The 57,671-nt window shown below is 36.9% G+C and carries 52 protein-coding genes (1 of these 52 cut by a window edge); 18 read left to right on the forward strand and 34 right to left on the reverse strand.

Annotated features, from left to right (window positions below):
• The 4 genes from FHT21_RS01720 to FHT21_RS01735 form a co-directional block, all read left to right on the forward strand.
• Positions 1 to 159, forward strand: partial view of a glycoside hydrolase family 43 protein gene (locus FHT21_RS01720; protein ID WP_167293076.1) — the end only. It extends 882 nt beyond the left edge of the window; 159 of the gene's 1,041 nt are visible here — the last part of the coding sequence; its start codon lies beyond the left edge, outside the window; the stop codon is at positions 157 to 159.
• A 16-nt stretch (positions 160 to 175) separates the two neighbouring features.
• Entirely contained in the window at positions 176 to 1,255 is a 1,080-nt protein-coding gene (locus tag FHT21_RS01725; RefSeq protein WP_167293077.1) for a cellulase family glycosylhydrolase, read from the forward strand.
• 197 nt (positions 1,256 to 1,452) lie between these two features.
• A complete protein-coding gene (locus FHT21_RS01730) occupies positions 1,453 to 3,306 on the forward strand; it encodes a sugar-binding domain-containing protein (protein ID WP_167293078.1) in 1,854 nt (617 codons plus the stop codon).
• A gap of 437 nt (positions 3,307 to 3,743) precedes the next feature.
• Positions 3,744 to 4,292, forward strand: a complete 549-nt coding sequence (locus FHT21_RS01735) for a GNAT family N-acetyltransferase (RefSeq protein WP_167293079.1) — start codon at positions 3,744 to 3,746, stop codon at positions 4,290 to 4,292.
• A gap of 84 nt (positions 4,293 to 4,376) precedes the next feature.
• On the opposite strand, the gene FHT21_RS01740 is transcribed toward FHT21_RS01735, so the two are convergent.
• From FHT21_RS01740 to FHT21_RS01750, 3 genes are all read right to left on the reverse strand, one after another.
• Positions 4,377 to 5,204, reverse strand: a complete 828-nt coding sequence (locus FHT21_RS01740) for an MOSC N-terminal beta barrel domain-containing protein (RefSeq protein WP_167293080.1) — start codon at positions 5,202 to 5,204, stop codon at positions 4,377 to 4,379.
• 11 nt (positions 5,205 to 5,215) lie between these two features.
• The gene (locus FHT21_RS01745; protein WP_167293081.1) at positions 5,216 to 7,576 is read right to left on the reverse strand and encodes a mechanosensitive ion channel domain-containing protein; all 2,361 of its coding nucleotides are present in this window, start codon (positions 7,574 to 7,576) and stop codon (positions 5,216 to 5,218) included.
• A gap of 393 nt (positions 7,577 to 7,969) precedes the next feature.
• A complete protein-coding gene (locus FHT21_RS01750; RefSeq protein ID WP_167293082.1) occupies positions 7,970 to 8,569 on the reverse strand; it encodes a DUF2807 domain-containing protein in 600 nt (199 codons plus the stop codon).
• A 491-nt stretch (positions 8,570 to 9,060) separates the two neighbouring features.
• Here FHT21_RS01750 and kaiC point away from each other — a divergent pair, with 491 nt between their 5' ends.
• From kaiC to FHT21_RS01770, 4 genes are read left to right on the forward strand one after another with little or no spacing between them, the layout of a single operon-like run.
• Positions 9,061 to 10,812: a circadian clock protein KaiC gene (gene kaiC, locus FHT21_RS01755; RefSeq protein WP_167293083.1), complete on the forward strand. Its 1,752-nt coding sequence runs from the start codon at positions 9,061 to 9,063 to the stop codon at positions 10,810 to 10,812.
• Positions 10,812 to 11,099: a circadian clock protein KaiB gene (gene kaiB / locus FHT21_RS01760; RefSeq protein ID WP_208398852.1), complete on the forward strand. Its 288-nt coding sequence runs from the start codon at positions 10,812 to 10,814 to the stop codon at positions 11,097 to 11,099. The genes kaiC and kaiB overlap by 1 nt, the downstream gene beginning before the upstream one ends.
• Before the next feature lie 2 nt (positions 11,100 to 11,101).
• Complete coding sequence (locus FHT21_RS01765; protein WP_167293084.1) at positions 11,102 to 11,416, forward strand: circadian clock KaiB family protein; 315 nt, start codon at positions 11,102 to 11,104, stop codon at positions 11,414 to 11,416.
• 3 nt (positions 11,417 to 11,419) lie between these two features.
• Positions 11,420 to 13,180, forward strand: coding sequence for an ATP-binding protein (locus tag FHT21_RS01770; RefSeq protein ID WP_167293085.1), 1,761 nt, complete (start codon positions 11,420 to 11,422; stop codon positions 13,178 to 13,180).
• Positions 13,181 to 13,511: 331 nt separating this feature from the next.
• On the opposite strand, the gene FHT21_RS01775 is transcribed toward FHT21_RS01770, so the two are convergent.
• The gene (locus tag FHT21_RS01775; protein ID WP_167293086.1) at positions 13,512 to 14,261 is read right to left on the reverse strand and encodes a hypothetical protein; all 750 of its coding nucleotides are present in this window, start codon (positions 14,259 to 14,261) and stop codon (positions 13,512 to 13,514) included.
• 441 nt (positions 14,262 to 14,702) lie between these two features.
• On the opposite strand from FHT21_RS01775, the gene FHT21_RS01780 reads away from it, so the two are divergent.
• On the forward strand, positions 14,703 to 15,971 hold the full coding sequence (locus tag FHT21_RS01780; RefSeq protein ID WP_167293087.1) for an MFS transporter: 1,269 nt from the start codon (positions 14,703 to 14,705) through the stop codon (positions 15,969 to 15,971).
• Positions 15,972 to 16,094: 123 nt separating this feature from the next.
• Here FHT21_RS01780 and pepE read toward each other — a convergent pair whose 3' ends face one another.
• On the reverse strand, positions 16,095 to 16,790 hold the full coding sequence (pepE, locus tag FHT21_RS01785) for a dipeptidase PepE (RefSeq protein WP_167293088.1): 696 nt from the start codon (positions 16,788 to 16,790) through the stop codon (positions 16,095 to 16,097).
• 269 nt (positions 16,791 to 17,059) lie between these two features.
• On the opposite strand from pepE, the gene FHT21_RS01790 reads away from it, so the two are divergent.
• Positions 17,060 to 17,683, forward strand: a complete 624-nt coding sequence (locus FHT21_RS01790) for a class I SAM-dependent methyltransferase (protein WP_167293089.1) — start codon at positions 17,060 to 17,062, stop codon at positions 17,681 to 17,683.
• Here FHT21_RS01790 and FHT21_RS01795 read toward each other — a convergent pair.
• The 29 genes from FHT21_RS01795 to FHT21_RS01940 all read right to left on the reverse strand — a co-directional run bounded on the left by FHT21_RS01795 (position 17,597) and on the right by FHT21_RS01940 (position 48,711).
• On the reverse strand, positions 17,597 to 18,415 hold the full coding sequence (locus tag FHT21_RS01795) for a polysaccharide deacetylase family protein (protein ID WP_167293090.1): 819 nt from the start codon (positions 18,413 to 18,415) through the stop codon (positions 17,597 to 17,599). The genes FHT21_RS01790 and FHT21_RS01795 overlap by 87 nt on opposite strands.
• A 2-nt stretch (positions 18,416 to 18,417) precedes the next feature.
• On the reverse strand, positions 18,418 to 18,969 hold the full coding sequence (locus tag FHT21_RS01800; protein WP_167293091.1) for a WcaF family extracellular polysaccharide biosynthesis acetyltransferase: 552 nt from the start codon (positions 18,967 to 18,969) through the stop codon (positions 18,418 to 18,420).
• A gap of 7 nt (positions 18,970 to 18,976) precedes the next feature.
• Positions 18,977 to 19,597 carry an archaeosortase/exosortase family protein gene (locus tag FHT21_RS01805; protein WP_167293092.1) on the reverse strand — a complete coding sequence of 207 codons (621 nt, stop codon included), beginning with the start codon at positions 19,595 to 19,597 and terminating at the stop codon, positions 18,977 to 18,979.
• Between the two features lie 101 nt (positions 19,598 to 19,698).
• Positions 19,699 to 20,556, reverse strand: a complete 858-nt coding sequence (locus FHT21_RS01815; RefSeq protein WP_167293094.1) for a glycosyltransferase family 2 protein — start codon at positions 20,554 to 20,556, stop codon at positions 19,699 to 19,701.
• Positions 20,556 to 21,734, reverse strand: coding sequence for a glycosyltransferase (locus tag FHT21_RS25105; protein ID WP_167293095.1), 1,179 nt, complete (start codon positions 21,732 to 21,734; stop codon positions 20,556 to 20,558). The genes FHT21_RS01815 and FHT21_RS25105 overlap by 1 nt, the downstream gene beginning before the upstream one ends.
• The gene (locus FHT21_RS01825) at positions 21,735 to 22,889 is read right to left on the reverse strand and encodes a hypothetical protein (RefSeq protein WP_167293096.1); all 1,155 of its coding nucleotides are present in this window, start codon (positions 22,887 to 22,889) and stop codon (positions 21,735 to 21,737) included.
• A 319-nt stretch (positions 22,890 to 23,208) separates the two neighbouring features.
• A complete protein-coding gene (locus FHT21_RS01830) occupies positions 23,209 to 24,318 on the reverse strand; it encodes a glycosyltransferase family 4 protein (RefSeq protein WP_167293097.1) in 1,110 nt (369 codons plus the stop codon).
• A complete protein-coding gene (locus FHT21_RS01835; RefSeq protein WP_167293098.1) occupies positions 24,308 to 25,456 on the reverse strand; it encodes a glycosyltransferase family 4 protein in 1,149 nt (382 codons plus the stop codon). The genes FHT21_RS01830 and FHT21_RS01835 overlap by 11 nt, the downstream gene beginning before the upstream one ends.
• 2 nt (positions 25,457 to 25,458) lie before the next feature.
• Positions 25,459 to 26,274, reverse strand: coding sequence for an FkbM family methyltransferase (locus tag FHT21_RS01840; RefSeq protein ID WP_167293099.1), 816 nt, complete (start codon positions 26,272 to 26,274; stop codon positions 25,459 to 25,461).
• Positions 26,264 to 27,808 carry a GMC oxidoreductase gene (locus tag FHT21_RS01845; RefSeq protein ID WP_167293100.1) on the reverse strand — a complete coding sequence of 515 codons (1,545 nt, stop codon included), beginning with the start codon at positions 27,806 to 27,808 and terminating at the stop codon, positions 26,264 to 26,266. The genes FHT21_RS01840 and FHT21_RS01845 overlap by 11 nt, the downstream gene beginning before the upstream one ends.
• A complete protein-coding gene (locus FHT21_RS01850) occupies positions 27,798 to 28,667 on the reverse strand; it encodes an aldo/keto reductase (RefSeq protein ID WP_167293101.1) in 870 nt (289 codons plus the stop codon). Before FHT21_RS01850 ends, FHT21_RS01845 begins: the two co-directional genes overlap by 11 nt.
• Before the next feature lies 1 nt (position 28,668).
• Positions 28,669 to 29,958 carry a glycosyltransferase gene (locus FHT21_RS01855; RefSeq protein ID WP_243853829.1) on the reverse strand — a complete coding sequence of 430 codons (1,290 nt, stop codon included), beginning with the start codon at positions 29,956 to 29,958 and terminating at the stop codon, positions 28,669 to 28,671.
• Entirely contained in the window at positions 29,955 to 31,184 is a 1,230-nt protein-coding gene (locus FHT21_RS01860) for a glycosyltransferase family 4 protein (RefSeq protein ID WP_167293102.1), read from the reverse strand. Before FHT21_RS01860 ends, FHT21_RS01855 begins: the two co-directional genes overlap by 4 nt.
• Positions 31,185 to 32,204 carry a glycosyltransferase family 4 protein gene (locus tag FHT21_RS01865; protein WP_167293103.1) on the reverse strand — a complete coding sequence of 340 codons (1,020 nt, stop codon included), beginning with the start codon at positions 32,202 to 32,204 and terminating at the stop codon, positions 31,185 to 31,187.
• Positions 32,201 to 33,148: a glycosyltransferase family 2 protein gene (locus FHT21_RS01870; RefSeq protein WP_167293104.1), complete on the reverse strand. Its 948-nt coding sequence runs from the start codon at positions 33,146 to 33,148 to the stop codon at positions 32,201 to 32,203. Before FHT21_RS01870 ends, FHT21_RS01865 begins: the two co-directional genes overlap by 4 nt.
• A complete protein-coding gene (locus FHT21_RS01875) occupies positions 33,145 to 34,071 on the reverse strand; it encodes a glycosyltransferase family A protein (protein ID WP_167293105.1) in 927 nt (308 codons plus the stop codon). Before FHT21_RS01875 ends, FHT21_RS01870 begins: the two co-directional genes overlap by 4 nt.
• Positions 34,068 to 35,429, reverse strand: coding sequence for a glycosyltransferase (locus tag FHT21_RS01880; protein WP_167293106.1), 1,362 nt, complete (start codon positions 35,427 to 35,429; stop codon positions 34,068 to 34,070). The genes FHT21_RS01875 and FHT21_RS01880 overlap by 4 nt, the downstream gene beginning before the upstream one ends.
• Before the next feature lie 101 nt (positions 35,430 to 35,530).
• Complete coding sequence (locus FHT21_RS01885; RefSeq protein ID WP_167293107.1) at positions 35,531 to 36,211, reverse strand: hypothetical protein; 681 nt, start codon at positions 36,209 to 36,211, stop codon at positions 35,531 to 35,533.
• A gap of 57 nt (positions 36,212 to 36,268) precedes the next feature.
• Complete coding sequence (locus FHT21_RS01890; protein ID WP_167293108.1) at positions 36,269 to 37,063, reverse strand: glycosyltransferase family 2 protein; 795 nt, start codon at positions 37,061 to 37,063, stop codon at positions 36,269 to 36,271.
• A complete protein-coding gene (locus tag FHT21_RS01895; protein ID WP_167293109.1) occupies positions 37,050 to 37,853 on the reverse strand; it encodes a glycosyltransferase in 804 nt (267 codons plus the stop codon). Before FHT21_RS01895 ends, FHT21_RS01890 begins: the two co-directional genes overlap by 14 nt.
• Positions 37,853 to 38,542 carry an FkbM family methyltransferase gene (locus FHT21_RS01900; RefSeq protein WP_167293110.1) on the reverse strand — a complete coding sequence of 230 codons (690 nt, stop codon included), beginning with the start codon at positions 38,540 to 38,542 and terminating at the stop codon, positions 37,853 to 37,855. The genes FHT21_RS01895 and FHT21_RS01900 overlap by 1 nt, the downstream gene beginning before the upstream one ends.
• Positions 38,535 to 39,797, reverse strand: coding sequence for an ABC transporter ATP-binding protein (locus FHT21_RS24905; RefSeq protein WP_243853831.1), 1,263 nt, complete (start codon positions 39,795 to 39,797; stop codon positions 38,535 to 38,537). The genes FHT21_RS01900 and FHT21_RS24905 overlap by 8 nt, the downstream gene beginning before the upstream one ends.
• On the reverse strand, positions 39,790 to 40,926 hold the full coding sequence (locus FHT21_RS01910; protein ID WP_167293111.1) for an acyltransferase: 1,137 nt from the start codon (positions 40,924 to 40,926) through the stop codon (positions 39,790 to 39,792). Before FHT21_RS01910 ends, FHT21_RS24905 begins: the two co-directional genes overlap by 8 nt.
• On the reverse strand, positions 40,923 to 41,777 hold the full coding sequence (locus FHT21_RS01915) for an ABC transporter permease (RefSeq protein WP_167293112.1): 855 nt from the start codon (positions 41,775 to 41,777) through the stop codon (positions 40,923 to 40,925). The genes FHT21_RS01910 and FHT21_RS01915 overlap by 4 nt, the downstream gene beginning before the upstream one ends.
• Positions 41,778 to 41,803: 26 nt before the next feature.
• Positions 41,804 to 42,913 carry a glycosyltransferase family 4 protein gene (locus FHT21_RS01920; RefSeq protein WP_167293113.1) on the reverse strand — a complete coding sequence of 370 codons (1,110 nt, stop codon included), beginning with the start codon at positions 42,911 to 42,913 and terminating at the stop codon, positions 41,804 to 41,806.
• A 10-nt stretch (positions 42,914 to 42,923) separates the two neighbouring features.
• Positions 42,924 to 44,723, reverse strand: a complete 1,800-nt coding sequence (asnB, locus tag FHT21_RS01925; RefSeq protein ID WP_167293114.1) for an asparagine synthase (glutamine-hydrolyzing) — start codon at positions 44,721 to 44,723, stop codon at positions 42,924 to 42,926.
• 150 nt (positions 44,724 to 44,873) lie between these two features.
• Positions 44,874 to 45,377, reverse strand: coding sequence for a UpxY family transcription antiterminator (locus FHT21_RS01930; RefSeq protein WP_167293115.1), 504 nt, complete (start codon positions 45,375 to 45,377; stop codon positions 44,874 to 44,876).
• A gap of 120 nt (positions 45,378 to 45,497) precedes the next feature.
• The gene (locus tag FHT21_RS01935) at positions 45,498 to 47,897 is read right to left on the reverse strand and encodes a tyrosine-protein kinase (RefSeq protein ID WP_167293116.1); all 2,400 of its coding nucleotides are present in this window, start codon (positions 47,895 to 47,897) and stop codon (positions 45,498 to 45,500) included.
• A 1-nt stretch (position 47,898) separates the two neighbouring features.
• Positions 47,899 to 48,711, reverse strand: a complete 813-nt coding sequence (locus FHT21_RS01940) for a polysaccharide biosynthesis/export family protein (RefSeq protein ID WP_167293117.1) — start codon at positions 48,709 to 48,711, stop codon at positions 47,899 to 47,901.
• A gap of 1,322 nt (positions 48,712 to 50,033) precedes the next feature.
• Between FHT21_RS01940 and FHT21_RS01945 the strand changes: the two genes are divergently transcribed.
• The 8 genes from FHT21_RS01945 to FHT21_RS01980 all read left to right on the forward strand — a co-directional run bounded on the left by FHT21_RS01945 (position 50,034) and on the right by FHT21_RS01980 (position 57,602).
• Positions 50,034 to 50,450, forward strand: a complete 417-nt coding sequence (locus FHT21_RS01945; protein ID WP_167293118.1) for a hypothetical protein — start codon at positions 50,034 to 50,036, stop codon at positions 50,448 to 50,450.
• A gap of 308 nt (positions 50,451 to 50,758) precedes the next feature.
• Complete coding sequence (locus FHT21_RS01950) at positions 50,759 to 51,229, forward strand: hypothetical protein (protein ID WP_167293119.1); 471 nt, start codon at positions 50,759 to 50,761, stop codon at positions 51,227 to 51,229.
• Between the two features lie 564 nt (positions 51,230 to 51,793).
• On the forward strand, positions 51,794 to 52,105 hold the full coding sequence (locus FHT21_RS01955; RefSeq protein WP_167293120.1) for a hypothetical protein: 312 nt from the start codon (positions 51,794 to 51,796) through the stop codon (positions 52,103 to 52,105).
• A 110-nt stretch (positions 52,106 to 52,215) separates the two neighbouring features.
• A complete protein-coding gene (locus FHT21_RS01960) occupies positions 52,216 to 52,956 on the forward strand; it encodes a glycosyltransferase family 2 protein (protein WP_167293121.1) in 741 nt (246 codons plus the stop codon).
• A 178-nt stretch (positions 52,957 to 53,134) separates the two neighbouring features.
• Positions 53,135 to 54,214, forward strand: coding sequence for an MraY family glycosyltransferase (locus FHT21_RS01965; RefSeq protein ID WP_243853833.1), 1,080 nt, complete (start codon positions 53,135 to 53,137; stop codon positions 54,212 to 54,214).
• A 110-nt stretch (positions 54,215 to 54,324) separates the two neighbouring features.
• Complete coding sequence (gap, locus tag FHT21_RS01970) at positions 54,325 to 55,320, forward strand: type I glyceraldehyde-3-phosphate dehydrogenase (RefSeq protein WP_167293122.1); 996 nt, start codon at positions 54,325 to 54,327, stop codon at positions 55,318 to 55,320.
• 644 nt (positions 55,321 to 55,964) lie between these two features.
• The gene (locus FHT21_RS01975; RefSeq protein ID WP_086544984.1) at positions 55,965 to 56,402 is read left to right on the forward strand and encodes a GNAT family N-acetyltransferase; all 438 of its coding nucleotides are present in this window, start codon (positions 55,965 to 55,967) and stop codon (positions 56,400 to 56,402) included.
• A 6-nt stretch (positions 56,403 to 56,408) separates the two neighbouring features.
• Positions 56,409 to 57,602 carry a phosphoglycerate kinase gene (locus FHT21_RS01980; RefSeq protein ID WP_167293123.1) on the forward strand — a complete coding sequence of 398 codons (1,194 nt, stop codon included), beginning with the start codon at positions 56,409 to 56,411 and terminating at the stop codon, positions 57,600 to 57,602.
• Positions 57,603 to 57,671 lie beyond the last annotated feature (69 nt).

Raw genomic sequence — 57,671 nt, forward strand, 5'->3', positions numbered from 1 at the left:
CTATATCACGCCAATGATAAACCGGGCCAGGGCTGCGGAGGTTTCCGCTCGCCCCGGGCACAAAAGTTTAGCTGGAATGCCGATGGTACACCAAATTTTGGAACGCCCGTAAAAGCAGGGCTGAGCTTAACATCACCATCAAACCACAATAAAAAATAATCAGATATATACCGATATGAATTTAAAAAACTATGCGCTACTTGCTGTATTGATCTTTAACATCAGCATGGGCTTTGCACAAAAAACAAAAAAAAGCACCGAACCTGCAAAGGTTTGGTCAATAGAAAAAGCCAATGCCTGGTATAAAGAGCATAAATGGTTAACAGGTGCCAACTATATTCCTTCCAATGCAATTAACCAGTTGGAAATGTGGCAGGCCGATACTTTTTCACCCGATCTGATCGATAAAGAACTGGGTTGGGCAGAAGGAATTGGCTTTAATACGCTGCGCGTATTCTTGTTCAGTAAAGCCTGGAGCCAGGATCCTGAAGGTTTTAAGAAGAGAATGGATCAATTTTTAACCATTACCCAAAAACATGGTATTAAACCAATGTTTGTCTTTTTCGACGATTGCTGGAATAAAACTTCGGCAATTGGTAAACAGCCCGAGCCTAAAACGGGTGTTCACAATTCGGGCTGGTTGCAAGATCCCGGCGATCCGGCTTTTAGAGAAGAAGCCAATTTTCCTGAGTTGGAAAAATATGTGAAAGATGTACTTACTCATTTTGCACACGATAAAAGAATTTTACTTTGGGATTTATACAACGAACCTGGAAACAGCGGAAAGTTAGAAGCCACCATCCCTTTGTTAACCAAAACCATAAGTTGGGCAAGGTCGGTTAATCCCGATCAGCCTATTTCTATCGGATTGTGGAGCTGGGGTTTCGAAAAGCTTAATGAAATACAGCTGGCTAACTCAGATATTGTAACCTACCATAACTATGAGGCACCAGATTGGCACCAAAGAACCATCGATCTGTTAAAAGCCAGTGGCCGGCCATTAATCTGTACCGAATATATGGCCAGATCGCGTAACAGCCGTTTCTCCAACATTTTGCCGATGTTAAAGAACGAAAACGTTGGTGCCATTAACTGGGGTTTTGCTGCGGGTAAAACCAATACCAAATATGCCTGGGATACCCCGCTTGCCGATGGATCTGATCCGATTGAGTGGTTCCACGAAATCTTTCAGCCCGATGGCACCCCATACCGCCTGGATGAGGTTAACCTGATTAAAAAACTCAACAACAAATAAATCATATTCTGGTCAGGGAAAATCTTAGTGCTATTATTTGATGAAAAAAATGTCATCCTGAGCCTGTCGAAGGACAATCCTTTTTTGTTTTTCTATAGCGCAGGTCTTCGACAAGTTCTCCGAAGGAGTCTTTTGGACAAACTGACTCTAATTGATAGTGCTAGCAAACTCCAACTTTAACACACAAATTTAAACCAATGAACAAAAAAGTATCCATCCTTTTCTCGCTGCTGGGACTCTCGCTTTCCCTTTCTGCACAGCAGCAAGACAAATCGTGGTTGATGGTAAAAGGGAAAATCTCTTCACCATGGGCCCAGGACCTTAATCCTAAAAATGTATTACCAGAATATCCACGCCCACAGTTCGAGCGTGTTGGTAACTGGAAAAACCTGAACGGGCTTTGGGATTATGCCATCTCCGGAAAATCACAACAGCCTGAAATCAACCAGGGTAAAATCCTTGTGCCTTTTGCGGTAGAGTCTTCACTTTCGGGTGTTGGCAAAACGGTTGGTAAAGATAGCCTGCTCTGGTACCAAACCAGCTTTACTGTACCTGCAAATATGAAAAGCAAAGAAATTTTGCTTCATTTTGGTGCGGTTGACTGGAGAAGTACGGTGAGCATTAACGGTAAAACGGTAGGTAAACATGAAGGTGGTTTCGATCCTTTCAGTTTTAATATCACGCCGTTTTTAAACAAGAGTGGAAACCAGACTTTAACCGTACAAGTTTGGGACCCGACAGATGAGGGGCCTCAACCAAGGGGAAAACAGGTTAAAAAACCAGAAGGTATCTGGTATACCCCGGTAACCGGCATCTGGCAGACCGTATGGATCGAGGCGGTAAATAAAGCACATATCGATCACATTAAAGTAACGCCTGATATCGATGAGCAAACCGTAACGGTTACCCCATTTTTAACGGGTGCCGGTACAGGAGATCAGGTTAAGGTTTCGGCATGGGATGGTAAAACCAAAGTGGCTGAACAGACGGGAGATGGAACTGGTGCAATCAGTTTAAAAATTGCAAACCCGAAACTTTGGAATCCTAAAAATCCATTTTTATACGACCTGAAAGTTGAGCTGATTGCTAAAAATAAAAAGGTTGATGAGGTGAAAAGTTATTTTGCCATGCGCAAAACCTCCATAGGCAAAGATCAGAACGGTATTCAGCGCATGTTGTTAAACAATGAATTTGTTTTTCAGTATGGTCCCTTAGATCAGGGCTGGTGGCCAGATGGGCTTTATACTGCGCCAACAGATGCAGCTTTGAAGTTCGATATAGATAAAACCAAAGAAATGGGTTTTAACATGATCAGAAAACACATTAAAGTAGAACCCGCACGTTGGTATTATTACTGCGATAAAGCCGGTATGCTGGTTTGGCAGGATATGCCAAGCGGCGACCTGGGTAACGGCTGGGAAAACCGTCCTGGTATTTTAGACCATGGATCAGATAAAAACAGAAGTGCCGAATCTGAAGGATATTACAAAAAAGAGTGGAATGCCATTATCGATGCACTTTATAATGCGCCTTCAATTGTGGTGTGGACACCTTTTAACGAGGCTTGGGGCCAGTTTAAAACCGTAGAAATTGCCAAATGGACAAAAGAAAAAGATCCTTCAAGGTTAGTGAATACGGCCAGTGGGGGTAATTTTTATCCGGTAGGTGATATTATCGACCTGCACAATTACCCGCATCCGGCTATGCCGAGTCCTGATTATTTTGGAAAAGATTATGCCCTTGTGCTTGGCGAGTTTGGTGGGCTTGGTCTGCCCATTGACGGCCACGTTTGGCAGCAGAAAAATAACTGGGGTTACCAGAGTTTTAAAAACAAAACCGATCTGTTTAATAAATATGCCGAGTTTACGAAACGTTTGGCAGAATTAATCCCGTTAGGCCTTTCTGCCGGTGTTTATACCCAAACTACCGATGTTGAAGTAGAAACCAATGGTTTGATGACCTATGATAGAAAAGATATCAAATTTTCGGAAGCGCAGATGAAAGCTTTGCACGATAAGCTTTACCAGATAAATGTGCAGGTAAAGCAATAAGCAGTATCAATCTGTAAATCGCTAAATCATTAGCCTATGTATCAATCCGGGCTAATGATTTTTTTAGCAAATGGCTGGCAGCGGAGTTTTGTTTACCTTTCTCTACCCCCTTGTTTACCCTTCTCTACCTATTCTTTACCCTTTCTGTACCTTTTGTTTACCTTTTCTGTACACCAAGTTAACCCCAGGTTAACCCTTAGCTTACCAATTCTTTACCCTGGCCTTACCTCATTCATTACCTAAAAGGTAAAGCCAGGGTTCATTTTGAGTTTAATTTAGGTTAACTTCGGCCGATGTTGCCTGCCAGCAAGTACCTCCAAGTGGTATTAGTTGTATTGGCCTTACACTGATCGAGAAACTTTAATTCACATAAAAAAATCGTTATCTTCAGCTAGCCAATAATCTTGACTGCATCAATTCTTCCTTAAGTTAACCAGATGAAACCACTCGATTTTTCTACTTTCCCTGTACTCGAAACCGATAGATTGGTTCTTCGCAAACTTTCGTTGGAAGATGCTCCTGTAATTTATCAATTGCGTTCGGATGTTGAAGTAGCCGCTTTAACAGGTAAAGCTCCCTTTCTTCATGTTAACGAAGCCATTGCATACATCAATAAAATTGATAAGCTAATCAATAATGATGAATCTATATACTGGGTTGCTTCTTACAAAGGTGATCATGCCATGATAGGTGCAGCATGCCTTTGGAATTTTGATATCCAGAACGAGACCGCGGAAATGGGATATGAGTTGCTTCCCGAGTTTCAAGGTAAAGGTATAATGGTAGAAACTATTACCCGTATCCTCAAGTATGCATTTGAGGTAATTGGTATTAAAACCATTGTGGCTTTTCCATCCATCGACAACCCACCTTCTATAAAATTACTGGAAAAAATGGGATTTGAAATTGCATCAGAAGATTATCAAAATACACATATCGATGTTCCAGGTATGCTTTGCTATATACTTACTTCAGGAACTAAATAATATAGAAGACATCTGAATACGTTTACTGGAAAAGCTAAAACAGTTTGCAGCACATAAAAATAGACAAAAAGTAAATAAGGCTTTTTAAAAAGGGTTAATGCTTTTCCAGTTTTTAACTTTCAACTCATCACCAACTTGTATGCTACCTAAGTGATGGTGAAGCAGGTTCTGGCCGAACATGATTTTTTTGCCAACTGTACGATAGCTGGCCAATGTTCTTAATGGTTCCTGTCCTTTCTCGCCGGTTTGTTGGTCAATTGTAATGAGTACACACCTCGCACATGGTTTTACGGCTGAAAATAAAACTTCGCCGATGTAGAAATCTTTAAAGCTGTCCTCAATATGTGGCTCTCCTCCCGTAAAAACAAAATTTGGGCGGAAACGGTCCATAAGAATGGGTTCCGCAAGCTTTTCATTCAGTCCGTTAAGCGAAGACTGGCCTATGATCAGGCAAGGATATCCATCAGCAAAGCTCACGATTTCATCATTCGAAGCATAATCCCGGTCTACCAATCTCTTTTCAGTTAAAGGCATTTTTACCAATCTAACTTTAAACTTCAGGAAATCAGAAAACCAATGGCTTACCGTTTTATTTACTTCAAGCGCCGTAGCAGTGTCATTCCAGATTACAACTGAAATCTGTTCTCCGGTATCTTCATCTAAAGAAAAGGATATGTTTTGCTCAGGCAATGTTTTATGAGAAACGCTTAGTTTACCATCGGCAATATTTACCAGTAACAGGGCCAGTTCAAAATGTTTCCGTTGGGTAATAAATGTGCCTTCCTCGTCAACAAGCATCCATCTTCTGTCGTATTGGAGGCCCCTTTCTTCAAGCTGTGCTTTTTCAAGCCGTATTCCACCCAGTGATTTAATGGGATAGATGTTTATTTCAGAAAGGACAAACTTATTCATGTTATCTCCAATTATAAAATTTCTATGTTCTTCTGTTCAAATACCTCAAATATCTGCGCATTAATCATACTCCGTGTCAAATCGGCTTTCGATATATCCTTGCACCAGAAATAAATATTGATGGTACTGTTGAGTTTACTCACCGGACTGATCATAATAATAGGTTCTTTGCTGATAAAAACGTTACTGTTCTCTACAATAATTTCTCTGATCAGACCAACCACTTCGGTAGAATTAAAAGGTTTTGCAATCAATAAAGAAATATCTACCCGCATCTGGTTGTTGCTCAATGTCCAGTTGATGATATTGTTAGATAAAATGGAACCGTTGGGGATAATAATTTCAGCGCCTTCGTCGCTAAGTAAGGTACTGGAGCGTACGCCGATTTCCTTTACCCTTCCTTTTTTATTGCTCAGTTCTACAATATCGCCTATGCGGATGGTTTTATCAAAAATAAGGATAATCCCTGATACAAAATTGCTTACGATGTTCTGTAAGCCCAATCCAATTCCAACACCCAATGCACCGAGGATAACCGTAATTTTATCGATTGGCAACCCGGAGGCAGCAACAGCGATTAAAAAGCCGCCAATTAATAACACCAAACGGGTTACGAGTAATTTAGACCGTTCTCCTTTGTTATCGTCAAAACTATCATCTCCTGTATCGCCAAAGAAATAAGCAATATATTTCTGCAAAAAGTTGGCAATCCAAATGATGCCCAAGAATAATACAATGCCGCCAAAGGTAAAGGAGAAACTGCCTATAGTTCTTTTTTCAGTCAGAATTTCCATTACCGATTCGTAGAGCCCATTAAAAATATTCAGGTTGGTGGTAAATATCACAAACCAGATGATGGTAGCACCAATGCCCGTAAGCCTTTTAAGTCCGGTAATTACAGGTTGCCAATCAAAATACTCCGGAAATCCCTTACGGATCCGGCTGCTTTTCATCTGTAGTAAAAAAGCTTCTACCAATACTTTGGCCAGGATGGTTAGCGATATGGCATTTAAAAGGGAGCTTACCCCGGTTGAATAAAAAATCTGCGTAAGGGTAAAGCGGCCAAATAGATTACAAAACGTGGCGATAATAGCAAAGCCAACATAAATAAAACCCGTGGTAAGGATCATTTTGTATCTTTTGGTTTTTTCATCGAGTATTTTCCATACCATAATGCCATAGGCAACTGAACTGGTGGTTAGGAACAAAAGCAGCCAGCGCTGGTATCTAGGTGGCATACCCAAAAGACGTAAGAAAACCGGGGCAAGAAGGAGTATTACAAAGATGCACCAATAGTAAAACAGCTTTGATTTTAGCTTTTTACGGAAAAATACAGTAAGCAAAATGGCGAGTATAACCTCTACCGCTTCTATGTAAAGTGCAGGTGCCCTCAAATCGAAAATAGGCGCCAGTGCAAAGAGCATGATAAAGGTAATTAAATAAGGCTGCGGACTGATGAGTGAAAAGCCATCAAGTGTTTCTAAACGGCCCCGCTGTTTTACACTTCTAAAATTGAAGAACACCCAAAAGAAAAATATGGTGCAGGTAAAAAGCAATAACAACCGGCTGCTCCTGGTGTACACAAAATAATAACCAGATATTTCTTGCTCTCCTTTAATAAACCTACGGAAACCCATGCTTCTATTGGCCCGTTTGTTTACCGATTCCCATAAATAACGGCGCTCTTTACCAAAAGCTTTAATGCTTACCGCCTCGAGTTGGCTATCGGTAAGGTACATGAGCTCTTTAATATTGATCAGGTTAGAAGAAGTTCTGGCCTGCAGGTTATTGATAGATAAGGTAGTCGTTTTCAGCAGGCTATCCATCATTATACGTTTCTTCTTTAGCTCTGCAAATTCACTTTTAAACATAACCTGTACCGCAGGAACGGTAAACAATTTAATCAATACGGTATCTTTACGAAGATTAAGGATTTCGGTTTTTAAAGCACGTAGCTCCTTTTCATACTCATCAAGGTCTGATAAACAATCTTTGTTATTGTGCTGTAATTCTTCCAGCAGGGTTTGGTCCATCTGCAGGTTTTGCAGATTTGGAGACCTATCGCCCTGTGTTAACCGACTTTTAAGCAGTGCCAATGCTGCTTCATCCTGAGTTAAATGCGCTGCTATAGGCTTAAGTTTCTTAAACGAACCAACAGTTACCGGAACTTTATTAACGGTTTCAAATACTTTTTCCAGGTGTGCGAGATAATCACCCTTGGTTAACGTAGCAGAATCGGCGAGAATAGATACATCCTGACCTTTATATGCAGGTTTATCTTTTTGCGCAAACACATGGCCAGAAAAAAATAGGATAAAGAGTAAAGATATAACGTTCCGGATAGCTGGGTAAAAAGAATTTCGTGTTATCATTGAGCTTAAGCCGTATTGAATATTATCCTTTATGGGAATACGGGTTTTCAAAAATAGGCATTAGGATTCATTTTTTAATCAGAACGCAGGTACTACATGACTGTGGATGGAACTGGTTAAATTCCCCTAAAGCGCTTCGACAAGCTCTCCATAGGAGTCCTTTGAACAACATGACAAGTTTGAATGGGATCACAACCTATTAATACGGCCTTTTGTGTAAGTAAAAAAGATATCATTTTAAACAGGCGCTTAATATTTGTTGTTTGTTAAAAGAAATAAACATTTTGATGGGGAATATATTTAGGCTCTCAAATATTAACCGCTTGGTTGTCAATGCAACAAAAAAGGGGGCTGCAAATTATTTGCAGCCCCCTTTTCGATATTGTGATTAACTTATTTTGCTAATGAAGCAGTTTGTTCTGTACCAGTTACTGGCGAACTCACTTGTGTTTTCATTGCCGCAAATCTGTCTAAATTCAATTTTGGTGTGCTTCCCATTACCAAGATATGCTCTCCGGTAGCGCCGCTTAATTTTAAATCTGCACGGTCTTCAATTACAGTATATAAACTTTCTGTATCTGAATCGATTTCGGCAACCGCATTTCCTTTTAAGAATAACTGAAGATATTTAGCATCCAATTTGCCTGCTGTTTTTACTACGGCATTTTCAGATGCCTGTACCCTATAGATGTTGTTTACATAAACAGTAATCTTAGCTGTATTTTTATCTGTAGAGCTGATTTTTAATGCATGTCCATCCTGGATCACTTTTACTACACCAGTGTTATCATCGTTGTAGCTTACGCTTTCTTTTTTTCCTTGTATTAATGTAATTTCTACATTTCCACTTACAATAACCTGGCTGATGTTTTTAGGTGCCGACATTTTGATTGGCTGTTTCTCACCTGCCATTACACTTGTTGAGAAAATAGCAGAACTTAAAACGATAGCTGCCAATACTGATTTTGTTAGGGTTTTGATTGAGGTTTTCATAATGCTGTTGTTTATATTTTTGATTAATATTTTGTGATTGTTTTGTAGATAAGACGCCACTACAGGCAAAACGTTGCAGCAGAAAACCCGTAATTATACCAACACAGTGTAATTCTCGACGAACGGGTTTAAAAATCGGGCGAAAAGGAACTCATTTTTATTGGAATGAGCTTAACCCAAATGCTTTGAACTTAACTTTGTCAGTAATATTGCTGCGGTTGCGGTGACGATTTATCTTAATCGTCACTGTAACTCCACTGTTTTTCAGTTAAAAGCTAATCGCTCAGGATGACAATGCCTTTTTGTTTTCTCCTTAATTTAATGCTCTGTTGTTATATCCAGGCCTGATGGTTGTACGATGAGCACAATACTTTTAGCAAGGATACATGTGTCTGGTTGCAAACATTTTTTAATGTTCCCTGTTTGTTTGGAAAGAACTTAATCGGAGGTTATAATTAATTAACGGATTTAATCTTTAAAAATTTAAGTGAATGGCTAAATCAAAAAAGAAGCTGGAAGCGCACTCATCTGGTACAATTCCTAAAACACTTACTGGTATTTCCGGACTTGATGAAGTCACGCTGGGTGGGTTGCCTTCAGGAAGGCCTACACTTATTTGTGGCGATGCAGGTTGTGGCAAAACACTTTTTTCCATAGAATTTATTGTAAAAGGCGCATTGTATTATAATGAGCCAGGAGTATTTATGGCTTTTGAAGAAAAAGCCGAAGAACTTAAAGCGAATGTAGCTCCGCTTGGATTTGATCTGGAACAGTTGGAAAAGGATAAAAAGATAAAGTTAGATTATGTACACATCGACCGCTCGGAAATAGAAGAAACAGGGGAGTACGATTTGGAAGGACTTTTTATTCGTTTGGGTTATGCAATAGATAGTATAGGGGCAAAAAGAGTGGTGCTTGATACGATCGAGAACCTGTTTTCGGGGTTGCGCAATGCTGCTGTGCTACGGGCCGAAATCCGAAGACTTTTTCAGTTCCTAAAATCGAAGGGTGTTACCGCAATCATAACAGGAGAGCGTGGTGGAAATAGGCTCACCCGCCAGGGGCTTGAAGAATATGTTTCAGACTGTGTGATTTTACTTGATCATAGAATTACCAACCAGATTTCGACCAGGAGGCTGCGGATTGTAAAATACCGTGGATCTTTCCACGGAACGAATGAATATCCCTTTCTGATAGACGATGAGGGTATCTCTGTGCTTCCGGTTACCTCTTTGATGCTGAATCATGAGGTTTCTTCGAAAAATCTGTCTTCAGGTATTCCTGCGCTTGATAAAATGCTGGGAAATTCCGGCTTTTTTAAAGGGAGCAGTATATTGGTTTCGGGTACGGCCGGAACGGGAAAGACCAGTATAACGGCCACATTCGCTAATTCTGCCTGTTTACATGGAGAAAAATGTCTTTTTTTCGCATTCGAAGAGTCTCCAAAGCAGATCATTAGGAATATGCGTTCTATCGGTATCGATCTTCAAAAACATGTAACAGAGGGCTGCCTGGAATTTTATGCCTCGCGGCCTACTTTATATGGCCTTGAGATGCACCTGGTGGCGATACACAAAGCGATCAAAAAATTTAAGCCCTCAGTAGTGGTGCTCGATCCGATTACCAACCTGATAACGATAGGATCAGTAAGTGAGGTGAAAACCATGCTTGTACGCCTTATCGACTTTCTACAGGCAGAGCAGATTACGGTAATGTTTACAGCACTTACCTTTAATAATATGGTGAACGAACAGACCGATGAGGGTATATCTTCACTTGTTGATGCATGGTTATTGATCAAAGATATTGAGAGTAACGGCGAAAGGAACAGGGGATTATATATCATGAAATCCAGGGGCATGAAACATTCCAACCAGATCAGGGAATTTGTGATTACCGATCAGGGGCTAAACCTGGTGGATGTATATCTTACCGAGGATGGTGTGCTTACTGGTTCGGCAAGAGAAGCACGTATGCTTTTGGAGCAAACTGGTGAAGTTATTCATGCCCAGGCAGTTAGCCGCAAAGACCGGGAACTTGAACGTAAACGGAAAATCTTAGAATCAAAGATTGAAAGTTTAAAATCAGAATATGAGTCTGCAGAAGAAGAACTCAATAAAGTTTATGTAGAAGAAGCGTTGAAAAAACAGATTATGGGCGAAACGCTGAGCAAGATTGCCGATATGCGAAGGGGAAATACAGATAGTAAAGAAAAAAATATAAATAAAAAAAGAAATAAATAGTGGGAAAAGCATACGAACTCCGGCTATACGTAGCTGGTAAAACGAGTAAATCGGTAGCTGCGCTTGAAAACCTGAAGAAGCTCTGTGAAGAACATCTGAAGGGGAAATATAGCATTGAGGTAATCGACCTTTTGGAAAAACCACAACTGGCTGAGGGTGATCAGATATTTGCGATTCCGACATTGGTGAAAAAAGTTCCTGAACCGGTTCGCAAAATCATTGGTGACCTCTCAAATGAAGAAAAGGTATTGGTGGGATTGGATATACGCACAAAGGTTAATCATTAAATATGTCAATAGGAAATCCAGCTCATCAAGATAGTAACCCAAGCGTCGAATTTTTTTCGCTTAGGCTTTTCATTGCTGGTGCATCACCGGTTTCCGCAAGGGCAATTGTTAACATCCGCGCAATCTGCGAAGAATTTATTGCCGGCAGATACGAGTTAGATATCATTGATGCGCATCAGCAGCCATTATTGGTTCAGCAGGAGGATGTTACCGCCATTCCGATGCTGATCAAAAAATCACCCATGCCTACCAAAAAGCTGATTGGGGATTGTTCGGATCGCGAGAAAGTATTAAAAGGGTTGGGTATTAACCATTAAGTTATGCAGAAGACAAATGAACATATCAGTCTCGAGCGTGCCTATGAGGAACTGCGCATCCAGCTAGAGGAAGCTAACGATATTATTCATGCTATCCGCTCGGGAGAAGTTGATGCCCTGATTGTAGATGGTGAAAATGGTCGGCAGCTTTTTACGCTGAAGAGTGCAGACCATACTTACCGCATCTTTATTGAACAGATGAGCCAAAGTGCACTAACCCTTGATGCATCTGCCCGGATATTGTATTGCAATTCGCAGTTGGCCAAACTTTTATCGCTACCCTTAGAAAAAGTTATCGGGTCAAACTTTTTAACGTTTTTTTCAAAAGAAGACCAGGCCATTATCAGAGAAATAATTGCCGTTGCTTGGGAAAAGGATTCCAGAACAGAAATCAACATTATAAGCAGCGCAGGCATTCCTTTGCCCGTTCAGCTTTCTTTAAAAGTGCTTAATCTTGATGAGGGGACCGCACTAAGTATTATTATTACTGATCTGAGCGAGTTGAAGAAAAACCAGTTGCTTTTAGAGACCAGAAACAAAGAACTTGAAGCAACGAGGAAAACAGCGGATGAACTCAATGAAAATCTTGAAAATATCGTCAGGCAAAGAACCCGAGAACTGGAAGCGACCAACGAGGAGCTCGCAGCTGTCAATGATCTCCAAACAGAAATCAATAATCAGCTCAATAATGCGCTTCACGCGTTAAAGGAAAGTGAAGATAACCTACAATCTGCTTTCGATGCAGCTGAGCTGGGCAGCTGTAACCTGGATATTAAAACAGGACGTGTAGAAGCATCAAAAAGATTCAGGGAACTCTGCGGTCTGCCTTTGGAGGAAGAGGTTAACTGGAAAATGGTGATGGAATGTGTTGATGCCGAGCATCTTTCAGATTTCGAGCAGGTTTTTAAGGATTGTATCAATCTCAGAAAACCATTAGATTATACTTATCTCATCAGGAATCTTGTTTCAAGTGAGCACCGCTGGGTGAGGATAGTTGGAAAGGCTAAAAGGAGTAGTGGTGCCGATTTTGATAGTATTTACGCGGTTTTGATGGATGTAACAGATCAAAAACGTGACGAACAGCGAAAGAATGACTTTATTGCAATGGTTAGCCACGAACTTAAAACACCGCTTACTTCCATGAAAGGTTATATTCAGGTGATGCAATTGAAAGCCAAGAGCAATCAGAACGATTTTGCAGATAAAGCGCTTCAGCGAGCTGAGCGTCAGGTGAATAAAATGACCAGTATGATCAATGGTTTCCTAAACCTTTCGCGCCTGGAGTCAGGGAAAATGCTGATGGATTTTCAGCCTATAGAAATGTCTTTGCTGCTTGAAGAAGTGGTTGAGGAGTATATCGCAACAGTAAACAGCCACGATATAAAGTTTGCATTTCAGCCAGGTCTTTTTGTGAACGTAGATAAAGACAAAGTTGGGCATGTGATTAATAATCTAGTCAGCAATGCGATGAAATATTCGCCTGTAGATAGTGAAATAACTGTTGAGTGTTATCCTGAAGGTGAGACAGCAGTATTCCGGATAGCGGACCATGGGATGGGAATAGATGAGAATGACATTCCAAAACTGTTCGAACGGTTTTACCGGGTAGAAAGCAATCGAATGACAACCGTTGCGGGTTTTGGAATAGGACTTTATCTATCTGCAGAGATAATTCAGCGGCATGGCGGGAAGATATGGGCAGAAAGCGAGATAGGGAAGGGATCTGTTTTTTATTTTAGTTTGCCTTTACTTAATCCTTCCTGAGTTCGATTAATATTTATGCATTTTGATTCGTTGTAGCTCCCTTTTTCTAACGCTATCGTCAAGCTGAATTTATTTTACAAGTAGAAATAGCGTTTTCAATTGCCTTGTTGCTAAACATGATCAGCATCTTGGTAAATAGACCCTGATCGCGAAGTTTCGGGACAGGGCGACTACTTTGAGTTAAAAATATCAGCCGGAGAATTTTTAAACAAATATTAATAATCGAACTAAAGTTTCCATGAACCTTTAGTTCGAAATTGATGCATTCAGTTGCCTCGCGATCGCAAATCTTCCCATATACTTGCCGAGCTGTCTTAAGGATTATGGCAGGCTAAAATTTAATCGATAGTTTTTCAGAAACAAGCGCATTGTTTTTATAATACTCGAAGAACCAGGCTCCGTTCTTTTTTAAAACTATGCCGTTTACATTCCCATTGTTCGAAATATAACAATCTTCTACAGAGGTTTTTAGTAAGGTCATTACAATTTTAGGTGTTGCATCTATCAGTTGGTAGCCATTGCTTATGGGCTGTGCATATAATAGCGCTCCTGATTGTTCTGTTTTGGTTGCAACTGGCTGATTAACAGGTGTAGGCGCTGTTTTCGTTTCTGTATTTGCATTGGCTGGTACCGTGTTGGTAACCACGGTGGGGCTGCCTGCTACATATTTAAAATCGTTAAAGGATGTAAAAGCGTCTTTTAATGCCAGGTTGTAAGAGGTTTCATATTCCTTCTCCCTGCTTTTGCCTGCCTTGCTTTTTATCACCACAGCGCCCTTACAATCTTTAAGTAAAAGGGTAAGATTGGTCACAAACATGCTATTGTTTTCCTGCAGTTCTACCACCAGTGCCTTACATCTATCTGTTGCAATTTCTTCAGGTATTTCAGCATTATCAAAATACACCGTAAAACCCTTCTCCTCAAAAAAAGCCTTGGTGAGGGTATTTAAGCCATATTGATTAACCTGTTTGAGAAAGCTAAATTTCTCGGGCACAATGATGTATTTATAATTGCCAGTATTAGACTGTGCCTGTACAGAAAAAGAGATGGCTAAAAGGATAATAAAAAGATATCTTTTCATAATGGTTATTGGAGTTTGCATCAGATTCCGCCTCAATTTATAGAATGAAACGGAGAAAATCAAATTTATCGTTCACTAACACCATCTGTATTCATCCACCTGTAAATTGGGTTAGATCTTATCAGCAAAAAGAACAATGTTTACACAATCGGTTGCATTAATCGATTCAATTGTTTATTATTATGGCGATTAATGATTAAAATCTAATCATAATACTGCGTTTGTAGCGTGTAATAACCAAATATTCCAGAAAAATGGAGGAGTGCCAACTCATTAAATTAGAAGCCTGGTTTAAAGCCCGGCGTATTTCCTGTCTGAAGATTGTAGCCAAAAGTCTAAAGAAACTACCGGCCTGGATTGCTATTAAAGAACAACCCGCCTGGTTGTTAAAATCTTTTTCTTATTGCGAATTAAAACAAATTATAACCTAAATCTGAACAGATGCTTAACATTCAAATCACAAAACTATTCTGGGCTAGTTGTCTTGCATTACTAGTTACCTCCCTTTCTTTCGGCATCCGCGCCGGTATAATGAACCAGCTCGGTATCGATTTTCAATTAAGTACTTCCCAATTGGGTACCATTACGGCTGCGGCCTTCTGGGGATTTCCACTGGCTATCATTGTTGGAGGTTTTGTAGTCGATATAATTGGAATGAAACGCTTGTTGGTAATGGCTTTTATTTTTCACCTGGCCGGAATTGTGCTTACCATTTTTGCCCAGGGCTATTGGAGCCTGTTTTTATCTACCTTGCTCATCGGCATTGCCAATGGTACTGTAGAGGCCGCCTGTAACCCATTGGTAGCCGCTTTATATCCAGAAAATAAGACGACCAGGTTAAATCATTTTCACTTATGGTTTCCCGGTGGCATTGTAATCGGTACCTTGCTGGTTACCCTATTTGTTCAGCTTGGACTGGGCTGGAAGGTGCAGGTGGCCATGATGATTATTCCTACTTTGATTTACGGATACCTGTTCTCGAGGTTGGATTTCCCGGTTACCGAAAGGGTATCATCTGGTTATTCGAGCTCAGATATGTATAAAGCAGTACTTTCTCCTTTGTTTATCTTTATGTTTATCTGCATGTTCGGTACTGCCATTACCGAATTATTTACCGGGCAATGGATAGGCTTACTGCTTAAAAACGTAACGGATAATGCTATTTTATTGCTTACCCTTACCACAGGGATCATGGTCATTGGCCGGGGTTTTGCCGAACCTGTAGTTCACCGTCTTGCTCCTCAGGGTGTACTGCTCTTATCCGCAATATTTGCCGCAGCAGGGCTTTACATGCTGAGCACCTTTACCGGAAATTCTGTTTTCTTTGCTGCGATCATTTTTGGTATAGGCGTTTGTTATTTCTGGCCAACGATGATCGGTTTTGTGGCAGAAAATGTTCCCAAATCGGGAGCCCTTGGCCTAAACCTAATGGGGGGGGCAGGGATGTTTGCTGTTTCTATTTATACGATGTTTATGGGTAGCTTTTACGATAACCTGATCGTTAAACACTTACCTTCTGGTGCCTCGCTTAGCGCTTATTTAAAAGCTCCTGAAGGTTCTGCACAAGGGCAGGCGCTTGCCAACGCTAAAAATCTGGCTGGCCCTGAAATTTTGCAGGCTACCTTGATTATCCCCATAATATTAATTGTGGCTTTTGGCGGATTGGTGATATACCTGCGTTCTCGGAAAAAGAGCGCTGCTATAGCTTAATAATAAAGCTTCCGTTTATTAATAAAGAATAATATCTACAGGTTTATGATGCTAAACTTATCATAACTTGTAGATATTTGCGCTTTTATTTTTAAACCGTTGTATCGTTCCTCAAGAAATTAATTATACTAACATACTACCTGGAGGGCACTCATATGGGGTTTTGCCTGCTTCAAAAATTCTGGTGTATTCACTTCCTTCCGTAGTGATTTTGTGATCTAATATCCTGATCCAATTGCCTTCACGTAAGCCTATTACCTTAATGTTGTTTTGTGTTAGAAACTCCATAATTCTCGTTTCCCTTGTTTCTCCGTTATGTTTTAATTCAGGATTTGGGTCGAGATAATGAGGATTAAGGTTAAATGGAACCAGGCCCATGCATTCAAAAGAGGAAGGATACACAATAGGCATGTCATTGGTGGTTTTCATATTTATTCCACCTATATTGCTCCCGGCGCTGCAGCCTAAATAAGGTTTTCCCTTTTTAATATTTTCACTTAAGCGCTCCATCAGTCCCAGCTCATGAAGTGTTTTTACCAGAAGAAAGGTATTGCCTCCGCCAGTAAAAAATCCTTTGGCTGCATCGATAGCGCTAATGGGGTCATTAAATTCGTGCAGGCCTTTTACCCTGATGTTTAGCTTCGAGAAAAAATCCCGCGCTTTGCCTGTATATTCTTCGTGCGAAATACCTCCTGGTCTTGCAAAAGGGATAAATATAATTTCATCTAATCCGGCAAAGAGCGTAATCAGCTCATCTTTTAGGTATTCCAGGTAATTACCGCCGAACAGCGTAGAGGTAGAAGCGAGGATGACATTCATTGTAATAAGTTTCAGTTCTAGCAATAATAGCTTGTTTTTGTAAATCTAAAAAATATGCAGACTTTTTTATTTAATTGTTTCGGCATTTTTGAATTGTGATCTACTCCCGGTTTCTCCAATACAAAATTGGTAATTTAAAAAGCAGGATTGGGCCGCAAGATAATTTATTGGGAATTTTAAAATAAATGCATTTAATGATAAGATTGTGTAAAAGAATTACTTTTACACAAAGGAATTATCTGTCAATCATCTATCCTTAGCGTATACATATGCAATTGCTTTTTGATAAGGTCAAAAATAAAATCAGCCATCAGATTTACATCTTTGTTTTATCTCGGTTTGGCTTTGGTAACAGGGTGCCCAAAAGTATATGGGAAAGACAGTTTTATGGAAACGACTGGGATTATCTTTACACTGAAGCCGAAAAAGGCCATTACCTGGCAATCGTAAATCTATTTAAAAAAGTACCATTTGGCAGGGTTCTGGATGTTGGCTGCGGCCAGGGGGTACTTTATCATTATCTTAAAGCGGCAGCAGAGCCATTAAATTATATGGGAATTGATATATCTGGTAATGCAATTGGAAAAGCAAAAGCTTCATTTCCGGAGGCTAACTTTAAACAGTTAGATTTCGACCACCAGAAGTTGGAAGGAAAGTTTGATGTAATCATTTTTAATGAGACCCTGTATTATTTCAACAGACCTTTATCAATCATTCAAAAGTGTATCGATGAAAACCTGAATAATGGTGGCTATTTCATCATATCCATGTGCGATTATATTGGCCACGAGGTAATTTGGCAGAAACTAAAACAGCGATATCATTTTCTTTCCATTGAAGAGATCATAAACCTGAATGAACAGAAATGGAAAATAGGCTGCTTTAAGCCTTAAAAAAAATTGAAGTGAAAGGAGGGGGTCAAACAGCGCGCGCATGAGCTGATAGCTTTGGCTGAGTTTAAAAGAAATGGATTTGGCGGTATCCGATTGGTGTATACCTATCCTGCGCAGGGCAAAATTACTTTCTTTAGCCTGATAAATAGAAAGACCATATCCGTAACCGGAAAGCCTTAAAAGCTGTCTGTAATTTTTGGGCACATCCCCATAAGGGAAGGTAAAGGTGTGTACTTTTTTGTCGATTAGTGTTTCAATAATTGTTTTGGAAGCCGAAATCTCTTTTATAAAATTTTCAGTACTAATTTGGCTAGCCCTTAAATGATGTTGGCCATGGCTTGCAATTTCCATGCCCTTGCTGCTTAGATACTGTAATTGTGCTGCCGTTATTAAAGCAATCTTTGAAAATCCCTGCTCGGCCACATCCCAACTATTATATCCACCAATCTGTGCAGTTGGGATTGAAAAAACGGCCTTCATATTCCTTTTGAGTAATTCTGGAACTGCAAATTCAAAAAGCGTTGCCGGGCAGTCGTCAAAACTCAGTATGACCGATTTTTGATGTATAGCGCCATTTCTTTCTCCAATTTCTTCAAAGGTAGTGGTTTTAAGCCCTTTCCGCTCAATAATATCAAGCAGCAGTTTAAACTTTTCAGTATTAATGCTCCAATCAGCTATCCCCGGGTCGGGAAAATCATTAACATGATGAAGCATGATAATTGGAACTGGCATTTTTAACGAATTTCGCGCTCCTTAATTTTAACAGCAGGGTTGCCTTGATAAATTGAATAAGCAGCCAATGCCTTTGTGGCTACACTGCCCATGGTAAGTACGGCGTGGTTATGCACCTTTATGCCCGGGCATACCTTGGCTGCTGCCCCAATCCATGCACCATCTTCAAGCGTAATGGGAGCAGTAAACAAATCGAAACTTGTTTTACGGTAATTATGATTTCCGGTTATCAGCATGGCCTGTTGCGAGATACAGCAGTTATTGCCTATATATACAAAGTCTAAGTTCTCGATGTAGCAGTCTGCAAGCCAGCTATAATTGCCGATAACGAGTTTCCATGGGTATTTAACATATATACCTGGCTTAATCCTAACTTCTTTTCCAATTTTTGCCCCAAATAACCTCAGCAAAAAAACAAGTATACTACTTATTGGAATAAGCTTAGTTTTAAAGAAAAACACATCTGTGAAATACCATAAAAACTGTTTTAAAGCCGAGGCTCCAATGTGGAAATTGCCTGTGTTAAAGTTTTTATTTAGTTGTGTCTTATTCAAGGTAAAGTTAATCTTGCTGAGGTTGATCGGTATCTTCGTTTTTTGTTTTGTTAACTCCTTTTGTATTTTTCTTGATCCAGAGGTATAACATTACAAATATGCAGATATATACAATTACGTTAAAGATCTCGTGGTGGTAAGTAAAGTTTTGCCTTTGCGATTCGAAGAGGCCAAGCAGAACACCTAACCCAGCAATGCGGCAAACATTTAAAATATAAATCGTCACAATCCCAATGGTCAACATCTTAAAGGTAGATTTCCATGGAGCAGGGAATGCCAGTACAAAGGCCGCTAAAAAACTCATCACCCCCAGGCCAAGACATGAATAATTGATGCGGAGATAAGGCCCTGCTACAACCATTACATCCGTTTCGTTGTAGATGGCGTAAAAACCAAAGGCTTTGATGATCCATACCGCAGGAACAATTAATGCTGTTCTTAAGCCTTGTATATAGTTGAAATGCTGAGTAATGTAATCATTGTAATATCTTGCGCCCGGTGTAGTGATGCTGTTCATAAATAGGTTGCCCTGGCTAAACAAAATATATAATATGAAGAGTGCGATTATAAATTTGATCGCTTTTTTATTTGCTTGTTTTCTGGCTTCTTTGGTCTGGATTTCGTTCATATCTTATTCGGATGTACAAAGGTAAGTTTTTCTGATTTAAAGCGTGGTGGTTATAGTGTATTGACTGCATCATTAATCTATGATGGGTGCAAGGGGGTAGATCATGATTCATTTTGCTTTCGCAAGGCCAGAATTTTTCTATCTACCAGTTTTCTAAACCAGAGTCCTTGTAGATAATGAAATTTTCTGGCTGTTTTATTATCGAGGATGCCGAATTGGAATACCATGCGGTAACCATAGTACAAATAAGGGCGTAATCCCAGTGGCAATTTCCACCAAAGTCTTTTTAACCAGGCTTTTTTTTCGTCAGGATTGCCCCAGATACTTGGTTTTAATGTTTGGGTCCGTAGCTTTTGCATCCGCTCTATTTCTTCCTGGGCAATCAGGTCGCTATATTTTTCATGTTTTTTAAACCAGAAATCGATATTATTCTCTTTAAGATTTTCTTCCAATAAGTGCCCTTTCTTCCAGATGATGGTTTTGCCTGGTACGATAAAGCGGTGATCCATATTCTCATTTAAATCTGAATAACCGATTCCGGTTCTGAACATTTTCAATAAATAAATAGGGTAGTACCCCCCATAGCGGATCCAGCTGCCTTGGAAATAGTTTTTCCGGTTAAAATAAATTCCGTTTATACCTTCGAAATCTGTGTGCCTAAATTTTTGAAGTTGATCGAAAAGTTCTGGCGTTATCACCTGATCTGCATCCAGTCCGATTGTCCAAGGTGTTTTAATATTAAAATTTTTCAGTGCAAAATCCCATTGTTTGGGATGATTGATAAAGGCATTGTTTTTTATTTCTGCACCATATGTTTCGGCAATGTTTAACGTTTCATCACTACTTCCGCTATCCAAAATAAAGATATCGGCCTGTAGATCTTTGATGGAGGCTAACAAACGGGGAAGATGAACTTCTTCGTTAAAAGTTAGAATGATAAAGCTGAATTCCTGGTTCATTAAGCCAATCTTCTATATAACTCCAGGTATCGTTTAGCCAAAGCTTTATCGTTAAAGTCTCTCCTGATAACTTCAGGTGCAGCTTGTTTCATCTTTTCTCTTACTTTTTGGGCATGATAAGCGTTTATTAATTTTTCTTTAATATCGCTCACTTCCAATGTGCATACCCAGCCCAATTGCTGTTCGCGCACATAATCTGATAAACCCACTCGATCAGATATTAAAACAGGTGTGCCTACACTTAAACTTTCTATTACTACATTGGCAAAATTTTCGTTAAAAGACGTTAGTACCAATAAATCGTGTTTGGCTATCAAGTTATACTTATCTTGGTCAGTAACTTGCCCTATCCAATTAATACGCGGGTTTAGCTTAAGGTTTTCCGCTTTTAGCTTTAAACTTTCAACATAACCTTCCTTTCCCGAACCTGCAATGCTCAGTTGCCAGTTAATATCCAGTAAGGATAAAGCGTCAAACAGCAGCTCAAGCCCTTTTTTTTCTTCAATACGCGACAGGAAAATCAAGCGGAAAACTGTTGTATCGCTATTGTCAATGGCCAGTTGAGAACTGCTAACCAATTCCTTTATATTAACCAGGTTTGGGATTACCGTAATGCTTTTTGGCGTAACAATTTTAAGTATATCCTGTTTCTCCTGTTCGCTGGTAGCGTGGATGTGGCAATATTGTAGCAGTTTTTTCCCGATGAGGTTATGCAACAGTTTTTTCGAGAATGAATTGCGGTTATTTTGGGTATAGGTGGTGAGCATTCCTCTGGGCGAAAGTACTACCGGTATTTTGTACCATTTGGCCATCCAGCAGCTTAAAACCGAAACCAGGTTCCACCAGGCATGAATGTGGATAATGAGTTTGGCGTTTGGCGTTTGGCGCATCTTTTTCAGTTCCCACAAAAGTTTAGGCGAAAAATGACTATGATCTTTAGTTAAACGTTTAAAATAAGTTACGGATGCGCCATCAACTAAAACGGGTTTGTTTATAGGTATATCCAGTTCATTTTGTCCATTTGCCGTAGTTGTTAATACCTGTACCTCATGAATCCCTAACCCCTCAACGCTAACCGTTAACTCTACCAATGCTTCGCACAGTTTGGCAACGCTTTGTATAGGGCCACCATAAATGTAAGCGGGTTTGTAGGAAGCTGTGATGTGGATGATTTTCACTTAAATTTTAATTTGTTTTAAAAATCTTTTAAGCGCAAAACGACGGATGAGTTCATAGATCAGAAGGTACATCAACAATCCACCGATGAGTTTATTCAATGCAGACTCAAATAGGTAAATCAGGATAAATAAGGGTATAATCATAGCAGTACCGATTAATTTATCAGGGCTGCTGGTCATTACGTATTTATAAACTAAACCAATGAGTAAGCCATAAACAAATAAACTAATGAACATGCCTGGCATTCCGAAATCTATATAGTTTTCCGTCATGTAACCTAAACTGATTGATGTTCCCTGATTTGCTCCCGCCACAGGTATTCCAGAATACTTAATTGTTGTTTCCGAATCATCAATAACAGCCTTATTTGGAAATAGAATTCGTGGCTGTAATACACGTCCTATAGCATCTCCCCAAAGGCGACCATGGGTATGAGGTACCACTCTAGGTACATAATCAATTGTAGCAGAAAAAAAATCGATATAAGATAGGCGATCAACAGTGGTTTTAACAGCAGTATTGATATCCTCTTTATCAATCTTTCCAGCTAGTTCACTAAGCTTGGAGAGCGATTCTCCAGTACTTCGGACTGTATTTTGAGTCATTTCTCCACCCGATAGATAATTTCTATATTCTGGCTTTACATATTGCCAGATAAGAATTAAATAAATACATAATGCGGCCAAACCTGCTAGCGGAAATATTTGTTTGAACTTAAGTTCGCGACCATAAATAATCAATAACCCACCAAAAGTAACAACGAAGTAATCCTTAAAATTGGAAAAGAAGCCCGTAAAACTCAGCAAAACTTCAAACAAAGCAATCAGTGCAAAAAGTTTATACTGTTTAGTATAAAAACAGCTCAACATAAAAATAAAAAATACCATCCATTTAAAATCTGCAAGTTTTGAAATGGGTTGTTGCAAGCCGCCAAACATAAAAGACCTGTCGTAAATAATTGGATAAGCTAAAGCAATTAAAATATAAATTGGAACAATTTTTCTCGAGTCGTAACGTAAAGCCAGAACGTTGAATTTCTCTGGCTTTAGTTTATAACTTTTAATGATCAGGTGTATTCCGATACTCAGGCAGATTAATCCTCCCAAACTATAGTAGAAAGAAGAATATATCTTTAATGTATTATCAAATGCCATCTCAAAATTTATATTTTGGAAATTCGAGTAAAAGACCTTTATAGTTATGGAGAACCACTGCAGCAATGCTGCAATAAAAAGAAAAGGTGATTCATCCTCTTTCCACAGTAATCTTAGCAATATAAATGGTGTAATTACGGTGAACGTTGTTAACAATGGGTTTTTAGATGTTACCGCATATATTAAAAGGAGCATTAATACGATCTGTAGGGGACGATCGACTTTTTTAAATGTATTCAATAGCTAATATTTCAGTTTATATTTTAGTACTTATAACCAACTATTTAACTTCTGTTGGGTTTGATATATTGTCTGGCTATTATATATTTATGTATTCTTTTAAAGGATCAATATTCTGTTTAACATTAAAATTCTCTGTAATATGCTTGTGGGCATTTTGTCCAAAGGACTCAATAATTTTAGCGTTTAATAAAAAAACTTCCATAGCCTTAGCAAGTGAATGTTCACATTCAGGTTTCACAATATAACCGGTTTTACCATGTATTGCTATTTCTGGTAATCCCCCTATGTCGGTTACAATAACGGGTTTAAAGTATAAACCTGCTTCCATAGCTGTAGTAGGTAATGGGTCAACTGTTATACTGGGTACCAATACAATGTCTGTCAGGCTGTAAAGAATATCTCTTGAATCAATAAAATCTTTCCATTCAACATAATGTTCTAAATTTAAATCTTTGATTTCGGTACGTAGTTTTTCTTTAAAAACCTCATTTCCACTTCCGATTATCATAATTTTAAGATTGTAACCTTGTTTAATAAGAATATTTAATGCCTTAATAACATAAACATGGCCTTTGCGCTCAATTATCTGTCCAATAATCCCAAATGTTAATACATTATCATTTTTATACGGAGATGATAATGAGATATTACTTATTTGAATTCCGTTTCTAAGTATGATTATTTTACTTTCTACTGCACCAATTTTTTCTAGATTATCTTTTATTGCAGAGGAGACAGCCACATATAAAGAAGTATATTTATTACAATGTTTAAAGTAGAATTTGTTTAGCTTACCATAATGTGGATCGAATACAAAGAATATATTTTTGATTTTTTTGATCAAAAAACCTATCATTAATATCGTTCTAAAAGTAGTATGATAAGTAGCATCTGGTTTAAAATCTTTAATAACTTTTTTTATCTTAATAATAGCAGATGGGTAGTTGATTAATGTATCTAAAGTCCACAAAGGTTTACTGATATAAAAAAAGCCTAATTTAACTTCAGTATAGGGAATGCCGAGTTGTGATAGCCGACTAATAAAAGTTCCGTCATTCCAACCAGAAACTATACAGTGAATGTCTATATTACTGCTTTTTAGTTCTTTTAAAATTGAAAGTGTAACGATTTCTGCTCCGAATACGAAACTACCACCACAAAAAACAAGTAATCGTTTAGCAGGCATTTAATGATTCGATTATAGCTACAACTTGTTTTTCAATTGTCCAGTTTTTTATAATATTTTTTGAGGATATTCCCATTGTTTTAAGCTTTTCTTTATCCAATATTAAGTTAAGGTTGTCCAATAGATCATTTGTTTGTTCGCTTTTAAAGATTACACCATTTTGCTTCTGCACCAGGTCTTCCGCTGAACCCACCTTATCTGAAACTATAATAGCCTTTCCGGCCGCCATTGCTTCGTTTACCGAAAGACCCCACGTTTCTCCTGGACCTTTGGAAGGAAGGCAGTATAAATCAGCTGCCTGATAGACAGATGGCATAATTCTTTGATTTTGAAAATCAATAAAGTGTATTTGATCTTTGCAGGGTAAAGCTTTTTCTTTTAAGCTATTTTCCAATATTCCATTTCCTACAAATAGTAAATGTACATCTGATCGGTTAAGTTGTTTAAAAACTTCTAGAAGTAGTATAGGATTTTTTTTTGATTCTAACTTTCCTGCAAAGAGGATTAAAATTTGTTCTTCTTCAATCCCCAGGCGTTTTCTTATATTTAGTGAATCAAAATGTTTATCATCAGAAAATCTTTCGTTATCAATCGCGTGTGGTGCAAATATCAACTGAGTTTCTTTTAATCCAAAGGCTTTAAAATATCTTTTGGCTGCATACCCTGGATAAAATGCTAAATCAACATGCTTATAAACCCAAAGAAGGAAAAGTTTTCTGATTTTTTTCTTTATAAAATTCTGATCATCAATAATAGTTGAGTCTCCCCTAAACCAAATCGGTACCTTACCCTTAAAATAACGTATAACTTTAAGGTGGCTATGGTATGCCCATCCATAAATCAACAATGCATCGGGATTAAAGGATGTTATGTCATTAATAAGCGATAAATTTTTTATCCCTGAAAAATGATAGTCGCCGGGTTGTTTGGATGTATTCTCCTCAAACTGGTAGCAATAACCATCTAATAATGGAATATCCCATGTTATATTTCTCCGAAATCCGTAATCATATTTTACTTCACTTAACAGATTACCTAGTGTATAAAATACTTTTAAATCACATTGTTTTGCCAGTAATTTAAAAACCGGTGCATAATACTGTATAGGGTGTGAAACAACGATCGCTAATTTTTTCAAGCTTAATTTTTTGTGGGAGTACAGTATAACATGTGGGGCTCGTAGGTTTCGTTTGATAGGGGATTGCTTGATGAATACCAGGCACGCTCTTTTTCTGGCAGAAAATAAATATCCTGTGCCATATAATTGTACTTATCCAAAAATTTAGAAGCAGCTATTAAACAATCCCTCCCGTGCAACTCTAATAATAATATCGGTTTATACGTAGTATAAACGTGGTCTCCATTTGCAAGTGCAAATATTTCTGCTGTTTCTAGGTCGAATTTGATTAGGTTTGGAGGCTTTATTCCCATGTCGAGTACCAATTCATCTACTCCCCTTGATACGACCTGTTCTATTTTTATAACTTCATTTAATCCCCGGGTTTCAGTTACAGGGCCAGATGCCCCTCCTTGATTTGAAATAAAATTGATAACAGTATGGTCGGGGCCCACAGCTTCGTTCAGGATAAAAACATTTTCCCAATTGTTTATCTTAGGAAGATTTTTTAACCGGTCGAAGTTCTCTTTTGATGCCTCAAAAGCATAAACAAAACCGTTTGTACCAACTAGTTTTCTAAAAATAGAGGCATAAAAACCAACATAAGCACCACAGTCCCAGGCAACCCAGCCAGGTTTAATAATGTGATCTAGATTTACTCTATCGAGTATCCATTTATCATAAGTACCAAGCCAATATGAAGATTCTTTTTTAAGATCAAGGGTTAATTTTATCCCCTTTGCACTACCTGTTAATACTTTAACAACGCTGATTCCCTCATTATTTCCTAATATTTTGGACAGAGCCGACTTAACGTATTTTTTTAATCTACGATTCATGAACGTTATTCAAATATGTGGATAATCTTTGGCATAACGCCAATAAGGTAAGTGTCGGATTAGAATGAGAGGCAGTTGGGAAAACCGCTGCACTTGCAACAAAAGCATTGTCTATACCCCATATTTTTAGGTTTTTATCAACAATGCCCGCTTCTGGAGTATCACTCATTTTGCAGCCGCCCATGTGGTGATTTACATCTGATAATAACTCTTTCCAATCCTTATTGTCAATTGTTATATTCTCATTATAATTGACCTTTCCAAAATTTAATCTTTCAAATTCATTTTTTAGATTATCGCTTATGGTTATAATGGTACTCCACGTTGTAAAACCAATGTCCCAATTTACCTGAACTTTTTTTTGATCCAGATTATCCAGTTCATCGGCTAAGGTGATGTGGCTTAGTGGGATGGATTCCTGTTCAACCATTAGTGAAATAATTGCCCTTGCACCTGGCTTATAGATAAATGATTTAACAAGATAAGCATATAGGCTTTTTGACAACTTACCCATATTTCTTAAAATACCATATAGGGTGTGAGTAGACCATTGGTATTTTAATCTTTTTATTTTATGATAGATGTTAAGATTTGAATCGAGCTCAAAAAATAGGCAAACTGAGCCATTTAAAACTTGTTTTTTTTGCTGCCAGTTTCTGCTCAAGCTTAAGCGTATGCTCGTTTTCATTTTTTTGTAAAGATGAGTACTAAAATATTGTTGAAGTCTGAATTCATCTTTTGTGATTATTTCGCCTATATCTAAACAGGGGTGATCCATAAACCCTTTTCCAACCAAGTGATGATTTTTATACAATTCACACAGTTGCGGATAGCTCAATAAAATCCTATTGCTTTCTATACCCCCGGCTGCAATAATGAGATTTTTTACAGGGATATTGAGGCTGTTCTTCTCGAAATTGACAACTTCTATATTTTTGATGCTGTTTTTTTCTAATACAATATCGTTCAAGGTAGCATGATAGAGTACAAAAACATTTGTTTCTAAATAATCTTGATAGCGTTTTTTAAAATTAGGTTCTTCAGCCCATTTTGAAGTATGATAATCAAATATATTCTCATCAAAACCAGGATTCTTCAGCTTTATTTCAATTAATGCCTCTTCACCATAATAATGATTACTGGTTATGCCCATAAAGTCATTTGCTTCGGCATAATATGGATAAATATCTTCATAACTTATGGGCCACCCGCTATTGTTTAGCCATTCTCTTTTCTCAAAATCAATGGGTGAAAAAGGTAGCGATTGGCCGCCCCAGGCTATCGTTGTACCTCCGATGGCTCTTTTTCTTCCATCGGTAATGCCGTTCATTTTTTTTCCTGTTGAAATTACCTTATTAAGCACCTGGTATTTTGCCTGGAGATCAATCGATCCGCTTTCAATAAGCATTACGCGTTTTCCCTGTTTGCTTAAATTTACAGCTAAGCAAATACCAGCTGCGCCGGCTCCGATAATGGTAAAATCGAATACGGTTTCGGGCAAGGAGAATGAGCTGTTAAATGCTTTAAAAGGCATGGTTTAATAGCCTGTTTAGTGTTTGCAGATCTGTAGACAAATATTTTTCGGTACTTATTAAATTCTGTTGGAGATGAGTGTTGTTACCGGTTGCAAATAAAATCCTTCCGTTAGGGTTTTTTCTGATCTCACCGGCCAGCACTATTCCTGCTATTTCTTTTGCTTCAGCCCCGGGAATAGCTACCTTTTTTATTCTTTTTAAGGTACTGTGATAAATGTGTGTTTGATTAGGATATAGGCTTACAAAACCATCCTGATTTTGGCTGGATGTATGATGATCGTATTGCAGAATATCCCAATCTTTTAACTGCTGATCATCTTTCAGGTTAAAATAATTTGTTGCGAGGCCGATTTTTTTTACAATCCCCGCAGTTTTAATGCTTTGCAGGTAGAAGAATGCTTCGTCGGTTAAAAAACTTGATAAACCTTCGTGTAGTAAAAAGCAGTCTAAATAATCTGTTTTTAAACGTTTAAGCGAAGCCATTAAGCATTTTTCAATGTCGGGTTTATCTATTTTACGGAAGTCTATTTTTGAAGGCGGGCTATCCGTTAACCGTTCCGTTTCTTTTGATCTGAGTTGCTGATTCAAATAAATGGCCATGGCTGCCGGAACTAAACCGCTGTTTACGTGACCAAGCCCAAATTTTGTAGAAACTAAAACTTTATCCCTTTTCTTTTGTAAAAACTTTCCCAAAATAATTTCAGAATAGCCTTTGCTGTATATTGGTGCCGTATCGAAGTAATTAATACCGCTATGGTAAGCCTGTTCCAATAATTTTAAAGAATAGTTTAAACTCTTGTAGGTTGCTAAACCCACACAACCAAAGCCCAAATGATCTGATATTGAAATTCTTTCCATTTTAAGATACTTTTAAAGCATCATCAAATAAGTCACATTGCTTTTTAGTAGTCGCTTTCGCTCTATATTGTTCAAATTCTTTCCAGTCGGTTTCAATTTTAAAAGCCTTATCCTCAGCTATACTTTTTAGGAAACATTTAACCTTGACGATCGATTTTTTGAAGTCCAGTATATCAGCGACAAAACCTGCCTTACACGCAATTAATGATTGGGCTGCACTACTTTCCAAATTAAAAACAGCTATAATAGGTTTTTCGGTCATGATGTATGGATACATTTTCGATGCTGTGTAAGCAGGTTTTTCGTGTCCGGGAATAAATAATGCATCTGCACTTTGAAGGTTATAAATACTTTCGTAAAAAGATATGCGATCTGTTTGCTCGGTTACATAATTACCAACACCAAGTTTTTCTGCTACACTGAGCAATGTTTTTTCCCCGCTGCCCAATGGTGCATAACTTGTGCCTATAAAGTGAAATCTTAATATTTTGAACGTTTCGAAGTTGGTTTTTAAGCCTTCTTTAAATGCTTTCATCAGTATCATTACCGCTCTTTGCATATCGAACCCTCCTCTACCCACATAAACGATGTGCCTATAGTCAGGATTTTTTTTAAATGAAAGTTTAAAATTAGCGTTGTGCTTGGAGGCAATTTCCAGGTCTTTTTTAAAGCCGCCAAAAGTAATGGTTGCTCTTGGCAATTTTAGTAAGTAGGGGTAGCGTATGGTTAAATCTTCTATATAAGCATCAGATACTGCAATTAAACCACTTACATGCTGCATGGCTATTGGTTCAAGGTATTTATCTAACCGATAGGAGAACCAATATTTTTTAGGCCTTTTATGTTTAGGTTTATCTTCGTAATAATTCGTAAACCAAGGATCCTGCATATCGATGACATAAGGTATCCCAAATTTCTTTTTCCAATATGGGCCCAGTACGCAAACTGGGAATTGTGTAGTCGAAAAAAATATAAGGTCGAACTTTTCTTTCTTTAAGAGTTTATTTACATAAGTTTTATAATGCCATAACGACCTGAGGGCAATGCTGCCCAAACCAAACTTATAAGTTATCTTTTTAGGCAAAGCATTAATGTGATGTATTTTGATGTCATCGGGAATAGATTCATTTAATAGGTAATCAAACACGGCATCGGTATATTTTTCTGCTACGCAAACTACTTCTACTTCCCAATCAAATTCTCTGTAAAAAGGTAAACTCATTCTTACCCTTTGCATATCTGCCGCATTGGAAGGTGCAAAATAGGGCGATATGATTAAAAGTTTTTTCAATGGTTTAAAACTGTATTAATAATACTCAAGAATTTTTTGCTTTCGATTGCCCAATTAAAAGCTTCAGTAGCTAACTCACTTAATTTAATTTTTGATGTATCCAACTCACCTCTATTACATTGATAAAAATCAAGTATTTGGACTAGACTTTTTAGATCATTAGAATCATAAATTTTACCAATTTTATCATTTTGATTTAAAAATAATGATTGGGCGGGTGTATTACTGGCTACTACTGTGAGTTTTGCTTGGATATAAGTGAAAATTTTATTACTCAATGCAAAATTATTATTGGTAGAAAATCCAGGCTCAGACGCTAAGCCAATATCGAAATCGGACGCGAAACTAATTATTTCATCCTGATCAATCGGGTTATGAAAGTGGATAATAGATCCATTTGTTTCATCAATTAAATTTAGTAGTTCGAGCCTATAATTTTGGCTAATTTCACCTAAAAGATGTAATTCATATTTATAAACACTTTGGTTAATGGCACTGATAACGTTCTCTAGGCCACGGTTTTCACCAATGGTTTGTGAAAACCAAAAAAGCCTTAAATTTCTGTCATGATTGGTTTTTTTAATAGTTTCATCATTATTTTCCATAACATTTAAAATGGTCGTAATCTGCCTATTAAAAATATTTTGGTATGCTTTTTTGATAAGTGGGCTTGCTGCCGTTATGTAATTGACAAGCGGCATATATTTCTCCTCAATTAGACTGTTCAATTTTACCATAGGATGATTTATATCATCTGAATTTTCGAAACGGTGAAAGTCTTCTGCATCAAAACCACATTTCGCATTTATTTTTTTAGCAGCTCTAAAAGCTACGGGAAGTGCTGGCAGGTTGTGTGCTATGTAAATATCTGCCTTAACACTTAGGGCTTTTTTATATAATTGGTAGGTACACCTACCAATACTTAGCTCTGGGAATAGATCTGTAGCGATATACTTGTTAAGAGTTCTGAATATTTTATGAATTATTCTGGTTTGCCAGAAGATTAGTCTGTTCTTTCTTGGACTTCCACCAACCATTATTGCTTTCCATTTTTTCCTGGCAAGAAGATTTTTATCATATTGGCTTGCCCATTCATTCCAAAATTGGTAGATTACTGTAACATCGTAACCAGCAGATGTGAGCGCGTCTGCCTCTTTCACCAATCTTGGGTTTAATGTAGGCTGGCCTGAAGTTAATAAAACTATTTTTGTAAGATTTGGCAACATTTATTTTACACCACTGGATTTACTTAAGAGCATTTTATAAAGAGATATATAAGAATTGATAATGTTGGTCTGATTAAACTTTTGGGCATCCTGATAAACAGATTCTCTGTTAATGGTATGCAGTTTATTTACGCTATTTACCATTTCTTCAACTGATTGGCAAACAAATCCAGATCTGTTATGGGTTATTATTTCTGGAATTGCCCCTGCATTTAAAGCAATAACTGGTGTTCCACAGGCCATGGCCTCTACAATTACAATTCCAAATGGTTCATTCCAAAGTATGGGCATCAATAGAGCAGAAGATTCGCTAAGTATTTTATTTTTCTGCTGATCATTTACTTCTCCAATAAATTGTATCTGTCCGGATAAATTTGGCTCAATTTGTTCGATGAAATAAGCTTTACTTTTATCTGGGATATTTCCTGCAATAATTAATTTCCTGCCAGTTTTTTTTGCAATTTCTATTGCTAAATGAGTGCCCTTTTCATGCTCAATGCGACCGAGAAAAAGTAATGGCGCTGACTTATCTATTTCGAACTTCGGGGTGTAAGTTTTGTCTGGATATCCGTTATATACGGTAAATGCTTTTGCAAAAGGTTTAATCTGATTACTTATATAATTACTACATCCTGTAAAAGTCAAAGTATTTTTCTTTGATAGCAGTAAAGCTTTTTTTATCTGACTTATGGTTGGTTCACGCTGATAAGACATGATTTTAACATAAGATTTTGGAAGCAATAAGGTTAAATAGGCTAATCTTGCAAAACTATGAATAATGTCCGGCTGAAAATGCTTGACTTTTGCAATTACTTGTATCTTGCCTATCAGATTCAGCTTTGATGTGACCGGATATTTTATTAACTCACAATTAGCAATAGAGTCGGCATGTGCAACAAGTATAACATTATGACCATTCTTTATCAATCCATCTACGAGCATATCAATTATACGTTCGATACCACCATAATTTTTTGGAGGTACAGGAATGAAAGGATCTGCTATAATTGCAATTCTCATTTACTTAAATAATTTTTGATTTTTTTTGTCAATTTCCAACCGATTATTAAATCTGAAATTTTGGTGTAGCCCGAATTTTTTGGATTGTATTCTTTTCCTGTTAATTTTTTGTATTCTGAAACAGCCGACTTATATAATTCTGCATTCAAGCCATAAAATATATAGGCCCAATCACTCCAATACATAGCAAGTATTTGCGCTGATCTTTTCGAAGTTTCTTTAGATAAAATCAAGTTTGAGGTTTTAATAAGAGCTTGATGGGCAGATTCTAAAGCTTTATCAGATAGGTGATTAGATAATGAACCCTTATTGCCACTCCTGTAATATACTAGAGCCTTTTCTGTAAAAATAATTTTCTCCGAAAGAAATAATAATCTAGGAAAAAACTCGAAATCATTCATCATTGATATACTTGTGTCCCAGTATCCTGATTGTACTAAGATTTCTCGAGGAATGAGAAACATGCCACATTGCATCATTCCAAGGCCTTTCCCATTGTCTATTAACAGCCATTCAAGGGGGGATAGGTTACTCCAATTGGCTAAAGGTTCGTGCAGCGCGGTATTTAAATCATTATTGAAAAATCTCTTTATTTGCCCTGCAGCAATGTGAGATGGTTGATGCTTTATTGCCAGATATTGATCCATCAAGTGCTCCTTGTTCATTAAATCATCTGCATCAAAGAGCTTGATAAAAGAACCTTTGCTTTTTGTTATTCCATAATTAGACGCAGCACTTTGTCCTGAATTTTGAGGCATCTTAAATACTTTTACTATATCTGACTCATAAGATTTGGCTATCTCAAATGATTTATCAGTAGAACAATCATCAATAATAATAATTTCTTTATTTGAATAAGTTTGCCTCAAAATAGATTCGATAGCATCTTTAAGAAAATTTTCTGTATTATATACGGGAATGACTATGGAAATTAAGTCGGTCATCTTAATTCTGACTTAAACAATCGAATGTATTTTTCACGTAACTTAATTGCCAAATAGGGTTGAAGGATACACAATATCCCGAATAGTGTAAAACCGGGCGGTTTTTTTACATTTAACTTTCTTGCTTCTGCTACGCAACTGTTAGCTAACTGATAGTTTTGATGTGACGCTGCGAGACCGGCAATTTCCCATAATTTATATCCAAAAGTGACATCATATTTTTTTGGAGCGACAGCGGCATATTTTTTCATTACCTGGTATTGCGCCTCAAAACACTTCAACTGATTTCCTTGTGACATTGAGTTTTTAATCCTGTAATTTATGATTGAGATTTCGGACTCGACGGAAAATTTAAATCCTGCAATCGCAAGTTTAATATGCATTGCACAATCTTCATTATATAATACTTTTTGATCAGTATCATATCCTCCTACAGCTAAAAATTTTTCTTTATTATACAAGCCACAGAAAGGATTGATCTGTTCTGAAATGGCATATTTAATAGGATCATCTTTTAACGCTTCAGCATCAAATTTTCTAATATCAATTAGGTCAGCGGTTTGGTTATCTCTGTATTCATAATTGAATAATATCACTTCCGAATTTTGTTGATTATTTATCCATTTATGTGCAAGAGTTGTAAAATTCGGTAATAGCTCATCATCAGCATCATGAAAATGTATCCAATCTGATTTACTTATGTTTGCAATTATATTTTTTCCTTTGGAACAGCCAATATTCTTGTCGCCAGTGACAGTTATAGCCTTATAAAATTCGGCGATTTTTGCAGTTGAATCTGTACTGCAGTCATCATAGACAAGAATCTCATCAAAAGGAATAATCTGTTTCATTGCAGAGTCCAACAAACGTGGAAGAAATTTTTCAGCATTATAAGCCGGAATGCAAAGGGCTATGGTATTCAAAATGAATTAATTATCTTCTCTTTAAGTCTAGTGTAAGTGTATTTAATCAGTGTTTTTAGCGATTGCTGTTCAAGTATTGAATAAATTCCTTGATTTCTTGCAGCAGGTTTAAAATTGTATGCGAGGTACTCGTTTAATTCACTGGGTACAAAGTTGGTTTTTGAACGATTGTAAAGGTTAATATTTTGTGGAATAATTATTTCTGGTGATAATTTTTCAAATAAACTATTTTGCGCATTAGATGCAATAGTTAAATATTCTACATCGGTAAGCTTGATTACTTTTTTTAAACATGCAGATAACTCTTCGATGTTTTCTGCAGAATATTTAAAGCCATTTTGTCCATTATTAATCAATTCTGACACCCCAGTTTTATCTGAACAGATTACAATAGTGCCTTGTGCTAAATACTCGAGGCAAGTAAAATTAAAAGTATCCCAAGTTGAGGGAACTACTCCGAATTTCGCAGTAGCCTGTAATTTAAATAATTCTGGTTGTTCAACTGGAGATAATGGGGTTATTTTTTTCCCCCATATGGCTGGATATTTATTATATAAATCTTTTGATTTGCTTATTTTTTGGTCAAATTTTGTGTCGCTACCATACCATTCAATAGTAATATTGTCTGAAATATTTTCCATTGCTAAACATAAAATGTCTGGTCCTTTCCATTGCTGTATCCTGCCTGTTACTATACCTTTTTCTGATTTAATCCTTAAATCAATTTTTGATTTATTGAATTGAAATACAGGATAAACATATTCAATTGAAACATTATCAAGTGATTTTTTCCAAAAGGATTGATTTGATTTACTATTGGCAATTAGAATATCTGACAACGGCAATAGCGATAATTCTGTAAATCGGTTCAGGTGACCAAAAAGTTGCTCAGATTTTAGTGGTTCATTAAATTCTATTTGCCCACTACTCCCGTGTAATCTGGTGATTACAAATTTTTGATGGTGGACAAGCCAAGGAATGTAGCCCATTGCGAAATCCGTACATTCAATTATATCAAAACCGTCTCCTTTTTTACTTTGATCCCACATGGCCCAGGCTGCGGCAACATTTCTTTGATATTCAGGGAAAGCATTAAGATGTTGAAATAAATACAGATATTTTTTGAAAATATCGGGTTTTAAAAATTCAATCTGTATACCTTCGAATTCATAATCTGATTCATTTTGAATATAACCACTACCTGCAATAACTTTAATTTTAGCACAACTAGATGCTAAAGCTTTTATATAATGCAAATAATAAGTGGAAATACCTCCACCTGAATGTGGGTAGTATTCTGGGAGGATAAATAGAATTTTCAATCTATTTAGGATATTTAAATCTTTATTATCAATCAATGGATTTTATTAGATAAAACTACTTTATATTTTATTGGTTAAATCCTCTTAGTTAAATGTTACAAAATTGAAAAATGCAGTGGCAGGGTAGAGAATATATTTTAATTATTGTTACGGCGCTTATTTTTTTGATTACGAATATTCATGAAATTTAGAATTTTAACAACCACTTTTAAAAAAAAAATATTCTTGTAATCTATAAACTTTTGCAAATTGTCACTGTATCCGAAAGCATGCTTAACTATTGATTCTTTTGGGGCATACACATTTAAGTCTTTATGGAGATCGGCCATTACAGAGTCAACCCATCTAAGGTCACTTTTCAGCTTCTCTATGATTTTGTCAAGCGATTTATTTCTATATGCAACAGCAACTAAACCAAGGGTATTCTGTAATTTAACCACACTATCATTTACGGCGATGGGTTTTAAAAAATGATTTTCAGCATATAGATATAGCATGTCCCAATCAGAAGGGGTATTGCGAAGTAATTTGGATAAATCTCTTGCAAATGATCTGGGAATTATTGTATCATCTTCAAATATTATAAAAAAATTATATGCCCTGTTTTTAGCATCTTCTAATGTTTTAATGTGACTTAATCTAATGGCGAGCTCACTTGCAGATCCTGGCCAATTATGCAATTCAACCTCATCACTCTGAACCGCTCTTGAACGTATAAGATTTTCGACACCTAAATATTTTGAGTTTCGCTCAAATTTATCTCGTCGATCGGTACGATAGTCTAAATTGATAAAATAAATTGCCTCGAATCGGATCATAAATTATTTGGATATATGCTTGTAGCATAATTGCTTTAGCAATGGAATTTGGCTATATTAACTATTGTTATTTTTACCCTTTGCTTTTAAAAAATATGAAGAAAGTGATATTATCCTGTTCTTCAATTTGGTAAGTATTATTTTAGTACTTAAACTTTTAGATGGATTGGGTTCTATTAATTCGGCTAAAAAATTCGGATATTTTTCTTGCATTATTTTATTCCTTTCTTTGGCATTTAGTTCATGGTTTATTGATGAAATGCCAAAAGTATCAAAATCAGTAACGATTAAGTTCATACGGTAGAATCGGTATTGTTTAATATAAGCATCTATAAACCAAGTCCAATCTGAAATTATCTTATAATTTTCATGATAAACCCCAAGTTCATCATTATTGAACAATTTTCTTTTAATGAAAGTAGAAGGGTGGGGAATAGCATAGTTTAATAGAAATCTTAAATTTATTTGATCTGGATATTTGTAACGGTTTCCTGATATATTCAGGTCTCCAAAAAATATATCGTAGTTCTTTAATGAAATGTATTTTGCCACATTTTCTACAATTGTGTCTGTACATAGAAAATCTCCAGAATTTAAGAACATCAGAAATTCTCCTGTTGCCAGTTTAATTCCTTTATTCATGGCATTATATATTCCTGTGTCCTTTTCTGATACTATTTTATGTATTTTGGAATGAAATATAAGATCTTTCGATCCATCATTGCTGTCGCCATCAATTACAATATACTCTATATTTGGATATGTTTGATTAACAACCGACCGAATAGTTTTTAATAAACCATTCTTGTTATTAAGGTTAATGGTAATAATAGAAATTTTAATGTTTTGCACTTTGCTTTATCTGAATACCATATAGCCTAATAAGAGCAGATGTTTCATACCAAGACCAGAATAAAGAAAGAAATAATCCTGTAAATCCATCTTTATAGCCTTTCGCGAGAAAAAAACAAATTCTAAATGATTTTAAAGGGGCTAGAGCTAATTCTTTTAATGAGGTGCGCTGGCTATTTTGAAATCGTGCATCACCCTCATTTTTTAAATATCGGTAATGCTTTTTAAATAAGAAAAGATAACTATTAGCCCAATAATGTTTTATCCCATTTTGATTGTCGCTTGATAAATGATACGGGATATATCCATCTCTAAGTTGCCGCCCCTGATGAACGTGGGCAGTAAATGAAAACTTTTCATTGTGAGCGAGAAGCAATCTACGTTTTTCCCCTCCCCATATTGTGCCGAGGAGTTTTTTATTCTTAAAATAGTAGAATATCGGAGCTAAAATACAACCAATGTCGTCCGTTAGTTTGTTTTCGTTAAAAAGTTTCTGGATGTTCTCAATAGTAAAATCATCAATTATCTCATCGGGATCTGTTATCAAAATCCACTTATTTTTTGTTTTATCTCCATATTTTGCATGTATCCATTCGCATCCAGGAACTTTGTCATGATGGATTACTTTGGCACCGCAGTTGTTCGCAACCTCAACAGAAGTATCTGTTGAACCCAAATCATAATAAAGTATCTCGTCACAAAAGGCTAGCTTAGGTAAAGAATTTACTAAAAAACCCACTTCATTATAACCCACAACGATTGCGGATATTGGTAACTTATTATTTAGCATCAATAAGCAAATCCAAAATTAAAATAAAAGAAATCCCTTATCCTTCCAATAATTCCTGTTCTTTTTTTTACGTAAATCTCATCGCCTCCCAAGATCGCAATTTTCTTAAATCCATTAATTTTCATATGTTTATGAATGCGCTCATCGTGGTAATTATTTTCGACTGACACTGAACGGAAGTGAATATTGTCAAAATCAATAGCTTTTAAAACATCTAATTCTCCTCCTTCGATATCAATACTGCAATAATCAATTTTATCAATGTTGTATTTCTTTAAAAGTTTATTTAAATCATAACAATTTACAGTTGTTTCTTTTATTGAACCCCCATGGCTTTTCAGTTCATCTTCAATTCTCTTCAAATGACGGGAGTCATATTTGGATTTTAAACCACTTAGCATTTCAGCATAACCAGTAACTTCATAGAAAATCCCATCACCTTCAAAATCAGCTACGCAGCCGTTAATATTAATCGATTTCCTCGACTGTTGTAATTTACTAAATACTGACGGTATAGGTTCAATACAAATTCCAACCCATTTAAGTTCTTTTTCAAAGAAATAGGTGTTACTATAAGTAATACCATCATTTGCCCCAATATCCAAATAGACACCGCCAGATTTGTTCTTGAACAGTTGATCATTTAAATATTTATCCTGACCGGATTGACTGTAATATATTCTACCCATAGTTTGTGTTGAAATCAAATTCTATTGCTAAATTTCCAGAGACATTTTTTGCGAAAGGAAGGAATTCGTTCTCTTTTATTGAGTTTGAAATTACTTGAAATCCAATTAGGTTCAGAAAATCACCAGTACAATTCTGTGAGCCAATTGCCAAACCAATGCTATAATCACCAGGCATAATACCTATATTATAGGCTTTGCCCTTAATTTTTATCTTTTTTGAAATTATGGAATATTCTAACAGTTCTTTTGAACGTAAATCTAATATTGCAATTCGGTTACCGAAGCTATCCATGATGATTAGAGCTATGCAGTCCAATTTATTTTGAATATTAGATTCAAGTTCAATTTCGAAATTAACTTCATCAAATTGATTGTAATTAACTTTATCGATCAATAATAAATTTACTTTTAAAAATTCATTTAGATTATGGTTTTCTATAATTTTTGATCTTTGAATTTGTTCATTCTGCATTATATATTCCTCACATATTTTCGATGAAGAATCATAGCTAATTAATTGTCCATTTTTTAAGAGAATCCCATTATGGCATAACTTAAGGATGGATTCCATATTATGGCTCACAAACAACACAGTTCTTCCTTCTCCTTTACTGACTTCGCCCATCTTGCCCAAACACTTTTTCTGGAATTCTGCATCACCAACGGCCAATACTTCATCCACGATCAATATCTCTGATTCTAAATGAGCCGCAACAGCAAAGGCTAAGCGTACGTACATTCCTGATGAATATCGTTTAACAGGGGTATCCAGATAACGTTCAATCCCTGCAAAGTCTACAATCTCTTCTAATTTGCGTTGGATTTCTTTTTTACGCATACCTAAAATGGCGCCATTCAAAAATATGTTTTCACGACCCGATAGTTCTGGATGAAAACCAGTACCCACTTCTAATAAACTGGCTATTCTACCTTTACCGGATATTTTGCCTGTAGTTGGTGCAGTAACCTTGCTTAGTATTTTTAAAAGTGTACTCTTCCCAGCACCATTTCTTCCGATGATGGCCACTGCATCTCCCTGCTCAATTTCGAAGTTAATATCTTTTAAACTCCAAACCACATCGCTTGTGCCTTTGGTATTTTGATTGTTGCTTTCACCAATTCGTAAAAATGGATCTTCTTTGCCTCGCATGCGGGCATACCAGCGTTCTATATCACGACTAATTGTGCCTGTACCAATTTGTCCTAGTTGATAAGCCTTTGCAATATTTTCTGCTTTTATCGCGACTTTAGACATCTTTTTTTTTAAGCAAATGAAATTTTAAAAAACTAATGCACCAAATTTCTACTCTTTTATGAAAAAGTATGCAAAAATAAATAAGAATGCTTATTACTATTAGTGGTGTTAGAAATGTATAGTCTTGAAAATAGTTTCCTAGCTTGTTAATCATCAATACACCAACAGGTTCATGTATTAGGTACAAGAAGTATGAAGATACACCAATCTTAATCAATAACTTATTGTCCAAAACACGTATCATTTTCTGATTAAAGATAAATAGTGAAAATATAGTAACTATAATTACCACCATTTTTCGTGATTGATAAGCATGCGGAGATAATAGTTGAATTAATATAAAGAAAGAGAATACGAAAATCTTTAGATAACGTGATTTTTTCGAAATATTTTTATCGCTGTATATCGCATAGCCAAATACTCCGATTGAAAAATAGTTGATGAAATCTGGTAAATTGAAATATGTATTTATGGTTGTACCTAGGTAAGCAATATTTAAAGGTAATCCCTGATTTGTACAATACCTGCTCCAAAAATCTGCCGTTAAAATGAATAACATCAAATTGATTAAAATAGCAAATATGAAATAGTTTCTATAAAAATTTGATTTATCAAAAAAGTATACGGTACTGCATAAAAAATAGAACTGTATTTCTGGCCACAAACTCCAGTATGATCCGTTTAAATAGTCAACATTAGTTTTAATTAATTTATTAAGAATATTTGGATTGATCATTGTAATACTCGAAAACAAGTTGTTGATTTTATGCCCATTCGAGAACAAAAAATCATTATCATACCACATCAAAGATAAAAAGATCAAAATTGAAGATATCGTTAAAGGTGGCCACAACCTGATCAATCTTTTTATCCAAAATTGCTTGGTCGAATTCGTAGTTTCTAGTGTTTTTACAATCACAAAACCACTAATCATAAAAAATAGTTGTACGCCATATTGACCATAGCTAAAGAAATTATACTTATCACCATAAGGATAAAATAGTGTTGTATTAGCTGGAGGTATCCATCTGGAGAAAAAATGATATAAAATAACTCCAATAATAGCTATACCTCTCATACCATCAATTGTTGGCATTCTTTCACCATGATCTGATGTAATTTTAATCAAACTGTATCAACAAAATTTCGTTCTACTTTATTAAAAATTACTATCCCAAAAAACAGCAGGGCAGTTGTAATACCAGTTGCATAGCCCAGGCTACTCCAGCTAAAGCTCCCCTCACCCAAAAATCCATATCTAAAGGTTTCAATAATTGGTGTCATAGGGTTATATTTTATAATCCAGGCATATTTTGGGTATTTTTCAATGGCGGTAGACAGCGGATAAATAACAGTCGTGGCATACATCAACAATTGTACACCAAATCCTACCAAAAATGCGAGGTCACGGTATTTTGTGGTCATAGCCGAAATAATCATCCCGGTGCCCAGGCCCAATAAGGCCATTAAAATTACCACAATGGGAACCAGTGTAATGGCCCAGGAAGGCTGAAAACTTGCATCAGCTAAATAATAATAAATAAACATGATCAGGAAAAGGATCATCTGTACGCCAAAGCGTACCAGGTTACTCACCACTATACTCAGTGGCATAATTAAACGGGGGAAATAGACTTTTCCAAAAATCGCGGCATTATCCCTAAAAACAGTTGATGTTTTGGTTAAACAATCTGCAAAGTAATTCCATGCAGTGATACCGGCCAGGTAAAATAATGGTTTAGGTAGCCCATCGGTGGAGATACCTGCCAGGTTACCGAAAATAAAGGTAAAGATGATGGTGGTAAATAAGGGCTGTATGAAAAACCACAATGGGCCTAATATCGTCTGTTTATAGAAAGAAACAAAATCTCGGCGAACCAATAACCAAAGCAGATCGCGGTAAGCCCAAATTTCGTTAAGCTTTAAATCGAATAAAGAAGCTTTAGCCTCAATGGTCCAGGTGTGCTCTTCGTTATGCATGGTTGTTTATATTCATCTTTATCTCCTCAAACTAATAGTAAGTTAGCTACTTTTTCCTGGTATTGCTTGTATCCAAATGTTTCAAAACATAGCTGCTGGGTTGCTTTGGCTTGATGTCTTTCTTTTTGCAACGAAGTGATAATTGCTTCACCAATAGCTGCCACATCATTAGGGTTTAGAAGGGTACCCAGTTTGCCGTCCATCAGTGCATCGCTACTGCCATCGGCATTACCACCGAGTACATTACAACCGTAGGCAGCAGCTTCAATAAAAACGAGTCCAAATCCTTCTGCCTTGCTCGGCATTACAAATACATCTGCTAATTGATAATGTAAAACAAGTTCATCATCTGCTACAAAGCCTGTAAGTATGACGTTTTTTTGCAGGCTAGATTGGGTAATGAGCTTATTAATTCGCGCTAATTCTGCCTGGTCTGCTTTTCCAACCAACAAGTAAACCAAATCTGGATAAATTTTGATTACCTGTGCTAAGCATTCGATAACAAGATCGTAACCTTTATATTGTTCAGATGAAGATAAACGGCAGATGGTTAACAATACCTTTTGGTTATTGTTAATTCTATATTTTGTGAGGAGTGAAGCCGGTTTTGAAATCGATTTTTCTAATTTAAAATAGGGGTCTAAAGAATTGTTCAATACGTTAATCCGGTTTTCGGCTACTTTGTGATGCAATATAATCTGATCTGCTGTATGCCGGCTTACCGCCCAGATTTCTATACTGTTCAGCATCTGTTTTTTCCAGCCCGCTAAGGCATTCCAGATCTCTATTCCATGGGCAAAAAGCACGATACGAACACCTGGCTTTAACATTTTGATGATCCGTGCAAAGAGTAGTAAATGAACATGACTTAAAATAATTACATCTGCTTTTAATCCCGCTTTGATAGCTGTTAAACCAAAAGCTGTTTTTTTGCCATGATATCCCTTAAATGAATCTTTTGCCACGTAGGCCAGATCGGGTTGATCATCATACATTGATAAAACCTGGTAAGACTTGATTTGCGCACTGGCTTTCAGGTCATCAAGCGTCTTTGCAAAAGTTTTACTTACTTTTTCTATTCCACCGGTTAAACTGAAAGTGTGTAAGCTAAGAAATAGAACTTTTCTGTTTTTCAATCTTTTTTTCTTAAACCCTAAACGCCTGATAAAGCGCCATCACTTTGCTCCAGTGTAAATTACCCCGTCTAAAATCGTTAACCATTTTTGATGCAAATTGGTTTCCTTCAGTTTTTATTGAAGTAAGAAACTGTTCATCTTTTTTTAACCACAGTTGGAAGGGAAATGTAAAGCCCATTTTTTCTCGGTTCCATATTGCGTTTGGCAGTATAGCAGAAAATGCATCAATTAAAAGTGATTTAGGACGATCAGCCCCAAATTTTAACTTAGGTTTAATAGATTTAACGATACCTAGTAGGTCCTGATCTAAAAAAGGAACACGGACTTCTATACCATGCTGCATGCTCATGGTATCGGTATCCTTAAGCAATTGATTCTGCATGTATAAATTACATTCCAACCAACTGGCCCTTTCTCCGTTATCTAAATGATTTGGAGCGGAGGCAATATTTATATTTTTTAATACACGATCTACTTTTTCTATTGAGAAATTTAACAAAGCTGCGATTTCATCGGGGGTAAATATTCCCCTTAAAAAAAGATATTCGCCAGCCGTATTTTGATAACTTAAATAATAGGAACGTTTTAATCCGGAGTTATTAAAGGCGAGGCTTTTTTTAAGAATGAGTTTCGGTAATTTTTTCAGCTGCTTAAGTAAGCCCATCCGTTTAAAGGAAGGGTAGCCGCCAAAGAGCTCATCGGCACCGATACCCGATAAAACAGCTTTTAAGCCGTTTTTTTTTGCAAAATAATTAACAAACCATGAGTTGATGCCATCTGCAGTAGGCTGATCCATAGCTTTTAATGCAGCTGGGAAATACGTTGAAAAAATAGATGGGGTAATGGTGTATCCTGAATGCTTCCCATTAATTTTTTCGGTTATTATATCCTGAAAGGCCTTTTCTGAATAGGCTGTTTCTTCAAAATTGATAGAAATGGTATTCAGGGTACTTAAATCCTGATTCGTAATTTCATCGGCCAGTAGCGTTAAGATACTACTATCAATACCACCACTTAAAAAAACACCGATCTTGGCATCAGATAGGAGGTGTCTTTTTACTGACGCCCGTAAATTTTGTTCTAAAGCTAATTTAGCGGCCTCTTTGCCCAAAATTTCTTCAACATGCCGATGTTGGACATAATTTTTAATTTCGAAGGTATCCGATTGATGTTGCCATTCCATGTAATGCCCTTTTGGCAACATCAAAATTTCATTAAAAGTGGTGTATGGTTCTGGTATATGCCCAAAAGCGAGAAAATAGATTTTCCAATCAGGTTGTTCGGTATAATGATAAGAGGTTTCTGCAAAAGCCTTAACTTCTGAAGAGAAAACTAGACTTAGTGCTGTAGCGCAATAATACAATGGTTTAATACCTGATAGATCACGGACCAGATAACTACATTTAAGCTGGGCATCGAATAGATAAAAGGCAAACATGCCTTTAAGCCTTGCAAAACTGGCTATACCCCAGGCTGCATAGGCAACTAAAATAACCTCGGTATCACTTTCGGTATTGAATAGAAAGCCTAAGTTTTGCAGTTCTTTTTTGAGCTCCGGGTAATTGTAGATTTCTCCATTGAAGGAAATTATAAGTTCATCTGCCTTATATTTCATCGGTTGATGACCATTAGGAGAGAGATCGATCAAAGCCAAACGCCTATGACCTATCACAAGGCCTACGTTGGTATTGGTATAGAAGCCCTCATCATCGGGGCCGCCATGCGCCATTATGGTACACATGCCTTTAACCTCCTGTTTGATCTGTTCTATTGATCTGTTTTTATCAATTATACCTGCAATCCGACACATTTATACTTCCTGTTTTTCCACTTACCACAACCTACTTCCATCTTGCCCGGGCACAGCTTCGCCCCCTCAGTCACATTTTCTTTTAAAAATGCACTGATTATTTTTTTATATATCTTATTGAGCTCGATCTCAGCTCACATCTCCAATCACCTAGAGCGGTTCTACAAACGCAACAGAGGTGTTAATTTCAATCGCGTAACCCATATTTTGTAAACGCAAAATAATACGCTGTTTATTGTGCACAGAAGCCAATTCGGCAATAATCCCTTTAAATGGGCCTGCCTTGATCAATACGCGCGCCCCTGGTTTTATATCATATTCAAAAACCTCCAGATCTGCATCCGTGGCCAGTAAAAGTTTAAGATCTTGAATTTGTTGTTCGGGTATGGCGGCTATTTGTCCAGAGAAATAGAGAAACCTGGCAATGCCATTGGTCATCAAAACTTCAGCATGTTCTTTGGCCGAAATATACACAAATAGGTAAGACTTAATTAATGCTTCATCAACTATTTTTTTGCGATCGCTCCATTGTTTAACTGTTTTTTTTAGAGGTAGATATACGTTAATGCCTTTTCTTACCAATTCCTTGTAAGCCTTTTTCTCTGCCCTCGATCGCGTATAAACCGGATACCATCTGTAATTCTGATCAATCATTATGCTTAGTCTTTATAATGAAACCCTTATACATATTTTATCAAATTTCTATCCGTTTAATCATAAACGGTTGAGCAACAAGTCTATCAACGAAAAAACTCCTTCTTCATCCATCCTCTTTTACTTCTTCTTCCAAAACATCCACCATTTCCTATTCTCATCATCGTAATAACCTGAGCCAGAATATCCCGAATAGTCAGAATAATAATAAGTGCTGTTGCCGCCACCACGGCTATAATCAGTTGTATAATAATTCGCATAAAGGGCATCATCACCAAATGCATTTAATACAATGGCCATATTGCTTAATCCATACTCCCGTGATAACCGCTCTGGAATAGCTGCTGCCCGTGTTTGCGATACACCTGAACGGATCACAAAAAGATTTACATCAGAGTTCCTGATCAGCGGTATAGCATCCGAAACCAGGCCTACCGGAGCCGTATCGACCAAAACATAATCATATTCTTTTTCTAAAGCCTTTAGTAAATCGCGCATGGCGGCAGTATGCAAAAGCTCTGAAGGATTGGGGGGTACGGGGCCTGATGGAATAAAGTCGATATGATGTACTTCGTCATGGATGAGGACATCTGCTAAACTATGCTGTCCGGACAAGACAGAGCTCAGCCCTTTACGGTTATCGCTTCCAAAAACTTTATGTAGTCTCGATTTACGTAAATCGGCAGCAATTAAAATTACTTTTTTCTCAATTAACGCAAGCGTGCCCGCCAGGTTTACAGTAACAAATGATTTCCCTTCACCTGATATTTCAGAGGTAATACAAATCACTTTACTTTTTTTATGGCTGGCTAAAAAGCTCAAATTGGTACGTACGGACCTAACCGATTCGGCAAAAACTGATTTAGGTTTAGCAATAGATAAGGCCTGGCGGTTATCTTGATCAATATAATCGGGGAATTTGCGGATTACCCCGATGATAGGCGTATTCGTTAAGCCTTCTACGGTTTCCTTGTCATAGATGTAAGGATTTAAAAAACGTACCAGCAAGATCAAACCCATACCTGCACCTAAACCAAATAAAATGGCAAAAGTGTAAACCTTATTCGAATTCGCAGAAATAGAATAATAAGATGGATAAGCTAAATTTACAATAGCGGCACCAGATACCGTGGCCGCAGCATTCATTTCTGCTTCTAATTTTTTTTCAGATAAATAAGAACGCACTTTGTTGTTTACTTCGAAGTTGGTGCTGAGTTTAACAAAGTTTTGTTCTTTGGCCGGAATGGTGCTTATGTTTTGATTTACCGCAGAAATTTGGCTGTTGATATAACGGATGGTCTGTTCATTATTATTGCGCATGGCCTGCACACTGCTCCTGATGCTCGCTTTTACATTGGCGATCTGCTGATCGATTTGTTTAACGGGTTGCGAATCTGCATTAAATTGATTGAGTTTGAGTATTCTATTCGCGAGTAAGGTGTTTAGTTGAGTAACTAAAGTTCCCAATCCGCTATTTAAATCACCTTCTATATCTAAGCCAATCTCTACCTTCGAACGGTTATTGTTCACTTGGTCTTCCAGTTGTTTAATCGCCAGTTGTTTAATATTTAGTTCTGTTTTTTGTTTCTCAAAATCTGATAATTTACCGATTGTTGTAGAGGTGGTAGATCCAAGATCGACCATTTTGTTCTGGGTTTTGTAGTTCGCCAACGTGTTGCCAGATTTACCCGCCTCAGTATTAATAAAGCCCAGTTGCGTATCAATAAATTGGACCGTCTGTTTAGCCGAACGTTGCCTCTGGATCAAATCGTAACGCACATATTCCTTCATAATGGCATTGAGCATATCGGCAGCAAAAACAGGATTACCATCTGTTAAACTTAAACTCATTACATTGGTAAAGCGTGCGGCCTCCGCTACATTTAAACCCATTGCCCGTCCGATAAAATCTTCTTTGGTATTAAATTTAAAGCTATAATCGCCTTTTGGAACAATGGATTTAATGCGGAATCGCATATTGCCCATATTTAATACCTCTCCGTAGCGGTGGATGGTTGGTTTGGCTTTTTCGTTGTTAGGATCACTAATGCTAAAGCTTTTATTGTCAATCGCTTCTATATTGTACAAACCCCGATTAAAGTTTACCGAATCCTGTTGTATAATTTCGATCTGAAAAGGAATACTTGGGTATAGTTCTGTTGTCCTGATCCTGCCTTTTAAATAGTAGGAAATTTTGTAATCCAGGCTAGCAATGGCATTAAGTACAACATCGTTACTGCGGATCACAAAACTTTCTGCCTGAATTTTATCGGTATAATTATAAACCTGTGTGGGCATTTGGTTGTTTGTGCTCACACTCGGGTTACTGTCCTGTAGTTTAAGCGATGCTCCGGTTTGGTAAATAGGTAATGTATAAAGTACCTTTATTTTAGCAACAACCAGTGCAATGGCAATGCAGCCAGCAATCCAATACCACCTGCTCCAAAATACCCTGAATATTTTATAAAAATCAATTTGTTGGCTAACCGCCTTAACCTCTAAATCTTCTGCTTTTTCCATATTAGCGTGTCACAGTAAAAATTAATACGGCAAGGTTAACCACCACAAGTAGTGGTTGTACGATATTGTTAAAACTCTGAAGTTTCTCGCTCAGTGCAGCACTCTTAGTAGGTTGCAATACAATGATGTCGTTATTCTGCAATATCAGTTTTTTACTTGCCAAACTATTAATATCGGTTAAGTTTACATAAATAATTTCGGGATGGCTTCGGTCGCCGCGGATAATTTTTAAGGTTTTAGGATCTGCAGTTTTCGTAATCCCGCCGGCCTCACCAATGATTTCGATTAGGCTGGTATTGTCTTTCTCAAGCAGAAAGTTGCCTTGCTTACTAAATTCACCCAATAAAGTTACTTTTAAGTTAACAACGGTTAGCTCTATAATCGGGTCTTTTAATAATTTTTGTTTATAGAGATCCTGGATTTTGATTGTAGCTTCACGCCTGGTTAAGCCCACAACTTCTACTTTTCCAATGGCTGGTAGATTAACCATGCCATCCGGCTCTACCGGATAAGAAAGCATATTCTGAGCCGTGCCTGAAGTCGTATTCGATAGGGTACCGGAACTACCAGATGTAGTAGCTCCAAATTCGGGGTTCTGCACATTTCTTATGGCCAATTGATCGCTAATCTTGATTTTATAATAAGCATCGCTTATACCCTGATCGTTAACAACATAAACGTGTTTGATTGTATCAGTAACAATGTCGGAAGGTGCGTAAAATAAGGTGCGTTGCTTGCGAACCGAGCAGGCATTTAAAAAGAAAATGGAAAGCAAAGTGATTAACAAATAAATATATTTTCGATTGAGGTTCATCAGCATACGACACATCCTTGAAACAATTTTAAATAACAAAAATACTTTTAAAATCATTAAAAGAAGAAAAATTACTCAGGCAAAGGTTTTGATTGATTGAAGAAAGATTTTAATAAGAGGTTTGTAAAATAGTGTAAAACGTTCTTTCACGAGATAACTGCAGTTTTATTACCTACGACAACATTCAAACCATCTCTCAAGGCTTTAGATAACTCTCATTGAATAAACTATTTTGTTTATGATAAATGTCAATTATAAAGTATAATGTAATATTATAGCTACAATAATTAGGGTATTTTTGTAAAAAAAAATAGAAGTCTATCATTCACATTATGTTTAAAAAAAATTTTGCAGTTGCCATGTTCCTGATGGCTTCTGTGATATCTTCCAAAGCTCAGCAGTGGGCTTCTAGCGTATCTTCAACCGGTGATTGCATTTATGATCGAAACGGTAATGTAATCAGTTGTCAACCCACATCACAATGCGAGTTTGTTTCAACAGGAATAACGAGGACAGGAACATTTTTTGTATGTGATGCCTATTGGCCGTGGTGGCTGGGTGGTAGATGTATATACGGACATAATGAGACCTATACAGAGAATCAATATAGAACTGAATGCCCGTTAGATAATAATATTTTGCTTCTTATTCTGCCTCTTGGCTTTTTAGGTCTATTTTTTCTGCGTAGACACCAACTTAGTTTTGCATTGTAGTTTCAATCATATCGCTCAATAATATACCAAAACAACTTGTTTTTCTATATCGGCTTAATATGAAATCGATTTTCGTCGTTAAACATTTTTATCATTCGATGGGACTAATTACATTTTGAAAATGGTAGCAATAGTTTTTCCTAAATTGACACTTCATTAATATACTCATATTTATTTAGTAGCAAAAAGCGCTAATTATATATTACTATCACAAATTTATTTGCGATTTAGTATTTACAGTCTATTTTTCAAACACGGAATCATCCGCTGCTGTACCTGTCGTGAATTTTTCTTATTGGTATTGCTAGTTTTTAACAGGGTGCGTGCATTGTAAAAAGTAGTAACCCTTCAGGTTGTATCATTACTTCCTGTATTTCATAATAGCATCATATAGAAATGTATATTCAACTTTACACCAATAATTTAAAAGGTTGAAAAAAATTAAAACTAATTCTGAAGCTATTAATTTTTGCTCTCTTTAGAATAAAACTAATACTCATATTTATAGATATAAGCGCTTTTATTGTATTATTAAATAGGCATTTCGCTTTTATCTGAGACAAGCTTCTTAATTTTGGGATCTGGAATTTATCCCTCTAGCGTCGTCTTATGAAAATTATAAGAAATTTATTTCTATCAGTGCTATTTGTTTCCTTTTATTTTAATGTCTATTCCCAAAGCGGTTGTTATACTGCCGGTGGAAATAAGGATTTATATACTATGACTGGTACAGCTACTACTACTACGATATGTGGAGCAGGGACTCAATCTTATAGCAATACCCAAACTAAATACAACAAGCCGGCAGGATGTGATTGGGCACCTCTATCAACATCAGGCACCTGTAAGGTCAATACCCCCGAAGGGAATAATTTGTGTGGTATTATTGGTATATATACTTTAGCTTGCCCAATAGATGACTATACGCCCCTTGCATTGTGTGCTTTAGCCGGAATTGGCTCGTTTTTTCTAACACGTTTCAATTTTAAAAACATCTCTTGTCGAGATTTTATTAAAATGCTTTAGCTTCGTTCATTTTGTTCATGACAATTGTCAACAATAGTTGAACAGGTTTTTCAAGTAAAAATCATCCACCAAAATTGATTCAATTTGTCATATCTGCTTTTCAAGCTGTTTAAAGGCATTTTAAATTTTTAAAGGTTTGATTTTGATCAACAAAAATGTCTTTACGGTACTCCTCAGCCCTGTCTACATCTTCGTCATAGAAAAAACAGAATCTATAGGCCACCTTAAATAGTATTGTTTATTTTGCGATTTTTGTGAAAAATGTAGTTTTTATACTACGTTTTTTAGTGAAAAAAGTTAAAATTTAGATGAGTGTAAATGTTGCCAGGGTGCTGATCCTATTCTGTTCTTCCTTATTTGTAAATACAGCATTTTGTGCGAATAAAAGAGGGTGTCTATTGAACGATAATATATATAATGTTCAACTTGCTGATGTTGGAATATATAGAAATCCATATTACACTCAATATTATGAAAATTTTTCGTCAAGTGTAGAGCCAGTGAAAGATTCAGAGGTTGCGTATTACCGAGATCCAGCGAAATGTTATATGTGGGGCTACAAACAAGATTTGAGGATAACAGATGCACAAAAAAATGGCTGTATAATTAATGGAAATGAGAGTTTAGGCATTGGTCGGCCACTGGAGTATGAATTAATTAATTATTGTAATCTCCCTTTGGATGACTATAATGGATTGATTATAGTTTTCTCGAGTATTATTGGGGCCTGTTTTCTGCGCAAGAATTTATTTAATTCGACTGAATCAGCTACTACTTAATTATTTATAGGAATCTGGACTATATTTAAGTTTTGAGTGATTATTCTCTGTCGATATTATGATGTTTAGTACTATGGAAATGGCTACTTACAACGGTGGGATTTACAGATCCGGTTTGCGACTGAAGAATTACGGCAACCTACAATATTAGATATGCTAAGACAGTTATATTTATAATGATTCTTCATACTTTCGGATGTTGATCCAAATTATCCATGTGCAGGCCCGCTAAATAATTTACCCATTGATGACTACATGCCTTTTATCATATATTCTACTAGAGTTTTTGGTATCATCATTATTCTTAAAAAATCAATTCATATACAGTTAATAAACAATTACTCTATTATTTCTTGTAGCTGTAAGTTTGGACTATCAAGGCCATACTACTGCTATAATATTGAACAAAACGAACGTAGTTTTTAGTTGCTAACTGAAGTAACTTAGTGTATCATCACATAATGATACATGAAAAGCTTTTACTTTTTCATACTTGTTATTTTAATGTCTTGTGGCGCCTTTGGCCAAGGCTCAGCAACGGGATGCTTAGTGCCATATTATAATATGGTTTATACTTCTAATGCTCTTGAAGTATTAGGCTCTTCTCAATTATATAATAAATCTCCTTCAACATCTTTATCTGCTAATTACTGTAGTTGGACTCCGAGCAGCACAGCATCTTCTTGTGTTATTTGCGACGGAACTCTAGGCGTTGATTTATTTGGTATCAAGATATGTTTGTTAGGTTCGTTTAGGTATGGTTCAGAAGGTACTTTTACCATGGTAGAATGCAACCTCGACGACCATTCCTGGCTTTTAGGTGCAGCAGCAGGTTTATTTGGCTTGCTCATCATCAGAAGAAGGAATAAACTATAAATCATCTTTGTCGGTTGGAATAAGGAACCATTCGGCATATGTAAAGCTAATCTTTATCTTTACCACAGTTTTCAGCTTAAAAAAAGTCGAAGAACCGCTGTTTGGTAACAATGAAAATATCCCTCATTACAGTCGTTTACAATGGAGAAACATTTTTACAGGAATGTTTCAATTCGGTAATTGCACAAACTTATGCTAATGTAGAGTATATCGTAATTGATGGAGGATCGACAGACAGAACGCTGAACATTATTCAAGAAAATAGATCTGCCATTGATTATTTTGTCTCTGAAAAAGATAAAGGTTTATACGATGCCATTAATAAGGGGATTGAAAGGGCAACAGGAGAAGTAATCGGGATTTTAAATGCCGATGATTTATTTGCGCACCCTGATGTGTTGGCAGCGGTAGCCAAAACCTTTATGGATCAGCCGAAAATAGATGGACTTTATGGTGATCTCAATTATATACATCCTACATCGCATAAAATTATCAGGAAATGGAAATCACGGCAAAACACATTTCAGGACCTTCAAAAAGGCTGGATGCCCGCACACCCCACGCTATATCTAAAAAGATCGTTGTTTGAAAAAAATGGGGATTACGCATTAGACTTAGGCACTGCTGCCGATTACGAATTAATATTACGTTACTTTTACACCCATAAAATAGAAGCGGTCTATCTGCCTATCTTAATGGTGAATATGCGCATGGGGGGGGTAAGTAACCAATCTGTGATGAGCAGGGTCTCTGCTTTTGTTAATGATTATAAAGCACTAAAAAGAAATAAGGTACCCATGCCTTTTTGGGTATTGCTAAAGAAAAAGCTAAGCAAACTCAGTCAGTTTTAGTGATTGTTAATCAGTTTTTTAGCGTCATTTATTGCTTGCTGGCTTAACATCTGAAATATTTTTTGTCTGTTTAGTGCGACGTAAGTCGATTATTTTGATAAATGTCATGTTAAACATTTTACATCACAATTTTGTTTATCTTAGTATAGTTATATTTGCTTGCAAGTCCCTATAAGTTTTGCTAAAAGATATTCTGAATACCAGCCCTGACTATTTCTGTATAGCCATATTTATTTTGGCCTTTTCAATCGTAATTATTAGTATTCCAAGTATCATCTATACTTCTTTAAAGTATGGCCTTTTTGATAAGAACGACCTTTACCGTAAAAAACATAAACGCAATATTTCACGTTTAGGCGGCTTAGCCATTGTAGGTAGTTTTACGGTAAGTATCTTGCTTTTTTCTTCCATTATTAATTTTAAAGAAGCCAACTTTTTAATTGTATCATGTATCATTCTTTCTGCACTTGGTTTAAAAGATGACGTTTACGGTACCAATGCCAGCACAAAATTTATTCTGCAGATCGTAGTCGCTTTTATCCTTGTGTTTTTTGGGGCTTTCCGTTTAACAAGTTTGTACGGGGTATTGGGTATAGGAAATATGGCGCCCTTATGGGGAAGCCTTTTTTCGATTGCATTAATTATTTTCCTGAATAATGCATTCAATTTAATAGATGGCATTGACGGATTGGCAGGTGGAATCGGCATTTTAACGAGCCTGGCTTTTGGTATTTTGTTTTCTTTCATGGGACAAGTGCCTTATGCATTTATTGCCTTCGCCCTGGCAGGTGCCATTGCTGGCTTTTTAAAGTACAATTGGTTTCCGGCTAAAATATTTATGGGCGATACGGGTGCACTGATTATCGGGCTTATCTCTGCCGCGTTAGCGATTAAATTTATAGAGCTCAACAAGTTTACCGGAGAAAATAAACCTGCTTTTTATTCCGCGCCAGCAATAGCGGTAGCCATACTGATTGTACCTATATTTGACTCATTAAGGGTATTTACCATCCGCATTTTAAAGGGCCGATCTCCCTTTAAAGGAGATCGTAACCATATTCATCACCGTTTGGAACGCTTAAGATTTAAGCCTAGTTTAATCGTCGTTTCTACTGCTGGGTTTAATCTGGCTACAATAGCGGCCACCATTTTCCTTCAGCATCTTGGGAATTTTGTCCTGATTTTGCTCATTATTGGGCTCTGTATTGTGTTTAATACCCTGCTTACCTTAAGTCTGCTTAAAAGGAAAGGCAGGTAAACTTTTAATAGTAGCAGGTATAAGCTTTCATCATCTCTTTTCCATCTTATATAATCAGGTCTTTGCTTTGATAAATTAATACTAATTTTGCGCTCTAATTTTTTAATACGATGAGGCTGGCAATAAATGGTTTTGGTAGAATAGGAAGAACATTTTTACGCTTAGCATTGGCTGAGGGATTTGAAGTAGTGGCCATTAACGACTTGGCAGATGCCAAAACGATGGCTCATTTATTTAAGTACGATACTGTTCATGGTGTTTTCGCAGGGAGTGTTTCTGCAAAACCAGATGCACTGGTGATTGATGCGCTTTCGATTCCGGTTTTTGCAATTAGAGCAGCTGACGAGTTGCCCTGGTCGGCATTGCACGTTGATTTAGTTGTCGATTGTACAGGTAAAAACCTAACCAGGGAGGCAGCCGAAAAACACATTACATCGGGTGCAAAACAGGTGCTTATTTCTGCTCCGGCAGCCGATGATATTCCGATGGTGGTTTTAGGGGTAAACGAAGATCACATTGATTTAACTAGTTCTATACTATCGAATGCGAGTTGTACAACCAATAATATTGCCCCAATGATTAAGATTTTAAATGATAACTGGGGTGTTGAAGAAGGTTATATTACCACTATACACTCCATGACGGGCGATCAGAACCTGCATGATGCTAACCATAAAGATTTACGCAGGGCAAGGGCCGCCTCATCTTCCATTATTCCAACTACAACAGGGGCAGCAAAAGCCATTACCCATATTTTTCCAGAACTGGATGGGCGTTTAGGTGGAGCAGGAATCAGGGTTCCGGTTTTAAACGGATCATTAACCGATTTTACCTGTCTGTTAAAAAAGAAAACCACGATTAAAGAAATTAATACTGCCTTTAAACGCGCTGCAGATAATGAGTTGAAGGGCCTGGTACAATACACTGAAGACCCGATTGTATCGGTCGATATTATTGATAACCCACATTCCTGCGTATTCGATTCGCTATTGACTTCTATTGTAGGCGATATGGTTAAAGTAGTGGGCTGGTATGATAACGAATATGGTTATAGCAGCCGTTTAATCGATGTGGTAAGGAAAATAGAAACGCTTTCTAAAGCTTGATGATTTAAATTCTTAAGCAACATTTATTTTTAGCTTTACATAGACCTTCTTTTTGTTCCACAGGTCAGCAACATCTTCCAGGCCATCACAAAAAAATATAGGAAACAGAAAGAAAGGTTGCTGTAACCGATAGGCACTATGTCTGCTTTGCAAGAAAATTTAGATTATTTTTTTTTGGAGCGCAGGGCCTGTACAGTTATTAAAGTTCGTTCCCGTTCTTCGCTATATCCCCTGCGCTGCGCTCCTGGGGATACCACTGCGCCCGGGGCTAGGTACTTCTTATCTGCGGGGGGAAGCCATACCAAGCTGCCCATTCTAATATACACTGCGGTTTTGTTACACAAGCCTTCGTTAAATAAACCTTATTGTAGCGGCTATCCTTTTTGTTCCACAGGTCAGCAACGTCTTCCAGGCCATCACAAAAAGATAGGAGCGGAAAGAAGGGCTGCCGTAACTTATAGGCATTACGCTTGCTTTTCTTGAAAATGGCACATTGTTCATTTGTTTTGATCGTTGCCAACCGGAGCTAAATGTTGAAAATTGTGGCCGATATTATTATTGGGTTTCAATTGCTTTATTAACTTTGCAGACGTTTGCGGTGCATCCTATAGCAATGTCTTTAGATATAAGCTAACGATAAAAATATGGTCAAATTTATTCTTCCGGAAGAAGTACTGCCTTTAAGAAGCCTGGTTTTACGTAATGGCAAACCATTCGAAGCATGTGTTTTTGAAGGCGATCTTGCCTACGATACCTTTCACTTGGGTTTTTTAAAAGATGGAGAAATAAAATCAATTGCTACTTTTATGCGGAACGATTTTTTTCCGGAAGAAGGAGAGGGCTATCAGCTTAGGGGAATGGCTACACACCCTGATGCCGTTGGAAATGGTTATGGTGCAGCGTTGGTTACTTTTGCCATTGAGTACCTAAAAGAATATAAAACCGATTATTTATGGTGTAATGCCCGCTCAACGGCGGCAGCTTTTTATAAGAAAATCGGCTTCACTACCGAATCGCCTGAATTTGATATCCCTGGTATCGGTTTCCATTACGAAATGAAATTAAACTTAAATCAAAAATAATTAAACATGAACACCATTGACCAGTTTGACTTTAAAGATAAAAAAGCATTAATCAGGGTAGACTTTAACGTGCCGTTGGATGATGAATTTAAAATTACAGATGACAAAAGAATCAGAGCTGCTTTACCAACCATTTCTAAGATCTTAAAAGATGGCGGAGCTGTTATTTTAATGTCGCACCTGGGCCGCCCGAAAGATGGGCCAACCGATAAATATTCTTTAAAACACATTTTATCTGATTTATCTGCTCTTATTGGTGTTGATGTTAAGTTTGCTGACGATTGTATTGGCGAAAGTGCCGTAAAACAGGCAGCTGATTTAAAATCGGGCGAAGTTTTATTGTTAGAAAACCTTCGTTTTTACAAAGAAGAAGAAAAGGGCGATGTGGCCTTTGCAGAGAAATTATCAAAATTAGGCGATGTTTATGTAAACGATGCCTTTGGTACAGCCCACCGTGCACATGCTTCTACTTCAATTATTGCTCAGTTTTTTCCAAATGCAAAATACTTCGGTTATTTAATGGCCGCTGAGGTAGAAAATGCGGAGAAAATTTTAAACCATGCAGAAAGACCTTTTACTGCAATTATGGGTGGTGCTAAAGTATCTGACAAGATTCTTCTGATCGAGAAATTGTTAGATAAGGTAGATAACCTGATTATTGGCGGTGGTATGGCTTACACTTTTGCTAAAGCACAAGGTGGAGAAATCGGCACCTCGTTATTAGAAGCTGATAAACAGGAACTTTCTTTAGAACTGATTGAAAAAGCAAAAGCAAAAGGTGTAAACCTGATTTTGCCTGTTGATACGGTAATTGCTGATAAATTTGCAAACGATGCGGCTAAAAAGGATGTAGATTCAGGCCATATTCCGGCAGATTGGATGGGACTGGATATCGGTCCGAAATCAGTTGCATTATTTCAGGATATAATTAAAAACTCTAAAACCTTATTGTGGAACGGTCCAATGGGGGTTTTCGAAATGGAAAGTTTCCAGGTAGGTACTAAAGCTGTTGCAGAAGCAGTTGTTGCAGCTACTAAAGATAACGGTGCATTCTCATTAATCGGTGGTGGCGATTCGGCCGCAGCGATAGCCAAATTTGGTATGGAAGATGAAGTAAGTTATGTTTCTACTGGTGGTGGTGCTTTGCTCGAATATATGGAAGGCAAAGAATTGCCAGGTGTTAAAGCCATTAATGGATAAACATAAATCAATTTCGATTAAGGAGGCCTTGCAGATTGCAAGGCCTTTTCTGTTAAAAGACAAGAAGGT

The organism is Pedobacter sp. SG908 (assembly GCF_011759615.1).
Lineage (GTDB): Bacteria > Bacteroidota > Bacteroidia > Sphingobacteriales > Sphingobacteriaceae > Pedobacter > Pedobacter riviphilus.

Excerpts from the sequence above, each read along its gene's own strand:
- FHT21_RS01725 (WP_167293077.1), top strand. The coding sequence starts at position 176 with ATGAATTTAAAAAACTATGCGCTACTTGCTGTATTGATCTTTAACATC.
- FHT21_RS01730 (WP_167293078.1), top strand. The coding sequence starts at position 1,453 with ATGAACAAAAAAGTATCCATCCTTTTCTCGCTGCTGGGACTCTCGCTT.
- FHT21_RS01735 (WP_167293079.1), top strand. The coding sequence starts at position 3,744 with ATGAAACCACTCGATTTTTCTACTTTCCCTGTACTCGAAACCGATAGA.
- FHT21_RS01740 (WP_167293080.1), bottom strand. The coding sequence starts at position 5,204 with ATGAATAAGTTTGTCCTTTCTGAAATAAACATCTATCCCATTAAATCA.
- FHT21_RS01745 (WP_167293081.1), bottom strand. The coding sequence starts at position 7,576 with ATGATAACACGAAATTCTTTTTACCCAGCTATCCGGAACGTTATATCT.
- FHT21_RS01750 (WP_167293082.1), bottom strand. The coding sequence starts at position 8,569 with ATGAAAACCTCAATCAAAACCCTAACAAAATCAGTATTGGCAGCTATC.
- kaiC (WP_167293083.1), top strand. The coding sequence starts at position 9,061 with ATGGCTAAATCAAAAAAGAAGCTGGAAGCGCACTCATCTGGTACAATT.
- FHT21_RS01765 (WP_167293084.1), top strand. The coding sequence starts at position 11,102 with ATGTCAATAGGAAATCCAGCTCATCAAGATAGTAACCCAAGCGTCGAA.
- FHT21_RS01770 (WP_167293085.1), top strand. The coding sequence starts at position 11,420 with ATGCAGAAGACAAATGAACATATCAGTCTCGAGCGTGCCTATGAGGAA.
- FHT21_RS01775 (WP_167293086.1), bottom strand. The coding sequence starts at position 14,261 with ATGAAAAGATATCTTTTTATTATCCTTTTAGCCATCTCTTTTTCTGTA.
- FHT21_RS01780 (WP_167293087.1), top strand. The coding sequence starts at position 14,703 with ATGCTTAACATTCAAATCACAAAACTATTCTGGGCTAGTTGTCTTGCA.
- pepE (WP_167293088.1), bottom strand. The coding sequence starts at position 16,790 with ATGAATGTCATCCTCGCTTCTACCTCTACGCTGTTCGGCGGTAATTAC.
- FHT21_RS01790 (WP_167293089.1), top strand. The coding sequence starts at position 17,060 with ATGCAATTGCTTTTTGATAAGGTCAAAAATAAAATCAGCCATCAGATT.
- FHT21_RS01795 (WP_167293090.1), bottom strand. The coding sequence starts at position 18,415 with ATGCCAGTTCCAATTATCATGCTTCATCATGTTAATGATTTTCCCGAC.
- FHT21_RS01805 (WP_167293092.1), bottom strand. The coding sequence starts at position 19,597 with ATGAACGAAATCCAGACCAAAGAAGCCAGAAAACAAGCAAATAAAAAA.
- FHT21_RS01815 (WP_167293094.1), bottom strand. The coding sequence starts at position 20,556 with ATGAACCAGGAATTCAGCTTTATCATTCTAACTTTTAACGAAGAAGTT.
- FHT21_RS01825 (WP_167293096.1), bottom strand. The coding sequence starts at position 22,889 with ATGGCATTTGATAATACATTAAAGATATATTCTTCTTTCTACTATAGT.
- FHT21_RS01830 (WP_167293097.1), bottom strand. The coding sequence starts at position 24,318 with ATGCCTGCTAAACGATTACTTGTTTTTTGTGGTGGTAGTTTCGTATTC.
- FHT21_RS01840 (WP_167293099.1), bottom strand. The coding sequence starts at position 26,274 with ATGAATCGTAGATTAAAAAAATACGTTAAGTCGGCTCTGTCCAAAATA.
- FHT21_RS01845 (WP_167293100.1), bottom strand. The coding sequence starts at position 27,808 with ATGCCTTTTAAAGCATTTAACAGCTCATTCTCCTTGCCCGAAACCGTA.
- FHT21_RS01850 (WP_167293101.1), bottom strand. The coding sequence starts at position 28,667 with ATGGAAAGAATTTCAATATCAGATCATTTGGGCTTTGGTTGTGTGGGT.
- FHT21_RS01860 (WP_167293102.1), bottom strand. The coding sequence starts at position 31,184 with ATGTTGCCAAATCTTACAAAAATAGTTTTATTAACTTCAGGCCAGCCT.
- FHT21_RS01865 (WP_167293103.1), bottom strand. The coding sequence starts at position 32,204 with ATGAGAATTGCAATTATAGCAGATCCTTTCATTCCTGTACCTCCAAAA.
- FHT21_RS01870 (WP_167293104.1), bottom strand. The coding sequence starts at position 33,148 with ATGACCGACTTAATTTCCATAGTCATTCCCGTATATAATACAGAAAAT.
- FHT21_RS01885 (WP_167293107.1), bottom strand. The coding sequence starts at position 36,211 with ATGATCCGATTCGAGGCAATTTATTTTATCAATTTAGACTATCGTACC.
- FHT21_RS01895 (WP_167293109.1), bottom strand. The coding sequence starts at position 37,853 with ATGCTAAATAATAAGTTACCAATATCCGCAATCGTTGTGGGTTATAAT.
- FHT21_RS01900 (WP_167293110.1), bottom strand. The coding sequence starts at position 38,542 with ATGGGTAGAATATATTACAGTCAATCCGGTCAGGATAAATATTTAAAT.
- FHT21_RS24905 (WP_243853831.1), bottom strand. The coding sequence starts at position 39,797 with ATGTCTAAAGTCGCGATAAAAGCAGAAAATATTGCAAAGGCTTATCAA.
- FHT21_RS01915 (WP_167293112.1), bottom strand. The coding sequence starts at position 41,777 with ATGCATAACGAAGAGCACACCTGGACCATTGAGGCTAAAGCTTCTTTA.
- asnB (WP_167293114.1), bottom strand. The coding sequence starts at position 44,723 with ATGTGTCGGATTGCAGGTATAATTGATAAAAACAGATCAATAGAACAG.
- FHT21_RS01930 (WP_167293115.1), bottom strand. The coding sequence starts at position 45,377 with ATGATTGATCAGAATTACAGATGGTATCCGGTTTATACGCGATCGAGG.
- FHT21_RS01935 (WP_167293116.1), bottom strand. The coding sequence starts at position 47,897 with ATGGAAAAAGCAGAAGATTTAGAGGTTAAGGCGGTTAGCCAACAAATT.
- FHT21_RS01940 (WP_167293117.1), bottom strand. The coding sequence starts at position 48,711 with ATGAACCTCAATCGAAAATATATTTATTTGTTAATCACTTTGCTTTCC.
- FHT21_RS01945 (WP_167293118.1), top strand. The coding sequence starts at position 50,034 with ATGAAAATTATAAGAAATTTATTTCTATCAGTGCTATTTGTTTCCTTT.
- FHT21_RS01950 (WP_167293119.1), top strand. The coding sequence starts at position 50,759 with ATGAGTGTAAATGTTGCCAGGGTGCTGATCCTATTCTGTTCTTCCTTA.
- FHT21_RS01955 (WP_167293120.1), top strand. The coding sequence starts at position 51,794 with ATGGTTTATACTTCTAATGCTCTTGAAGTATTAGGCTCTTCTCAATTA.
- FHT21_RS01960 (WP_167293121.1), top strand. The coding sequence starts at position 52,216 with ATGAAAATATCCCTCATTACAGTCGTTTACAATGGAGAAACATTTTTA.
- gap (WP_167293122.1), top strand. The coding sequence starts at position 54,325 with ATGAGGCTGGCAATAAATGGTTTTGGTAGAATAGGAAGAACATTTTTA.
- FHT21_RS01975 (WP_086544984.1), top strand. The coding sequence starts at position 55,965 with ATGGTCAAATTTATTCTTCCGGAAGAAGTACTGCCTTTAAGAAGCCTG.
- FHT21_RS01980 (WP_167293123.1), top strand. The coding sequence starts at position 56,409 with ATGAACACCATTGACCAGTTTGACTTTAAAGATAAAAAAGCATTAATC.